Source organism: Clostridium uliginosum, from assembly GCF_900112485.1.
In the GTDB taxonomy this organism is placed as follows: domain Bacteria; phylum Bacillota; class Clostridia; order Clostridiales; family Clostridiaceae; genus Clostridium; species Clostridium uliginosum.
In genome coordinates this window covers 57672-115342 of sequence record NZ_FOMG01000006.1, presented here as the reverse complement: position 1 = coordinate 115342, position 57671 = coordinate 57672, and the positions used below count along the sequence as shown (strand labels likewise).

Sequence of the window (57671 nt, the reverse complement as noted above, 5' to 3'; positions counted from 1 at the left end):
TATACTATAGCCCTTGGATTATCCCATGATCTAAATACAGCTGTTATAGATTCAGTTAATTGAATTTTTGGATCTTGTGGAAAATCTTCACCTTTTTCCTTTTTATATATTTCTTTAAATTCAGATACTAAAACCTTTAAATCTTCTGCAGTTAAGTCTGTATCGAATTCTACACCTTTTTTTTCTTTAAGTGCTTCAAGTTTATTTTCAAACAATCTCTTTTCTATGTCCATAACAACATCTGAAAACATTTGGATAAATCTTCTATAAGAATCATATGCAAATCTAGGATTATTAGTTAAACTAGCAATAATTTCAACAACCTTATCATTTAATCCTAAATTTAAGATGGTATCCATCATTCCTGGCATTGAAGCTCTTGCACCAGATCGTACTGATACTAATAACGGATTTTCCTCACTTCCAAACTTTTTCCCACTAGCTTTTTCAAGCTTTGCTAAACTCTCATAAACTTGACTTATTACTTCATCTGAAATAACTTTTCCATCTTCATAATACTTATTACATGCTTCTGTTGTAACAGTAAATCCAGGTGGCACTGGAATTCCTAAATTAGTCATTTCAGCTAAATTAGCACCTTTACCACCTAGTAAATTCTTCATTGAAGCGTTTCCTTCACTAAAAAGATATACATACTTGTTTGTCATCTCAATATTCCCCCGTTCATTCTCAATTATATTTACTATCGAAACTAAAAGTCTCGTAGCTACCCATGTTAAGTAATTAACCCTCTTGACCACCTAGTTTAACAAATAATTTTGTTATGTTAGTTTTTGAAACTTTACCAATTATCTTAAATTGTTCTTTATCGTCTAATTTTTCTAACGATTCAACAATTGGAATGCTATCTATTTCATGTTCAATAATTTTTTTAGCTAAATTATATGCATTATCATTTTTATTTGCACAAATTATATTTGGCATACGAGTCATTATCACTCCTACTGGAACCTTATGAATATCAGTTCCCCCTATTGCAATTTTAAGAAAATCTTTTCTTGAAACCGCTCCAGTCAAAACTCCCTCATTTTCCACAAACAGTGTTCCTACATCATTAAGAAATAAGAAAATAATTGCATCATATACCATTGTTTCTTCTTTTACTGTAATAGGTTTAGACATTATTTCATATACTTTAATCTTGCTTATATACTCATAAACAAAGCTATTGGATGATTTCCCTGAATATATATATCCAACCTTAGGCCTAGCATCTAAAATTCCTATCATTGTAAGAATTGATAAATCTGCTCTAATCGCAGCCCTTGTAACTCCTAGCTTTTCAGCCAAAGCTTCACTTGTTATTGGTTGCTGCTCTTTAACTAACCTAATTATTTCTTCTTGTCTATCTGATAACTTCAAGATTATCCCTCTTTCTATGAAATACAAGAATTATCTAATCACAACTTAATTATATCATGTAATTCTTCGATAAGTATACTTAATTTTCTGAAAAATTAGGCAATTTCGAAAATATTCCTTGTTTTATTATTTTTCTTAAATATTTTGCTTCCTAGCTTATGCATCTTTATTTATCGTCATCATCAAATTTTACTGTATAACTATAAACAGTGTCATCTCCAGTATAAACTTTTTGTTTTTCTTCACCTTTATGTGATTTAGCCTTAGCCTTAACTTCATTTACTTTATTTTTCATTTTTTCAGCAATATCTGTTGCCTTATCCTTAACATCATTTGAAACTTTTGATACATATTTGTTTACCACTTCAACCGAACCATCTTTTTTAGTAATCTCTATTGTAATTTTAGTGGCTATCGCTGCAATAACAGCAGCTGCTAATACTGGTGGAATCATAACTGCAATAACACTAGCTGCAATGCCTGCATTTACTGGAATATCAATTAATTCTGTATCATCTTTTTTAATTTTTATTCTAGTTATATTTCCTTTTTGAATTAAATCTTTAATCCAATTCTTTAATTCCTCTATTGATAAAGATCTATTACAACTTTCTTCATCATCATAGATATTATAATTTATATCTTCATCTTCTATATTTAATTCTTCTATATATATTAAAGCTTCTAATACATCTCCATCACAAACTTCTAGTGCATGTTTTGCTTTTGCATAACTAACACCTGTTCTTTCTATTACCATATCAACTTTTTCTAATGTTACTTGTTCCATTTATAATCACTCCTTAATGAATTTTAACATTTCTAAACTCTTTGGTTTCTTAGAATAATTATTTGAAATTAAAATATTTGTTACCTTTTCTATTTCACTTTTTATTTGATTTGTTAAGTTTAATCGATATATTTTATCTACTTTCATATTTAATAGAAATCTTAGAGAATTATAAGCAGCCTTTGAAATATATAATCCATATTCCTTTGGACATTCCTCACATACTCCTCCATAATTAGATAAACTTATATAGTTTGATGATTCTATCTTTTTTTTACATATACTACAATTATTTAACTCTAAAGTATATCCTGTATTTTTTAAAACTTTTAATTCAAAAGCTCTTATTAATAATTCATAATCTAAAGCATTTGTATCTAAAAGATAAAGTGTCATAACTAATTCTATAAAAAGTTGTTTATTTTTTTCATCATCAGGTGAGCAAATATCTATTAGCTCACATAAATAAGATGAGTAAGTAAGTTTATCTAGATTATCCAATAATCCTTGAAAAGAATTTATAATTTTCCCTTCTTGAATCGTATACAAATTTCTTCCTTTATACAACATATACTCTCCATAGCATAAAGGCAAAGTTATTGATAGAAATTTACTTCTACTTTTCTTTGCCCCCTTAGCTATAGCAGTAATCTTACCTAACTCTTCTGTATAAAGCCAAACTAATTTATCATTTTCCTTGAAGTCTTGTGACTTTATAATCACAGCTTTACTTTCAAAAAGTGCCAGAAAGATCATCTCCTAAGACATATTTACTTTTAAATGCCTAAATTATTTTTTCTTATATCCTAATTCCTTTAGTAAGTTCTGATTATCTCTCCATTCTTTTCTAACCTTAACCCATATCTTTATATTAACTCTAGCTTTTAAAAATCTTTCTAGTTCATATCTTGAACTTTCTCCAATTCTTTTAAGTGTTTGACCATTCTTGCCTATTATTATTCCTTTATGAGAATCTTTTTCACAAATCAAATCTACTTCTATATGATAAGTTCCTATTTGATTTTGCTTCATTTGAATTATATCAACAGCTATTCCGTGTGGTACTTCATCACGTAAAGTTCTTAAAGCTTTTTCCCTAACTATTTCTGATACAACAAACTTTTCTGGAACATCTGTTATCATATCATCTGGATAATACTTAGGACCTTCTGGCATTGATTCTTTCATTAGGTCAATTAAAGCATCAACATTTTTACCCTTTATAGCTGATATAGGAATTATTTCTTTAAAATCATATTCCTTTGAATACATCTCTAAACTTTTTGCAACTCTATCTTGTGAGCTTTCATCAATCTTATTTAAAACAAGATATACTGGACATTTTTTATCTTTTAAAGACTCCAATATAAACTTATCTCCTTTTCCAATCTCTGTGTCTGGATTAGTTAAAAATAATACTAAATCAACATCTTTTGTAGAGTCCTTAGCAGCATTCACCATATATTCACCTAGTTTATGTTTAGGTTTGTGTATTCCTGGAGTATCTACAAATACTATTTGATAATTTTCTCCTGTTAATATTGTTTGAATATTATTTCTAGTTGTTTGGGGTTTGCTTGAAACTATTGATAATTTCTCTCCCATTATATAGTTTAATAAAGTCGACTTTCCTACATTTGGTCTACCAACAATTGTAACAAATCCTGATTTAAACATTTTGCCTCCTTCTGTAGTCTAAACTTTATTTATAAATAAGATTAGACTTCATTTTTTATTTATGAGTATTTATTAATAGCATATAGTTTATATAAAAAAGTATACTCTATTTATCCTGCTATGTATACTATTGGCAAGCATCATTAATTGTACATTTTAAATTATGGCTATGTTTTAAAACCGTGTTGATATTGTTACATATTGTTCAGTGGGCTAAAGAATTAAACTTAAGAACATCTAAATGAGTATAGTCCCATTCCAGCTTGCTCCAAAGACAAGCTTCGGACAAGCAACTAATGTGACAATACTCATTAAGAATTCTAAAAGTCCAATTCTAATGCCCACTGAACAAAAATGTAACAATATCAACACTATATTAAAACATAGCCTAAATTATAAATTAGGCATCTTAGAAAAAATAACAGTCCAATAGGCAACGTATATCTACTAATTATTTTTTGAATGTGCCTTATATCCTAAAAACCACAAATATAAACATAGTTAACAGAATCCCAAAAATTGCTCCAACTACAACTTCCATTATAGTATGTACTTCTGAGTCCACTCTACTTTGTGCTGTAATAAAAGCCATTAAATAACTTAACATTATACATGTAGGTTCTTCCGTAATTAAAGCTATTGCTGTTGCAATTGAAAATGCTAATGCACTATGCCCACTTGGCATTCCACCTTTTAATGGTGTTCCTTCTCCAAATATGGCCTTTACTATTATTGTTGCAATACACACTATTACTAACACAATAAAAATCGTATATGGCTGTGAATGTTTAACTTTATTAAGTAAACTATAAGAAAGGTACGATAATTTATCCCAAAATATTATGTATCCAACAACTACTGCATTTATAGCCATAACTAAAACAGCTCCCGCTGCTGCATTTTTAGCTACTTTAGCCAAAGGATGATAATAATTAGTAGTTAAATCTATAATAGCCTCTATTGCTGTATTAACTATTTCAGCTCCAATCACCATCGTAATCGTAATAGCTAAAATTAAAAATTCATACTTAGTTATATCAAAACAAAAGCAAGCAACTAATACAAATAGTGTAGCTATTAAATGTATCTTCATATTTCTTTCTGTTCTAACAGTCTCTATTATCCCATTTATAGCATTATTAAAGCTATCTAATACTTTCTTAAACTTCATCTTGCCTTCACCTGCTTTTTTATTCTCTCCTTATATCAAGTGCATTTAAAAGTTCCTCTTCTCTTCTTCTCATAATATTCTTTTCTTCTTCTTCCATATGATCATATCCTAAAAGGTGCAATACTGAATGCATCACTAAATATGCTGCTTCTCTTTCATAAGAATGATTAAATTCTTTGCTTTGTTCTAGTGCTTTTTCTAAAGATAATACTATATCCCCTATAACTAATTCATCCCCGTCAAAATCACTTGGAGAAAAGTCATTTTCCATGTAAATTTCCTTAAATATTTTTTTATTTGGATATTCTAACATAGGAAATGATAACACATCAGTTTCTCTATCTATATTTCTCGTTTCATTATTTATTTCTTTAATTTCATCATTATCAACAAATAGTAATGAAACCTCACATGGCACATTAACTCCTTCTTCTTTCAACGAAAAATTTATTACATTTTTTAAATATTCAACAAACTTATCGCTTAATTCTATTTTTTCTTGTCTATTGTCAACATAAATCATATATCCTACTCCTTTGTTTAACTTATCACCCATTTATTTTTATCTGAATATTATATTTTTTCTTTTGGATACTCAATTCTTTGATGATATATACCGTTAAGAGCATTTAGAAAACATACTCTTATCTTTTCAATATCCCTTAAAGTTAAATCACAATTATCTAATTGCTTAGAATACAACTTATCCTTTATTATGTTATTTACCATTTCCTCAATTTTCTCTCTACTAGGATCTTTGATAGATCTAACCGCAGCTTCAATACCATCTGCAAGCATTACTATTCCAGCTTCTTTAGTGCTTGGAATTGGACCTGGATACATATAATCATCCTCATTTATTTCATCTGGATTTTCCGAATTATTTTTCATAGTATAATAAAAGTACTTAACTAAAGTAGTTCCATGATGCTGTATTATAATATCTTGAATTACCTTAGGCAAATTATGTTTTTTAGCTAATTCTAATCCATCTTTCACATGAGAAATTATAACCATGGCGCTTAAATTTGCACTTATCTTGTCATGAGGATTTTCTCCTCCTATTTGATTTTCACCAAAGAAATATGGTCTTTCTGTTTTTCCTACATCATGATAATAAGCTCCAATTCTAGCTATTACTTGGTTTGCTCCGACTTCTTCCGCTGCCATCTCCGCAAGATTTGCAACTAACATACTATGATGATAAGTCCCTGGTGCTTCCATTAGTAACTTTTTTAACAATGGATTATTAGGATTAGATAATTCTAACAATTTTACAGTTGTAATTTCATCAAAAACGCCTTCTAAAAATGGTAGAATACCTAATGCAAAAATACCTGATAACAATCCACTAATTATAGAAAATGCACTTACTATAAATATTTCTCTTATATTACTTGATAATATTGTACCTGTAGCAAATGTAAGTATTGAACTAACTATTGCAATATATAATGTTGAATATATAAGATCATTTCTTTGTTGCATCTTTTTTAATATTATTGCTCCAAGCACTGCATTTACTAAAGCTAGAATCATAACTCGAGGATCAAATTCCACTAGTGCGCTTATAATAGCCACATTACAGACACTTATCACAAGAGATATCTTATAGTTTAAAAGTAAAGTCAAAAGCATAGGAGCACAAGCAAACGGAATTAGAAAAGGGGATATAGCTCCTATAGTTCTTGTCAAAACTAATGATACTAAGTTTATTAAACTAATAAGAATTAATTTTTTCTTATTTTTAAAAATATCATTATAATTTACGTATATATAGTTATATTGCAAAAATAAAATTACTGCTAAAAATAATGCAAGAGCTAAATATACATAGACATACTTCCCAGATACTCCATCATCTAACATACCTAAATCATTTAATATCAAAAGTTGAGATTCTGTAACAGGCTCTCCTTCTTTTACAATAATTTGATTCTTTTTAATTATTACTTTAGAAACATTCTTTTGAGCTTCCTTTATCATTTCTTCTGTCTTTTGTGTATCATAAAAAAAGTTGGGTTTTATCTGTGATTGAGAAACATACTTTAAAATATCTATTAATGCATTGTTTATATTTAAATCTTTAATTTCTTGAACAACAGTCTCTTTTGCAGCATTAATATTATCTTTATTGTTTTCTTCAATATTTTTGCTATACACTCTATCAATGATGTTAACAACCTGCCACTCTAACTCAATTAAATTTTCCTTTGGAGTATTTATCAATTCCTTATACTCAGTTTCTGTTAAGTTAAATTCAGATATTTTTCTTAATTCTGTTATCTTATCAATTTCTGACATAGTAGTTGCATTTAAGTTTAAAAGCTTATCAAAAAGTCCCTTAATATTTTCTTCAGCTTGTATTCTTACTTCATTTTTGGCAGTATATTGTTTATCTACCTTTTCTATAGCCTCATTTTCTTTTTCTTTAGTTGCTTTTTGATCTATTGTATCTCTTGGCGCTTTTATATCAACTCTAGCAATATCTCCTTCTGTTAAAGTAAATTGCTTTGGTGCTACAACTGTTATAAGTAAAAAATAAGCTATAAGAAAAACTATGGTAAAAAGTAATATATTTTGAACCTTATTGCTTTTGCTACTATCAATGTTTTTATTTTCATCTCTTTTCATTTTCATGTTAATCACCTTCTTATCGCTACACTAAAGTCTTAGACATATAAAAAAAGTATGCCTTAGGATATATTTTCTGCAATATCCTGTTCTACAGTAAATATAACTTTTATTCGTATTTTCGCTTCTGAAATATCTTCTACTGATATTTTCTTTTCTATTATTTTAGCATCATTAGTTAAAGTTTTTTGTAGTGATGCTTGTAATTTTTCTGAAGATTCTTTAATTGTATCATCTCTATTTAAGTTTATATTTTGTCCTGTTCTTTCAAAATATATTACTTCATTAAACAGACCTCCAGTTTCTTCTATTTTATCATAAGATTTAAAATCATTTATAGCTTTTTTTAAGTAAATTTTTCTATTCCAAAAGTTTAAGTAAATATCCATATCTTTTTTACCTGTTCTTTCAAGCTTTTCTCCACTTATTTGTATCTCCATTAACTTTTCATAAAAAGTGTTAGCTATAATAGTACCACTAGGGTTTACTTCCTTTTCAAAACCTTCTTTCCCTTGAATAGGTAGTATTAATACATCCCCCTTTTTTACTATGTCTCCTGGAACTACGGCTGGATTTCCAGAAAATGTGAATGCTCTTTTCACTTCTCCATCCATCTTAGCTACTACTTGATTGCATGATGTTTTATCTGTATTTGGCGGATTAACCTTTTCTGCAACAACTATACTTAAAGTTGATCCTTCTATCCTAGCCCTCACCCACATTACTTCAGAGTTTAAATCTTCCATCTTTTTTTCTATATCATATACATTTATATCTGATTTTTTAATTCCAGGTTTTATTCCTGCTAATGAAAGTTCTTGCCTAACTTCAAAAGGAGATAGATTATTCTTAGTTTCTATATTAATAGCCCATATATAATTCGATAATAAGTATAAAATTATTAAAAATACACCGCCACCAACACATAAAGATATCTTTCTCTTTATCGATAATAATAACACTATTATACCACTTTTACCTACTACTCTCATTTTCCCATTAGCTTTTTTAACCAATAGTTCAACATCTTTATATGATACAAAAGGAACTTCAAATCTTACCGTAGTTATATTTACTTTAACTATTTTTGAGGCACAAATTCCATTGTGCCAAAGTAAATTTAATATTTTTTCTGGTATTAAGCTACTCACTTCTATTGTTATTTTTCCACATTTTAATTTATTTAATATCATTATTTTTACCCCTCATAAGATATACCTTTAAATATTCCACTTATAGCAATAGTGTTGTCTCCAATAAAAAGTATTTCAAATCCTTCCCCTATTATTGTAATTGAACCAATTCTAGAATTTATTTTAATCATGCTATTTTCAAAAGCTATAATACCTCTGTGATTTTCAATTGTTATTTCTCTATTTCCAGTAACAATTATCTTTGGTAAATCTAAAACAACATCCGTTGGGAAATCTAATTTATCAAATATTTTTTCTCTTCCTCGTTGAAACTTATGCTCCATATCTTCCCCCTACATACAGTGATTCTTAGCTACATATGAATAACTTACTTATTAACATTAATTTTTCCACATGAAGATTATAGGACTTCATCTTTTATATATAAGCTTTTCTATCAACCTTAGGCACATTCAAAAAAGTACCAGTATGCTTGTATATTTCCCACCATACTGCGTCAGTAAGTTCTGCTAATAGTCTAATATTATCAAAACTTATCTCCTTCTCTGATGAAAAATATACGGCACATCTTTGGTCTATTATTTTCTTTCATGTGCCTTAATTACGATAGATGGTATATATTAGATAAATTCCTTCATTGTAATTTATGATTGAATATCTAAATTAATTCATGAATTTTTAGTATTAATATATTTTTAAATATAACAAAAACAACTTTATTTTCTAAAAAAGGCATCTTCAAAAAATAATTAGTCAATACGTCACATATTGGACTGTTATTTTTTTAGATACCTTATATTATTTTCCCATTAAATCATTATATTTTTATTTATTTAATTTTAGGCCATAAAAAAAATATCAAGTCAACGATGCGATATATATTGGTGCATCAGACAAAAAGGCATATTCACCTAATAGTGGACTATTAGGTGAATATGCCGACTTAGTATTATACAAAATAGACTAGCATACCAAATTGTTACTTTTTAAATGTGCCTTAAGCATAAAAAAATAATAAATAATAAAAGAACTCTAAAAAGAGTTCTTTTATTATTTATTATTTAAATATTCTTTAACGATTTGACTTACAAGTTTACTATCAGCTCTCCCTACAATCTTAGGTCTGATAGCTGACATCACTTTTCCCATATCCTTAATGCTATTTGCACCCATTTCTTGAGCTGATTCTTCTACTATTTGTTTTATTTCTTCTTCATTTAACTGCTGAGGAAGGTATTCTAGCAAAATTTCTAGTTCAACTTTACATTCATCTACTAAATCTTGTCTATTTCCCTTTTCGAATTCAAGCATAGATTCTCTTCTTTGCTTGACTTCCTTTGCTAAAATGTTAATAACTTCAGCATCTTCAAGCTTAACATTATCAGTTTTTTCAACTAATAATATTGCAGCTTTAGCTGTACTAATTACATTAGCTCTGAATTTATCTTTAGCTTTTAAAGCAGCTTTCCAATCGTCTTGAAGTCTATCCTTAATTGTTGGCATTACTGTACCTTCTTTCAAAAGAAATCATTATTATTTGAACTTTCTCTTTCTAGCAGCTTCTGATTTTTTCTTTTTCTTAACGCTTGGCTTTTCATAATGTTCTCTCTTCCTAACTTCAGAAAGAACCCCAGCTCTAGCACATTTCTTTTTAAATCTTCTTAACGCACTTTCAAGTGTTTCATTTTCTCCAACTTTAATTTCTGACATTTACTATCCCTCCCTCCGCTAGCTTAAATTAATTAACTCAGCTATGGGCTTATAACACACGTTATATTATACAATATTAAAACAAGTACTGTCAACATATTAGATTAAAATCTATTATAATTTTAACCCGGTGGCCATTGCAAATTTCTACTAGCTAATACATGGAAATGTAGATGATTAACTGTCTGTCCTCCATCTTCTCCACAATTGTTTACTATTCTGTATCCTTTTTGTGATACTCCTAGATCTACTACCAATTTATTAATAACCTTAAATATATGTGAAACAACATTAATATTATTTGGATTTAAATCATTTGTACTCTCTATATGTTCCTTAGGAATTACTAAAAAATGAATTGGTGCTTCTGGATTCACATCATAAAAAGCATAAACTAGTTCGTCTTCATATAACTTTTTACTTGGAATATCTCCATTTATAATTTTACAAAATATGCAATTCTCCATAAACTCACCTCCTCATTTCTCTCTTACTCATTATAAGGCATATCCAAATAAATAACTAGAAAAATTATAATCAAACATTCTTGTTTATTTACTTTTAAATACCTTAGAATATTATATCAAAAAACTAATTAACTCTGCCAATTATATATTCCTGTTTTTCCTCTTCTATATGGCAGTTAATGATTTTTCCTATCATTTCCTTATTAGCATTAAGTATTTCAGCTTTTACATAATTTCTTGTATATCCTTCAAACACGCCTGGTCTATTAGGACATTCTTGTTCCATTAAAACATCCATGTCTCTCTTAAGTAAATTTTTAATAAACTCAGCTTCATTTTTTTGATTTAGTTCTGCTAAAACCTTACTTCTGTTATCCTTAGTAGTTCCATCTATTTGATTTTTCATTTCTGCAGCTTTAGTTCCTTTTCTTGGACTATATTTAAAAAGATGAGTCTTTGTCAATTTGACTTTCTTTAGAAATTCATATGTTTCATTAAATTCCTCTTCAGTTTCACCTGGAAATCCAACTATGACATCAGTAGTTATTGATACATCTTTAATATTATTTCTTAATATCTCAACTGTTTCTGCATATTCTGAAGCGGTATATTTTCTATTCATTCTCTTTAAAGTTCCATCAGATCCACTTTGAAGAGATAAATGAAAGTGTGGACATAATTTTTTCATACTTTTTATCTTATTTACGACTTCAACTGTAAAAAACCCTGGTTCAATCGAGCCAATTCTAACTCTCTCTATACCATCTACCTTTTCAATTTTTTCCAACAAACTTACCAATGTTACCTCTGCACCTAAATCAACTCCATAAGATGCCGTATGTATACCTGATAATATTATTTCCTTAAATCCATGTTCTGATAACTTTGTTATTTCTTCAAGTACTTTTTCAGGCTTTTTAGAACAAGTAGCCCCTCTTGCATAAGGGATTAAACAATATGTACAAAATCTATTGCATCCATCTTGTATCTTTAAAAATGCTCTAGTTTTATCTTGATATTCCTCTATATTAAGTTCTTCAAACTCTTTATTCTTAAGCACTTCTTGAACATTTACTTGAATCACATTCTCATCTCTAGCTTTATTTACATAGTATACTATATCTCCTTTATTCCTTGTCCCTAAAACTACATCTACACCTTCTATTTTGGAAACTTCATCAGGTGATATTTGAGAATAGCATCCAACAACTGCGATTATTGCTTCTTCATTAGTTCTTCTTGCCCTACCTATTATTTGTCTTGATTTTTTATCTCCCATATTTGTTACTGTGCAAGTGTTTATAACATAAACATCTGCAAAATCATCAAATTCAGTAATACTGTATCCTTCTCTTATAAACTTTTCAGTCATTGCTTCAGTTTCATATTGATTAACTCTACATCCTAATGTCGCAAATGCAACTTTCATTAAATATTTCCTCCTAAATCTCCTAGTTCATATTGAATTAAAGAAGCAGCTACAAATCCTGCTGTTTCTGTACGTAATATTCTATTTCCCAAAGTTATTATATACGCTCCTTGTTCCTTAAGAATATTAATTTCTTCCTCTTCAAATCCACCTTCAGGCCCTATCAGAACGCCAATATTTTTTATAGCACTTAAATCCTTACCTTGTTCATTAAATTGTTTCATAAGACTTTTAATCCCAAAATTTTCTGCATTTTCATATGGAATTAATACTAAATCCATATTGCTTAATTCTTTTAAAGCATCATTAAAATCAATAGCTTCTCTAACATTTGGAATTATACTTCTTTTGGATTGCTTTGATGCTTCTAGTGCAATCCTATTTAATCTATCAATCTTTTTAAACTCGCCTTTAAGTTTTACATCTACCCTTAAAGTAATAGTTGGAACAAATTCAGATATTCCAAGTTCTGTTCCTTTTTGCACTATCAAATCCATCTTTTGTCCTTTTGGCAATCCTTGAAAAAGAGTAATCTTAACTCTACTTTCATTATTTATTTCTAAAGTACTAAGAATATTAATAATAACCTCTTGTTTTCCAACACAAGCTATTTCTCCTAAATATTCTTTTCCTTCACAATTGTTTAAAACTACTTTTTCCCCTTCATTCAAACGTAAAACCTTATAAATGTGTTTTACGTCATCTCCAATTATTTTCCCCTCAGTTTCTGTAATATTACAGGCAGGAGTAAAAAACTTATGCATTGAAAACCTCCTTTTTGAATGTGTCTTAGTATTTATTTTAATTTAGCAACTATACAGTTCCATTCTCCATCTTTATTTATCTCTACAACTTCAAATCCGCATTCTTTAAGTTTTGAAGTAACCATTTCAACTCTATCATGAATAATACCTGATGTAATAAATAGTCCACCTTGATTTAAAGCTTTTTTAACGTCCTCTGTTAATATGCAAATAATCTCAGCTATTATATTTGCAACCACTATATCAGCCTTGCCATCAATAACATCTAATAGGTTTCCTTCTAATATCTTAATATTATCTAAATTATTCAATCCTACGTTTTCCTTTGCTGATTCAACTGCAACTGGATCCAAATCAACTCCAAATGCCATATTAGCTCCGAGTTTTGCTGCAACTATAGCTAGTATACCTGAGCCACATCCAACATCAAAAACAGTTGTATTAGGCTTTACGTACTTTTCTAGAGATGCAACACACATTCTAGTAGTTTCATGAGTTCCTGTTCCAAAAGCCATTCCTGGATCTAATTCAACTACTAATTCTCCAGCTTTTGGTGTATATTCTTCCCACATAGGTTTTACAACTATCTTTTCAGTTATATTAGCTGGCTTATAATACTTCTTCCAATTATTCGCCCAATCTTCCTCTTTTATCTTTTCACACTGAACAATTCCTTTACCTATATCTATTCCCATGTCTTTAATTTCTTGAATTTTTTGTTCTGTATAAGAAACTATTTCTTCCACATTGTCTTCATCTGAAAAATAAGCTTTAATAACAGCAAATTCTCCTTTATGTTCTAATACATTTATATCCGCAAAATCCCAAGTCAATGGTCCCTGTTTTCTTGTTAATAAATCATTTGGATCTTCTATTGCTACACCCTTACAATCTAAGCCATAAAAAATTCCTGATATAGGTTCTAATGCCTCACTACTTGTTATAACTTTAACTTCAGTCCACATTCTGTTCACAAATTATCATCCTCTCTTTTTTCAATATGCCTTAGGTATCTTTAGATAAAATAACTATTGATTACTGTTCTTTAGGAAGCTTCAAAAAAATAATTAGTCAGTATGATGGTCTATTTTACATCATCTTGACTAGTTATTTATTTTCAGTTCCCTTAGTTGCTATTAAAAATTTTGTTTTTATTCCTTTTTTTGTAAACATCTTTTCATGTTCTGTTTGAACATTGCCTTCAAATTCACTTTCATGAAGATCATACGTTATATACTTAATTTTAAACTTACCTTCCTCAAAATATTCAAGTGATTCTTTAAATAATTCATCATCATCTGTTTTAAACCAAATCTCTCCTTCATCTTTCAAAAAAGTTCTATATTGATTTAATTGTCTTGTATGAGTTAATCTTCTTTTTTTATGCTTTTCTTTTGGCCACGGATTACAAAAATTTATATATATTCTACTTACTAAATCTTCTTCTCCTAATATTTCATTAATAAGTCCTATTTCTTGAGCCATTAACTTTACATTATCTAATTTTCTATTATTTATTTTATATGCCTCTTCTATGTTTCTTTTAGCTAATCCTAATACTTCATCCTTTATGTCAATTGCAATATAATTAATGTCTTTGTTTTCTGAACCATGTACTGCCATAAAAGTTCCTTTTCCACATCCCAATTCTAAATATATAGGTTTATCATTTTTAAACTCTTCTCTCCATCTTCCTTTATATTCTTTTGGATTTATAACAAAAAACTCACAACTTTCAAGTTCAGGTCTTGCCCATGGTTTTTTTCTCATTCTCATGTTCATTCACTCCATCTTCTATCATTCATAATAATTATACATATATAAAATTATATTGCAATTCTATGAAAACAAAAACGGAACAAGAAATTAATTTAAATACTAATTTTCAAGTAGACACATGAAAGGAAATAACAGCAAAAGGCTATTTATATCTTGTGTTTGATACAAGATATAAATAGCCAATATATATGATGACTCCTTTATTAGTAAGTCTCACTATTACTTTATGCTTATTTTTTATATTTATTCACTAAGTCTATAATATAATTTATTTTTTTTTACTAAAAAACGTTTTTTTAGTGTGATAACTATTTTCTTCTATTTCTTCACCACAGGCTTCCATGAAACCACATAATGCATCTTTTTGTTTTTGTGTTAATGACTTAGGTATATCAACAATAACTTTTACATATTGATCTCCCTTGCCACTTGAATTTACTCTCGCTACACCTTTACCTTTTAGTCTAAATAATGTACCTGATTGAGTTCCCTCTGGTATAGTATACTTCACATTACCTTCTACTGTATTAACAGTTATTTCGGTTCCAAGTGCAGCTTTAGCCATTGAAATATGTGTATCTATATAGATATCATTTCCTTTTCTTGTGAAAATCTTTGATGGAGCAACATTAATTCTTACATATAGATCTCCTGCGCTTCCACCTTTTAATCCATGTTCTCCTTGTCCTCTAAGAGGCATCACATTACCTGTGTCAACACCTGCTGGAACATTTACTTTTATCTTTCTGTTCTTTCTAACAGTTCCTTTTCCTCTACAATGTGTACATGGATGTTCTATAATACTACCTGTACCACCACACCTATCGCAAGTAGAAGTTGAAACAAAGCTTCCAAGAGGAGTTTGTCTTTGAACTCTTACTTGACCTGCTCCTTGACATGTTGGACAAGTTTTAGGATTACTACCCTCTTCTGCACCTGAACCATTACAATGTTCACAATTTTCACTTCTATTAAGAGAAATTTCTTTTTCAACACCAAAAACAGCTTCTTCAAAAGTTAATGTTAGTGTATATTCAAGATCATTTCCTCTAACTGGTCCATTTCTTCTTCTTGAACTTCCGCCACCAGTGAACATATCAAAAATATCACCAAAGCCACCCATATCAAAGCCACCGAAGCCACCAGATCCTCCAAATCCTCCTCCATTAAAATCAGCTGTTCCAAATTGATCATAATTAGATTTCTTCTCTGGATCTGAAAGCACTTGATATGCTTCATTTATTTCTTTAAATTTACTTTCAGCTTCTTCGTTTCCTTTATTCTTATCTGGATGATATTTTATAGCTAATTTTCTAAAAGCTTTTTTAATTTCATCCTCACTTGCACCTTTTTGAAGCCCCAAAAGTTCATAATAGTCTTTACTTGCCATTTGTTATCGTTCACCACCTAGTTTTATTTTACACTTTAGACATTCAGACATTAAAAGGGGAAGACGAGCAATGCCTTCCCCCCCCTTATATTATATTAGATAGCTAGATTTAGTACAACTATTTATCTTCATCTACCTTAAAATCTGCATCTACTACATTATCATCATGTGCTGCTCCTTGAGCTCCACCTGCTGCATTTGGATCAAATCCAGCTCCTTGAGCTGCATCTCCACCTTGATCTGCATAAAGTTTTGAAGATACTGCATAGAATTCTTGAGTTAATTCTTCTGTTGCCTTCTTAATAGCTTCTACATCTTCACTGTCTTTTATAGCCTTAAGAGCTTCAAGTTTTTCATTAACCTTAGCTTTATCTTCAGCTGAAACTTTATCTCCAAGTTCAGTTAATGTTTTTTCAGTTTGATATACTATTTGGTCAGCATTATTTGCAACTTCTACTTTTTCTTTTCTCTTCTTATCTTCTTCTGCAAATTTTTCCGCTTCTTGTACTGCCTTTTCTATTTCGTCATCATTTAAATTAGTTGAAGCTGTAATTGTAATATTTGCTTCTTTTCCTGTTCCCTTATCCATTGCTGATACCTTAACAATACCATTTGCATCTATATCAAATGTAACTTCAATTTGAGGAATTCCTCTTGGTGCTGCTGCTATTCCTGAAAGTGTAAATCTCCCTAATGTCTTATTATCTCCAGCCATTTGTCTTTCACCTTGAACTACATTGATTTCAACTGATGTTTGACCATCTGCTGCTGTTGAGAATACTTGACTCTTCTTTGTTGGAATAGTTGTATTTCTTTCAATTAATGCAGTAGCAATTCCTCCTGCAGTTTCAATTCCAAGTGTTAATGGAGTAACATCAAGTAATAATACATCCTTAACTTCTCCTGTTAATACTCCTGCTTGAACAGCTGCACCAACTGCAACACATTCATCTGGATTAACTCCTTTTGAAGGTTCTTTTCCTGTAAAGTTTTTAACTGCTTCTACAACAGCTGGGATTCTTGTTGATCCACCAACTAATATTATTTTTTCAATTTCATTTATAGAAAGTCCAGAATCACTTAATGCTTTTTTCATTGGTTCAATTGATCTTTGAACTAAATCATGAGTAATTTCATTAAATTTAGCTCTTGTTAAATTTAAATCTATATGCTTTGGACCTGTTGCATCAGCTGTAATAAATGGTAAATTAATATTTGTTTGTGTTGATGCTGATAATTCAATTTTTGCTTTTTCAGCAGCTTCTTTTAATCTTTGAAGTGCCATCTTATCAGTTCTTAAGTCAATACCATTTTCAGCTTTAAATGTATCAGCTATATAATTCATTATTTTTTCGTCAAAGTCATCTCCACCAAGTTTTGTATCACCATTAGTTGCTAATACTTCGAATACTCCATCTCCAAGTTCAAGGATAGATACATCAAAAGTACCGCCACCCAAGTCATAAACTAAGATTTTGTGATTTGAATCCATTTTATCTAAACCATAAGCTAAAGCTGCTGCTGTTGGTTCATTTATTATTCTTAATACTTCAAGTCCTGCAATCTTTCCTGCATCCTTTGTTGCTTGTCTTTGACCATCATTAAAGTAAGCTGGTACTGTGATAACTGCTTGAGTTACAGATTCCCCTAAATAACTTTCAGCATCAGTCTTTATTTTTTGAAGTACCATAGATGATATTTCTTGTGGTGAATAATTCTTATCATCTATAGCAACTTTATAACCTGTTCCCATATGTCTTTTTATTGATATAATTGTTTTATCTGGATTAGTAATTGATTGTCTCTTAGCAACTTGACCTACTAATCTTTCTCCATTTGCTTGAAAAGAAACTACTGATGGAGTAGTTCTTGCTCCTTCTGCATTTGTTATAACAACTGGTTCTCCAGCTTCCATAACTGCTACGCATGAATTAGTAGTACCTAAATCAATTCCTATAATTTTTCCCATAATATATTCCTCCTAAAATTTCGTTTAGTTTATTTCTAATTTTTTACTTTTATATTCTAAATAGCTATTTTAATAGACTATTTTAGTTAGCTACTTTAACCACTGTATATCTAATAATTTTATCTTCTTTTTTATATCCTTTTAAGAAAACTTCTACTATTTGATTGGTTCCTAAGTTTTCATCTTCTACATGCATTACTGCTTGATGAAAATTGGGATCAAACTCTGATGATGCATCTATTTCTTCAACGCCAAGTTTTTCAAAAGAATCCTTGCACGCTTTTATTGTCATTTCAACACCTTTTTTTAAGTCCTCAACACTTCCTTTAGCCTCAACAGCTCTTTCAAGATTATCAAGGATAGGCACTACTTCTTTTAATACATCTACACTTGCATCTCCATATATACCTTGTTTTTCTTTTGTTGTTCTTTTTCTATAATTGTCATATTCAGCAGTAAGTCTTAAAAGTCTGTCATTTAAAGCTTCTAATTCTTCTTTTAACTTTTTATTTTCTTCTTTATGTTTTTTTAGCACATCAAGTTCATCCCCTTCTTTATTTAAATCTTCTTTTGAAGTTTCTTGGGGTTCTTGATCTTTTAAAATTTCTTCTTTTGCTTCTTCAGCATTATCTTCAATTACTATATCATTTTCTAACTTTTCTTCATTATGTTCCATTATTTGAAACTACACCTCTTCTCTTTAATTTTATAACTATATATTTTGATTTGTTAAAATATTGTTTAATTCTTTTACAATTTGAGCCATTATTGCTATAACTCTTGAATAATCAATTCTCCTTGGACCAATCAAACCAATAGTACCAATTGGTCTATCTTTAAAAGAATACTCTGCTGATATTATGCTACATTCTTTGGCTTGTGGCCTATAATTCTCTTCTCCTATTCTAATTGTAATATCCTCACTTGTTTGGAATAAATCCATTATTGACTCTTTATCATTAAGAAGAGAAAGCATTTCTTTTGCTTTTTCAATATCATTGTATTCTGAATAATTAAAAATATTTGTTGTACCTTCCATAATTACTTCTGAAGAATTTGATACATTTAATGTCTGATATAAAGCTGGTAAAAGTGCATTAAATAATTCATCATATCCATGCAAATCTTCTTTCAATTGATTAATTACCTCAAGATTAATTTGTTCTATAGAAAGATTAACTAATCTTTTATTAATCATCGCATTTATTTTATTCAATTCTTCAATAGTTGGAGTTTGATTAATTCTAATCATGTGATTTTTTATAACTCCAGTATCTGCTAAAATTACGGATACTAAACTATGATTATCTACTTTTATTAATTGAATTGATTTAATAAAACTTTTTTTAACTGAAGGGGTTTGAACAACACATGTTAGATTAGTAAGATCAGATAATAAAGCACTTGTTTGTCTAACTATCTTATCAACTTCTAACATTGCGGAATCAACAATATACTGTTTTATTCGCATATCTTCTTCAGGTGTTAATAACTGATCTACCATTAATTTATCAACATATAATCTATATCCCTTACTAGAGGGTACTCTTCCTGCTGAAGCATGAGGTTGTTCTAAATATCCCATATCTTCAAGATCAGCCATCTCATTCCTTATTGTTGCAGAACCAACTCCTAATTCATATTTTTTTGCAATAGTTCTAGAACCTACAGGATCTCCAGTATGAATATAATCATTGATAATAGCTTGAAGTATTTTTATTTTTCTATCATCAATAGTCATAATCTCACCTCTTTTTGTTAGCACTCACTATGTTCGAGTGCTAATGACTATGTTTTAAATATATTATTTATCATGTTTTTTGTCAATTCTATTTATATTTGATATTCTTAAATTCAGTTGTTTTACTGCGAATTTCACTGATTTATCTCTTATTTTCTCAAATTATCTTTGATTTTCTTGATTTATGATATTATAAAATCACTCATTACCCAATTAGAAACTTCTACTCCGTGTGAAGTTAATCTTATTCTTCCCTCATTACGCCTTAATAATCCTTGTTTAATATTTTTATTAATAGCCTCTCCATAAATCTCATCTATATCCATATTAAATCGTTTCTTAAACTCATTTTCATTTATTCCACACATCATTCTAAGTCCCATAAACATAAATTCTTCCATATTGTCATTAATATTATTTAAATGTATTTCGTTCCCAACATCTTTTCTACTATTTATATTTAATATATACGCTTCAATGTCATCTAAATTTTTAGTTCTTTTTCCATCAACAAAAGAACTAGCTGAAGCCCCTAATCCTAAATATTCTTTGCAACGCCAATAAACTTTATTGTGATAACACTCTTTATCAATTTTAGCAAAGTTTGATATTTCATATTGGACATAATCATGCTTAGCTAAAATTTGTTTTGTGGTTAAATACATTGTTCTCTCATCATTTTCTGAAGGTAAATTTAACTTATCTTGTTCATATAAATTATAAAAGCCTGTTCCTTCTTCAACTATCAAACTATATGCTGAAATATGTTCTGGATTAAGCATCGCTACTTCCTCTAAAGAGGTATTCCAATCATCAATACTTTGGTTTGGAAGTCCAAACATTAAATCTATATTTATATTATTGAATCCTAATTTTCTAGCTAAAAAGTAATTATTTTTAAATTCTTCATAACTATGTATTCTTCCTATATTTTTCAAGATAGAATTTTTTATAGATTGAAGTCCTATACTTATTCTATTTACACCATATTCCTTCATAATTTTTAATTTACTTTCATCTAAAGTTCCTGGATTACACTCCATAGTAAATTCTAAATCTTTTTTTAAATCTAATTTATTTAACGTTTGCAAAAGACTTTTTAAATCCTCATTTTTTAAATAAGATGGTGTTCCTCCACCAATAAATATGCTTCTTATTAAATATGTTTTTGCCTTTTGCAAAATTTCTTTATTTAAGGCCACAACATATGAGCTCATTAATTTATCTTTTCCTGAATACGAAGGAAAATCACAATATAAACACTTCTGCTTACAAAATGGAACATGTATATATAAGGATATTTCTTTCATTTTTTTATCCTCCTAAAATAAGAAAAAGCCTAATTTTTAGTAAATTAGGCTCTACTTATGTCCTTGATTTAATTTTTTAATCTAATCTACCTTTAAAACAGCCATAAATGCTTCTTGTGGAACTTCAACTGAACCTACCTGTCTCATTCTCTTCTTACCTTCTTTTTGCTTTTCAAGTAGTTTCTTCTTTCTTGAAATATCTCCACCATAACATTTAGCTAAAACGTCTTTTCTCATAGCTTTTACAGTTTCTCTTGCTATTATCTTAGCTCCAACTGCAGCTTGTATTGGAATTTCAAATAATTGTCTTGGAATTATTTCTTTAAGCTTTTCAGCTATTCCTCTACCCTTATGGTATGCTCTTTCTTTTGGTACTATCATAGATAGTGCATCAACTACATCACCATTTAACATTATATCTAGCTTAACTAGTTCTGTTGTTATATATCCCTTAAATTCATAATCTAATGATGCATATCCCCTAGTCCTTGATTTTAAAGTATCAAAAAAATCATATACTATTTCATTTAACGGAATATCATAATTTATAACTGCTCTAGTTTCCTCTATGTATTGCATATCAATATATGTCCCTCTACGTTCTTGACATAGCTCCATAACGGCACCAACATAATCTGTAGGTGTAATAATAGCTGCCTTAACTACTGGCTCTTCCATATAATCTATTTCTGTCATAGATGGAAGGTTTGTAGGATTTGTAATTTCTAAAACTTCTCCATCTGTCTTAATTACCTTGTATATAACTGATGGTGCAGTTGTAATTATGTCTAAATTAAATTCTCTTTCTATTCTTTCTTGAATTATTTCCATATGTAATAATCCTAAAAATCCACATCTAAATCCAAACCCTAGCGCAATAGATGTTTCTGGCTCAAAGTTTAATGCTGCATCATTTATTTGTAATTTTTCTAATGCTTCTTTTAATTCATCATACTTTGCTCCATCTACTGGATAAATTCCTGAATACACCATAGGTATAGCAGGTTTATATCCAGGTAAAGCTTTTTCTGTTTGTCTATTTGCTTCCGTTATAGTATCTCCAACTCTAGCATCTCTAACATTTTTAATAGATGCTGTTATATATCCAACATCACCAGCACTTAATCCATCTGTTTGTAATACACTTGGAATAAATACCCCAACTTCAACCACATCATAAAATTTATTAGTGGCCATAAGTTTTATCTTATCACCAGGTTTTACTTTTCCATCAAGAATTCTTACTATGCACACAACTCCCTTATAGCTATCATAGTAAGAATCAAAGATTAATGCTTTTAGAGGTGCTTCTTCATCTCCATTTGGAGCTGGTAAGTTTTCAACTATTGATTCTAAAACTTGTTCTATATTAAGTCCTGTTTTAGCTGAAATCATAGGTGCTCTTTCTGCATCTATCCCTATTACATCTTCAATTTCTTGCTTTACTTCTTCAGGTCTTGCTGATGGTAAATCAATCTTGTTTATAACTGGTGCAATCTCTAGATTATTATCTAATGCTAAATAGCAATTAGCTAAAGTTTGAGCTTGAATTCCTTGAGTAGCATCAACAACTAATACGGCTCCTTCACAAGCTGCTAAACTTCTTGAAACTTCATAAGTAAAGTCTACATGTCCTGGAGTATCAATTAGATTTAATATATACTCCTCTCCATTTTCTCGTCTATATACAAGTCTCGCTGCTTGAGACTTTATTGTTATTCCTCTTTCTCTTTCAATTTCCATATTATCTAGAATTTGTTCGTCCATTTCCCTTTTAGTTAGGGTTCCAGTTGTCTCAAGCAATCTATCTGCAAGTGTTGACTTACCATGGTCAATATGTGCTACTATTGAAAAATTTCTGATATGTTCTTGTCTTTCACTTTTCATATATATAACTGTCCTGTCAAGACAGCCTATTCACCCCCATTGTAATTAAATAAACTAATACATTTAAGGCATCTCCAAATAAATAACTAGTCAGTATTCTTGTCTATTTGGCTCCTTATTTTTTCAAGTGCCTAAATTATAACATATATATATTTAGAATTGCTATTAAAATTTATCTAATGAATTAGTAAGGCACATGAAATAAAATAACTAATCTAACTTACTACCAAAATAAGTATTTAACTTAATCGCTTTTATACTGATTAGTTATTTTCTTGAATATGATAAACCTTATCCTTTAAATGATATAGTGTTTGTTTAGCGCCTACAAATCCATACTTTATTTTATTAAACAATTCTTCTATTCCTTTAGTAAAAATAGATTTATTAGTAATCCTAAAATCTTTATTTCCAAGTCTAACCAATGTATCTTCTCCCTTTTCTTTATAAATCTTAGCCCATGCATTATCTTTTATAAAATTAGAAAAATCTTCTCCAAATTCTCCACTAACTAGTTCATAATTTTGCTTTGTATTTCCTAAAGGAGATAAAGATTTAGTATTAATTATGTCTATTTTAATTAATCCTAAAAAAACAAAAATAAGCAATAAACATGCTGGTAAAATTTTTTTTATTATATAAGATTTACTTACTTTCTTCAATAAGACCACCCCTTAGATTTTTTTGAATATAACTTATCTAAAGGATTGTCAACTTTGGAAATAAATATTCAATTAGCCATGTAAAAAATGAACCTTAATTATCTATTTAAAATTTCAGCAATAACCCTAGCCATGCATCTTGATGTAACTTTTACTTCTTCAATAGAGTTTACATTTGAACCCATCTCAAAAAGAAGAGATCCATCACTTTTACTCTGATTAAATGCATTCATACCTCTATGGTATGTAAATATCTTTCTTGATAGACCTGGGAAAATCTCATTTGTTTTATTTAACACCTTTTCATTTAATTCCTTGTTTTTTGCATACCTAGTGCTGTTTTCTGCATCTACAAACATAACTTTCGCTGCATTTACTCCAGCTATTTGAGTTGTCATAGCTGCCTTATCATTAACTGAATCCCTATGAAAATCTAATATAATTTTAAAGTCTCCATATTTATTTAGGTATTTATCAACTGTTTCACTTGATCTTTTATAACTATCATTATAAGAAACACTGTGATTTGTTTTATCATGAATGACTGAAATACCATAATTTTCTTCAAGTTCTTTCGCAAGTTCATCTCCAGCGCCAACTACATTTGCATTTTCATCTGTTGTATCTGAAGAAGCTTCTGAATAATTTTCTGTTGTGTGAGTATGGTATATTAAAACTTCTGGCTTTGTTGCATTTAGCTCTTTCTTTAAAGTGGAATCATAAATTTTAGTACTTAAGGTTGCTTCATTTGGAGAAGTTTTAGAAATACTATCTTCATTTAAGTTAAATTGATTAAATGTTAATATAGCCCCTTTTTTTTCATTATTTGATTTATTAAATAATCCTATTTCACTTTCTATTATGCCTTTATAAGTTATATCATCTAATCCAACTGCTTTTAAGCAAATATTCTTTAAAGATAAATTATTTTCTGCATAACTTTCTTCTTTATAAATTTGAGATTGCACTATAGGCATACCTAAATTTAATAATTGAACATATGCAAATCCTCCTCTTTCGTTATTGCTTTTTAAAACTCCTACAACTCTAATAAAAAATATTAACACTAAAATAATTAAACTTAATAACCCTATATTAACTTCGGAGCTTAATTTATTACTTTTATTACTATTTTTAAATTTTTTTTCTCCTACTATAAGCCTATACAAGTTAATCCCCCCTTGCTTCTCTTATATTTATATTAAGGGATTTACATAATTATTATAATTTTTACTAAAATTATTTTTGAACATGCCTTAAATATCTCCAAATAAATAACTAGTCAGTCTTTTTTTCCTTTTTGTACTATACTGCATCAGTAAAGACAGCCAATAATAGTAGTATTAACTGCCTTTACTTCCTTGTCTAATTCAAAAATTTCTAAGAATCTTTGACTAGTTATTTATTTTACAATTCCTTAACCTATAAACTTATTAATGTCCTCCATATCCATATTAGGCTGCAATGACATATTTATTCCATTTGCTATTATCTTAGAAAGTGAGTCTATTATCATATCCACATCTTTAGGTGCAACTATTAGATCTCCTACATGAGCACATAATACTTCTTTTATAAGTGCCACCTTTTCATTTTTATCAATATCCTTTAACATATTATAAAATTCTTTTCCGGAAGAAACTTGACTTATTAATTCATCTATAACTAAATCTATTGAATCATTTGCAATAGTTGCAGCATCCACAACGGTTGGTACTCCTATCGCAATTACTTTTACCCCTAAAGATTTTTCACTTATTTCCTTTCTATTGTTACCAACGCCAGCTCCCGGTGATATTCCTGTATCTGAAATTTGGATTGTTCTATTTAATCTCTCAACCCTTCTTGAAGCTAATGCATCTATACATATTACTAAGTCTGGTTTAACTTTATCTACTAAAGACTTAATTACTTCTCCTGTTTCAATTCCTGTCACACCTAAAACTCCAGGTGCTATCGCACATACTGGTCTTACAGAATCATCTATTGCTTCTGGCATTACAACTTGCAAATGCCTAGTAACCATTATTTTTTCTGTTACCTTAGGTCCTAATGCATCAGGAGTTACCTGCCAATTCCCCAATCCAACAACCAATGCTGTTTTTTCTTCATTAACGTGAATTAATCTTTTAACCACCTTTGATAGTACTTTTGATACCTCATCCATTATCTCGCCATCATAAATAGTGAATTCAGGAATGTCTATAGTTATATAATTCCCTATAGATTTGCCTAACTTTTTAGCACCTTCTTCATTTTTTACTTTTACTGTGGTGAACTTAATATCTCCATCTTGTTCCTCTTCAATAACAACTCCATCAATATCTTTACTATGTTTTTTTATATACATTTCTCTTGCTTCAATCGCTAAATCAGTTCTAACATTTATCATAATTACACCTCACTATAAATTTAGTTATTTATTTTACAATGCCTTACTCCATATTATTTTTCCTATATGTTTGAATTTAATACTTGAATTACATAACTTTCAATGCTATAATAAGGTTTGTTGAAATTAAATACTACGCAGATATCCCCAGAAACTGCAGGGGGCCCTATAAAAATTTAAGGGGGTGAATCAAGAATGGCAAACATAAAATCAGCAAAAAAAAGAATTAAAGTAACTGAAACTAAGACTTTAAGAAATAGAATGATTAAATCAGCATTAAAAACTGTAATCAAGAAGTTTGAAACTGCAGTAAGCACTAACAGTGTTGAAGAAGCTAAAACTGCATTTACATCAGTTGTTAAGTCATTAGACAAGGCTGCTTCAAGTGGAGTTGTTCATAAGAACATGGCTGCTAGAAAGAAGTCAAGATTAGCTGCGAAGTTAAACGCTATGGCGTAATCTGATAAACCCACCAAATTGGTGGGTTATTTATTTGCCCTTTTTTATTTTTTTACTGTTAATGTATTAATAAGAAGCAACTCCATTTCCATTGTTTTATCTAATCCACTAGATTTTAAATTCTTTTCTGTATTAACACATAATTTAATGATGCCTGATAATTGCTTTTCTGTAAACCTATGACTTTGCATAACTAATTTTTCACACACAAACTGAGGTAATTTAAGTTGTGACATAAAATCGTGTATTTTCTTACCTTCATTTAATCCTATTTTTATTTCATAAAGTTTTTCAAATTGTCTTTCTAAATTACTTATTATTAACATATGTTGATCAGATTTATGTAAAATATCCTTCATTATATCCATAGCAAGTTCAATTTTCCTTTGTGCTATTAATTCAACTAGATCAAAAACATCTTCTTCTCCAGTATTTGAAATTAATAAATTAATATCTTCTTTTTTTATCTCTCGTCCTTCAGTATAAGATATAAGTTTATCAATTTCTCTTTTTATTATATCAAAATTATTTTGTACCCTCTCACTAAAGTACATAAGTTCAATTTTTCCAATTTCTTTGTTCTTATCTTTAAATATGTCACTTATCTTTTTTATATAAGCATCTCTTCTTAACTTATCACAATTCACTACTGTAATTAATTTATCTAAAGAATTTATTTTCTTATTTTTATTTGCTCTCTCTCTTTTATCATTAAATAAATAATACATTATTAAAATAGTATATGGTGGTAGATTAGATACATAATCATTAATATATTTATATATATTATTTGAAGCCTCATCACTCTTATCCCTTAAAAAATTAGCCCTATATACAAAGACAACTTTTTTTTCGCTCATAAGTGGAAATGTCTCACATGCATTCATTATTTCATCAAAATTTGTTTTCATCCCATCTATCTTTATTAAATTAAGATTATCCTTATCTTCTCCTATTGTTTTTTTTATAATTGAATTTATTCCATCTTTAATAAGTTCTTCATCCAATCCACAAAATATATAGGAGTCTTTTATATTACCTTTTTCAATTTCTCTTTCAAAGACCTCATAATTAATCAAAGAAATCCGCCTTTCATCATCTTTAATCGTCTATATAAGACGTACTAAGATATATAAGGCATCATTTTTTTGAATGTGCCTTAAATACTTAAAACAATTTTATCTCTTAGTATAATAATTTTATTTATCTTTCCATCTTTAAAATTTATTATATCACAATCCAAATAAGAAGTTTTATTACTTGTCATCCTTAACATATATTTCTTATTTCCAACATCTAAAATATAATCTTTTCCGCTTTCTTTAATACTTGCTGTATCTTGTATCTTAATTATTTTTTTATTTCTGTAGCTTATATTAGCCATCGTAGACTTCTTTAATCTATCTAAATCAATATTTGTTTTATTTGTAAGAAGTACCCTATCTCCCTTATAAGTAATTAAAAGTGCACCTTCATTATAATATGTAATCTTAGGTATCGGGCTATATATTTGTACGCTTATTATAAAGATACATATTGCTGGCAAATAAATAAATTTCTTATGACCTTTCTTTATGAAATAAAAACTTATAAGTAAAAACATATAAAAATTTGCTACATATTCATTTCCATAAAACATAGGTAATGAAAAATCATTTAACTTATATAAACTCCAATCAAATCCTTTTAAAATAATTAAATTAATATAACTGCAAAAATCAAATAATGTAGGACATAAATACATGATAGGTAATAAATTACCACATATAACTATGATGTCAACAAAAGGTACTAATAATAAATTTCCAATAATAAAATTAATTGAAAAATCTTTAAATATTAAAATTAGATAAGGAAAAGTAAAAACTTGAGCAGATAATGTAATGCTTAGCCCCTCTCTTAATTTTCTAGGCAACTTATATAATGATCTATTAAATTTCTTATTGAAAAGTATTATTCCTAAGGTTGCTAAATATGATAGGTGTAATGATATTTCAAAAATACTATATGGCTTCATTAATATTAACACCATAGCTGAAAGGCAAAGCGCTGTAAGTGAATTATTATTTCTTTTTAGAATATGACTCCCTTCTAATGACGCAAGCATTACAAAGGCTCTAATACTTGAGTAATTACATCCAGTAAATATAACATATATTATTGTAATTAATAATCCTACTTTATCGCCTGAAAATTTTTTTAAAAATCCGTAAACTATAGCAACATGTAGTCCTGAAACACTAATAGCATGAATTATTCCAAAGTTTTTCATATCTTCTTTGTCCTCGTTGTCTAAATAATCTGAATATCCAAAAGCAATTGAAGATATTAGCCCTGCTTTTCTTTGTCCTAAATTTTCCTTTAACATCTTATACACTTTATTTTTAATTCTATAAAGGTCAGTTATAAAGTCCCCTTCTAATTTAGTTATATTACTAGGCGAAATTTTTCCAACTATACCTTTACTTTTATCTTGAGTTTTATCAACTTTACCACTTATATTATACTTTTCTCCAACTATTAAGTTATTATCATTAGTTTCTAAAAACATTTTTTTGCCTTTGTAAGAAGCTGTAATTCCATAACTATCCCTTTTGACTATTCTAATAGAAGAATTTATATCTGAGTCGATGCTATAATAAGAAATATTAATAAACAATCCAATTGCAAAAAATAAACTCATTAAACAAGTAAAATTAATTCCGCAATAATAAATCAATGCTATAAAAAAGAAGCCTACAATAAAAGTTGTAAGCTTCTTAAAATCATAATATAATCCATAACAAATAGAACTTAATGCTAACGTTATAAACATATATACTATTGGATTATGAACTTCTTCAATTTTCTTTGAAACCAAAAAACTCACCTCATTAATGAGTTTTGCCATCTTTTAAATAAAATTTCAAATACAACTAAAGATATTATAGTAATACCTAAATTAATTAATACTACTTTTGTTAAAATAATTTCCTGAGTTAATAAAATAGCACTTATAGCTAGTCCAATTAAGAAAGATGAAATTATCACAAGCCTTCTTTCTATTGATACCCGTCTAAAAGAAATATTGCTATTTATTGTAATGAATAGCAGTGAACCTATTGATAAGACCATTAAAGCTATTAAATTTTTAGCACTTTCATTTGCAATATATGTTGAGAATATAGTTGATGAAAGTAAAATCACTGCTCTCCCTATCATCTCTTTATTTCTTATACTTCTGCCTTCTTTTAACACTAATATTAATGATAATGGTACAAATAAAATTACATTTATAAAAATGATATTAAAGACTCCTAACACATCTTCACATCCACCTATCATACTAACTAATAAAAGCATTAATTCTGCAAGAACTATAGTATAAATCCCTTGAAATGTTCTGTTAACATTATCAAAAAATTTCCTTGAAAAATCTTTTATTTTAAAGAAACCTTCTAAATAATTTTCTTTTATGTAAACATCTGAAACTTTTTTTACTATCAAAAGAGGATTTCCTTTTGCAATTCCTACATTTGATAAGTTTAACGATGGTAAATCTCCTAATGTCTCTCCTGCTGCTGCAACTTTATATCCATCTTTGTTGAAAAACGATATTATTTGGGATTTTATTTCAGGATTTATTCTAGAAAACACTCTAACCTTTCCTAATAAATCTTTTAATTCTTGTTCATTTAATGAATCTAATTCTATTCCAGACACAACCTGCTCATTTTTAAAAATAATCTTCGCTTTTTTAGCTGTAGTAATAGCACTAACCTTATTTTCTTCAGTAAATAAAATGGGTACTATTCCGTTATCTTTTATTTCTCTTATTTTTTCTTCTATACTATCTTGAAGAGGATTGTCTAATGCAATAATTCCAACAAACACCATGTTGCTTTCTATATTTTCTGATGTGGATGGTTCATAACTAAAATTTCTATATGCAAATGCTTGAGTTATTAAACCTTCTATAGAAAATTTTATATCAATATCTTTTATCTTTATTTTATCTTCTTCATTAAGCTCTTTCTCTAATCCATCTATCATAATATGAGTGCATCTCTCTAACACTGAATCCAAATTTCCACGTGCATTAGCCCTATACCCTTTTTTCATCTTATCTAAAATTGTTAACATTTTCTTATCTGAATCCATTGGTATTTCAGTTATTCTTTGATTTTTATTATCTAAAATAGATTTATATATCTGTTTTTTAGCTGCATACTGCAAATAAGCTATTTCTGTTAAATCACCTTTTGCATTCTTATCTTCTACATTGTAAATTGAATTATTACACAATAAAGAAATATCTATTATCCTTTGAATATTTATATTTTTTGTATATTCTACATTCTTTGAATAAATTATTTCATCATTTGTAAATATTTTATTTACTACCATTTGTTCTTTAGTAATTGCTCCTATTTTATCTAAAAATATTATATTAATATCATTTATCAAATCAATAATTGAAAAATTTATTATATGAATATCCTGATTTGAAAATTTTTTCAATATACATTTAAAGGCTAGTACAGAAGTCACAGAAATTGGAAAGCATCCAAGTACAAAAAGACCACTTGCTAATTGGTTTGGATATTTTCCTTTATTAATAAAGAATATTACACTTACAATAAGAATAGCAAAATAAATTAATAAGTATTTACCCCATTTTCGTTGAAGTTTATCTCCTAACGTATGTTTTCTATTGCTTGCATAAGTTAGCATAGCAAGTAATTTCCCAAGCTGAGTTGAGTTTCCTGTAGAAATTACTATTCCTTCACCTTCTCCAGCTTTTATTAAGGAGCCTTTAAAAAGAATATTATTCATTTCTCCAAGAGAATTTATTGATCCACTTATTTTACTTTCAAACTTTTCTTTATAAAAAGTCTCTCCTGTTATGTTTTTCTCATCAACCTTTATATCGATAGCTTTTATTATTCTTATATCCGCTGGAATTGCTGAATCTTTCTTAAATTTTACTATATCACCTATTAAAATTTCTTCAGACTTTATAACTTGTTCAATACCATCTCGTATTACAATTGAAGTTGCAAAATTTAATTTTTCTAAAATTCCTATTTCTTTGTCTCGCTTAATATTATAACCTATAATTCCTACTATATTTATTATTAAAAATGCTAATATAATATACTTATAATTATTAGCTTTTAACATAAATAATAAGATTGTAATTATTAAATAGATTATTATATGTACCTGTTTAATTATATTTATTATATTTCTAGATATCCTATTTCCACTTGGTAAATCAATTTTGTTTGTACCATATTTTTCTCTTCTTGCATCACACTCAATGCTATTAAGTCCTTTATCTTGATCACTATTTAGCATCTCTACAACTTCAATCCAAGCATTATTACAATACTTATTCAAAAAATCCCCCCATCTAAACTAATTAATTAGAAATTAAGAAAAACAATAAACTAAACATAAAAAATATTTGTTTATTACCCTTTAATAATATCTTAGGCATCTAAAAAAATAACAGTCCAATATGTAGCATATATTTTGTGAAGATGCCTTATTCTAAAAAATTGTATACTTCTCTTATTTATAGTATAAATGCTAATACACCAAAAATAAAGTTAATTCTATTCTTTTGTTTTTGGATTAAATATTATAGCCATTAAATACCCAAAGAAAATTGCTGCTGTAACCCCTCCAGCTGTTCCTTTGACTCCACCTGTAAAAGCTCCTAATATTCCAACCTCTTTTACTTCTTTTATTGCTGCCTTAGCTAATGAATTACCAAAGCCAGGAAGAGGTACTGTAGCACCTGCACCTCCTATATCAACTAATTTATCATATAATCCAAAAGCACCTAATATTGCTCCAATAGTAACAAATAAAACTAATATCCTACCTGGAGTTAATTTCGTTGTATCCATTAATATTTGTCCTATTATACAAATAACTCCACCAACTATAAAAGCACTTATATAATCCATATGTATTTCTCCTATCTAAATAATTATTATTTTTATATATTATTTATTAATTTGTAGTTAACTTACTTCATCTCTATAGCAACCGCATGAGCTATACCTGGAATAGTTTCTCCTTGTAGCGATGAAGTGGGACTCATTAGTGCACCTGTCGAAACTAATAAAACACTTTTTATCTCTTTACGCATTAATTTTTTATATAAATATCCAGTAAATACAACTGCAGAACATCCACATCCACTTCCCCCAGCATCAGTCTTTTGTAATTGTCCATTAAAAATTGCTTCTCCACAATCCATATGATTTGCTCTTATGTCATAACCATATTCTTGTATTAACTTGTCAGCAAGTTCTTTACCAACCTTACCTAAATCACCTGTTGCGATAATATCATAATCACTAGGTTTTCTTCCAGTATCTTTAAAATGACTTACTAAAGTATCAACTGCTGCTGGTACCATTGCTGCTCCCATATTATTAGGATCTTTTTGTCCATAATCCTTTACCTTGCCTGTTGTAATATAGGTTACTTCTGGGAAATTTCCTTCATGTCCTAACACCATGGCTCCAGATCCTGTTACAGTCCATTGACAAGTCCCACATCTTTGAGATCCATATTCAAGTGGAAACCTAAATTGCCTTTCAGCCGAGCTAAAATGTGATGATGTTGCAGCAACTACATACTTAGCACATCCAGCATCCATTATTATTGATGCTAAACTTAAAGATTCTGACATAGTTGAACAAGCACCATATAGCCCAAAAAATGGAATACTAAATTCTCTAGCTGCAAAGCTTGAAGAAATTATTTGATTTAATAAGTCACCTGCAAAAAGGTAGTCTATATCCGTCTCTTTTAGTTTGGCTCTAGATAAAGCTTCTGTTATAGCTGTAAACATCATTTCACTTTCAGCTTTTTCAAAACTATCTTTACCACAAGTATCATCATTTAATATTTGATCAAAGCATTCCCTTAAAGGACCATCCCCCTCTTTAGGTCCAACTATTGAATAAGCAGAGATTATTTTAGGAGGATTTTCTAACTTTACGGTTTGCTTCCCTAGTTTCTTGCCATCTGTTTTCATATCTACACCTACCTTAATATTTAAAATCAATTTATAATTTTCAGTGAAGGATATACTAATTGTTCCTTGCAAATTATTAAAGGTTCTCTCATATAAACAAAATTAGTATTTAAAATAATGAACTTATATAATAAACAATTCCTATAATTACTGAAGATCCTATTCCATATACAAGAACCGGCCCTGCAATTGTAAACATTTTCGATGCTACTCCAAAGATAAAACCTTCTTTTTTAAATTCTATAGCTGGAGAAACAATAGCATTAGAAAATCCTGTTATAGGTACTACAGTTCCAGCTCCACCAAATTGGGCTATCTTATCATATATTCCTATTCCGGTTAATAATGCTCCAAGAAAAATCATTATTATAGGTACCATTATTATAACTTGCTCTTCTGAAAATCCTAATTTCAAAGCATAGTTATTTATAAATTGTCCTACAGTACAGATTGCACCTCCAACAAAAAAAGCTTTAGCGCAATTTTGCGCTATCTTTGGCTTAGGCTCAACCTGCTTTGCCATATCCTCATATTTTTTCTTTATTAATTTTTCATTTTTAACCAAATTTATCGCTCTCCTTTTTAGGCATTACTTTATTTCAAATACATTCATGTATTTTTATTATTTGTTAATTTATAAAATTTAACTCCGTTAATTTATTCCATAAAAATAAAGTCACTATACTCAATAGTGACTTTATTTTTATGAACAATTAAACATGGAATTCCTATGCTTTATTATGCATTGATTAAATTTTTCTTTCATATGATTAAGTTTAATCTTCTAGTTTCTCTCTCATTTTTAAAAGTACCTTTTTTTCAATTCTAGATACTTGCACTTGACTTATACCAAGCATTTTAGCAACTTGTACCTGAGTCTTATCTTTAAAATATCTTAGTATAATTATTTGTCTTGCTTTCATATCTAAGCTTCTTAAAGCTTCTTTAAGTGCTATTTTGTTAATCATTCCAATATCTTCTTCACCTTTTTCACTAAGCTTATCTATTAATAAAACTGGTGCTCCATCATCTTGGTGGATTGTATCATAAAGATATTGTAGACTTGTTGCAGATTCTATTGCAAAAACAATTTCTTCCTTGTTTACGCCTGAAAACTCCGCAAGTTCATCTATTGTAGGTGTCCTGTTAAGTCTTTTTGTTAATTCTTCCTTCTCAAAATGTATTCTCTTCGCTAAACTTTTCACATTACGACTTACTTTTATCATTCCATCATCTCTTAAAAACCTTTTAATTTCTCCTATAATCATAGGTACTGCATAAGTTGAAAATTTAACATTATAAGTTAAATCGAAATTATTTATAGCTTTAACTAATCCAATAGATCCTATTTGAAATATATCCTCATACTCATATCCTCTATTTAAAAATTTTTTACTAATGCATGATACTAATGGTAAATTCATTTCAATTAATTTGTTCATAGCCTCAGAATCTCCAGCTTTAGCTAAAGGTAATAATTCCGAATTATCATTATAATTATATTCCTCTCTTCTAAAATTCCCTTTTTCCATATTATTTCACCTAACTCACTGTGTCAAATTTCTTCTTTATTATCACCCTTGTACCATTCCCACTTTCACTTTCCACAACTAAACTATCCATAAATGTTTCCATAACAGTAAAACCCATTCCTGATCTTTCTAAATCAGGACGTGATGTATATAATGGTTCCATGACCTTTGGTATATCATCAATACCCTTACCATTATCTATTATTGAAATAGTTATCTCTCTATCATAAATTTCAGCCTCAACTCTAATTAATCCATCAGTTCTATTTTCATAACCATGTATTATAGAGTTAGTTACTGCCTCTGATACTGCTGTCTTTACATCAGTTATTTCAGCAATTGTTGGATCAAGTTGAGAAACAAATGCTGCAACAGCAACTCTTGCAAAACCTTCATTCTGAGATTTGCTTACAAATTCCACACTCATTTTATTATCATACACGATAAACCCCTCCATCTAAATGCATCTTACTGCTTCATCTACAGTATTATAGTTTTTAATTACCTTATATAAACCTGTTAATTCAAATACTTTGTTGACATTTCCACTAACCTTGGCAATACAAAGAGATCCTCCTTTATTAGATATTTTCTTATGTCTTCCAACGACAACTCCTATACCAGAGCTGTCCATAAAGCTAACTCCTGAAAAATTTAAAATTACTTTTTCTATATTATCTCTATCAATTCTATCATCAATTTTAACTCTAACCTCTTCAGCACTATGATGATCCAACTCTCCAATAAAAGTAATAATTAAAATATCATCATGTTTTTCAAACTTTAAATTCATATCCTACTACTCTAAAACTTCCCTTAGAGTAATTCACCTCCTCCTTAATATTCCTCACTAGCCTTTACCATATTTTAACATACTATTTTATTCAACGTCAAATCAATTATTACATTTTTTTCTAAATATTCTAATTTACTGTAACAAATTTGAATATATAACTATTAATCTATAGCTATTTCCTTTCATATTCCTTATTCGTATTATACTTTTAGATACTAAAAATAGGGGTATTAAGCTACTTAATACCCCTAAAACATCTTACTTAAACTGATACAATTTTACTTTTTTCTTTTAGCACTTTTATATTTGAGCATTTCATCATCAATAGTTTTAAAAAATTCTTTAACAGGTTCACCTTGCTTTAAAATAAGAACCTCGATTGCATCTTCTAATGTATCCATTGTATAAATGTGAAATGCACCCCTTTTAATATACTCTTCTACTTCACTACTTAAAATCAATTCATCTTTATTCATGCTAGGAATTAATACTCCCTTATCATCCATGTCATTTAAGCCTTCACATACTTTAAAAAATCCTTCAATTTTTTCATTTACCATACCAATTGGTTGAACCTCTCCAAATTGGTTAATTGAACCAGTAACTGCAATATTTTGTCTTATAGGTCTTTTGCTAAGTGCAGAAAGAATACATATTACTTCTGCAACTGAAGCACTATCTCCTTCTATCATTGAATAAGTCTGTTCAAAGCTCAATTGAAAATCTACTGGCAATCCTTCATATGGACTTAACAAATTAGTTACCAATCCTCTTAATATAGCAATAGATTTTTCATGAATATTTCCACTTAATTTGCATTCCTTATGAACATCAATTATTCTACCTTCTCCCTTAAGTGCTAAGCAAGTTACTCTCATAGGCTTACCAAAGTTATAAAGGCTTGTACCAATTACAGCTAGAGCATTAATAGCACCAACCTTCGCACCATTAATTGATATTAATATCTTATTACTTTTATATTCATCTAATATTTCATCTTGAATTTTTTCTTTATCATTATGGCAAGTATAAATAATATCATCTCTACTTATTGTGAGTCTTCCCTCTGTACTTGCTTTATCATTAGATAAATATAATAAATTATTAATATAATAATCATCAACAGAAATTTTATTTCTATTACCTATAATTCTAGATAAAAATTTAAATATTTCTTCCATAGCTTCTTGATCTATATCTAACAAATTATCTTCTTTTACCTTCTTTTTAATAGCATATGCTATTGCTGTTCTTGATTTATCATTACATTTTAATTCTATATCAGCTTCAACTTTTAATGGAAATAATCGTTTAAAATCTTCATCTCTTTCATAAAGCAAACTAAAACTTTGATAATCTCCTATTAATATCACCTTTACATTAATAGGAATTTCCTCTGGTTTTAATCCTTCTATAGATAAAACATCTAAATAACTCTTAGTATAGTTATAATCTATTTTCCCCATCATTAATGCTTTCTTTAAATAATAATAACTATATCCACTATTTATTAAAGAGCTTAATCTTAATATTAAACACCCTTCATTAGCTTTTAATAAACTTCCTGCATTTATTAATGATATATCAGTTGTATATATTCCATTATTATTTTTATATTCAATGTTACCAATTAAATTATTTATAGTCGGATCTTCTTCAAAAATTACTTTTGGATGTGGATTGTTTTTATTATCAACAAGAACATTAACTTCATATTTTATAAATATTTCATCTATTTCCTTGTCATCTTCCTCTAAACTTATTGTATAGCATGAAACTATTTCATCTTCAAACCAATCAAACATCTGTGCAAGATACATGCATACTCCATCATCTGTTACAAATTCAAATAATAAATCATCCTTACTTTCTTTCATATCACGTTTTAGATATCTCGTATAAATTTTTTTTAGTTTTTCTATGGATTCCTTCTCAATATTTGTTAACTTTTCTAAAACCTCTTTTGCTTCTTTTTTAAGTTCTGATACTTGTTCTTGAATAGTAGTTTGATTTTCACTTTCTAGCTCATCATACTCCTCTTCTGTCATTTCCTTTCCTTTTTCCTTTAAAGGAATAAAAACAAATCCACCACTTGTCGCTTTAACATCAAAATTATGAGCTTTTGCTGTATCCATTAAATTAGATATATACTTATTTCTTTTTTCAGTTATTTCTTGAATTATATTCTCTTTTTCTACATCAGAAGAACCATTATAAAAATTCATTATACATTCAAAATACTCATCTTTTATTTCTTCAATTTTTTCTTTTAACAAGCTTCCTTTTCCGCTAGGCAAAAATAATACTTTAGGAGATAATGGCTTGTCTGTTGTTACATAACATATATCCTTTGGTGAATCCTCTTCCTCATATATATTAGAAACATATTTAATTAAATTATTTAACTTATCCTTTGAAAATGAATCAATATAGTATAGATTGTATCCATCTTTTTTAATTTTCAAAGCCCTCTTTATATCGTTTAATCTTGATATTACTTCTGGTATTTCAGCAAAATCATCATTATCTGATAATTCTTTAAAAGAACAATTAAAAATAACTTCACTTGGAATTAACTCTTTTTTCATAAATTATATCCACTTTGAAGTTTTTTATAAGGTTTAAACTTTATTGAAATCTTCAAAAGCAGTTTCCTCCTTAAATTAGTAATATATAATATTAATATTCTTCAACTCATAAAATAGATATACTTTTTTTTATTTATGGACATTTCAAAAAAATAACTAGCAATACGCTAGTTATTTAAGTTAAAAATTATATTACTAATCATTAAATTTTACTACTTTTTATTCTAATGAATGTTTTAAGTGAATGTTGATATTTTAAAACATAGCCAAAATAAAAAATCAGTTACATTTTGACTTGTTATTTTCTTTTATATGCCTAAGCTAATATTTCATTAAAAACTCCTTGATTTTTACTTACTAAAAATGAGTATGTGCTAAATGCCAATAACTCATCTATATACTTTGCATTTTTATCTCCTTTGTTCATGAAAACAATTACAAGTGCAATCATATCTCTGAATCCTTTATCTATATAGAATTCATACTCACTTTCTTCACTGCACAAATAATTTACAACTTCCCTCATATTATTCATACTTTCTCTTAAATCTTGATCTTTCACTAAAGCTCCTAATACACATACAAATTGATGACTTATCTTAAAATTATTTTTTTCTAAAGCAATTAAAAGTTCTTCTATCTTACATACTGCATTTTCATCACTGTTTAATAATATTGTATTAGTCAATCCTTGAACTCCATTATTTGAAAATAAATCTAAGTCAGCCATATATTCAAAAACCAATTCCATATATTCTGTCATTGAGTTAAATTCAGAACAGTTTATAGCTAACAAAGTACAGAATAAATAATCATCTTCTTTTGTTACATTTCCATACTTTGATTTTATAGTATTAAAAATACTCTTAGTTTTATATATAATATCACTTCTACTCTCCAAGTTTACATATCGTACTATTGAATATGCAGATAAAATTAAATACTCAGAAGCCTTAAAATTTTCCGCTACCAATAAATCAAATACATCTATTATATCAAGCACTAATTTATTTTTATTTGCATTTTTATCATTAGATAATATTAAAAAAGATAGTATATATAAAATATCTCCTCTAAATGGAGACATCCTCGATGTATTATCATTTATAAATTTTCTTATCTCCTTAATTTCATTAAATGAAATCTTTGTATTGTTATATCCATTAAGCAATGCTGAAAAATGGTTAATATAATCCCCATCATACCTCAATTTTTCTTTAGCATTTATATAATTATCTATAGTTGCATCACAAATTTGTCTTATATTAATATCTATTATAATCTCCCCCTAAACACCCAACATATAATGTCATTATACTATATATTAAAAAAATATTTTGCCCTAACTTATAAATTCAGTATAAAACATATTTATGTCATCTTTGTGTCTATAGAAAATTTTTCTTGTTTCTTTTATTTTCTATCAAACTAAAATATAGCTAATACTAAACTTTGAGTACTAGCCGCTAAAGGAATTCATATCTCTATTTTTTGTCTCCTCTTCCCTTATATTTCATCTATACTTAAAAATGTAGATATATTTGCAATGTTATACATCATGAATTTTACTTTAACGTTTTATTATTTCTGATTTAAAATTTGGCACTATTTTATTATATGCAAGTTTGCCAAAATTTTGCCTTAAAAATAATAAAACTCTTAAGTATACTTCACTAGTATCCATAGCAAATTATATCTACCATTTTTTGTGTGCTATCTTAGAAATATTGGACTATTATTTTTTTAGATGCCTTAAGGCACATTAAAATAAATAACAAGTCAGTATGCCTAATCTCTAATTATATTTAAATCTTCTCCATTTAATATCTTTTTCATTGTTCTCATTGAACACATTTTTCCACACATAGTGCATGTTTCTGCATCATGTGGCTTTGATTCTTCTCTATACCTTTTAGCTTTTTCAGGATCTATTGATAAGCCAATCATACCTTCCCAATCTAAATCTGCTCTAGCTGCACTCATTTCATTATCCCAATCAATTGCATTAGGAATACCTTTAGCTATATCTGCTGCATGAGCTGCTATTCTAGTTGCAACAATACCCTCTTTCATGTCTTCTAAATTAGGTAATCTTAAATGTTCTGCAGGTGTTACATAACATAAAAAGTCAGCACCATAAGTTGCTGCAATTGCTCCCCCTATTGCTGATGTAATGTGGTCATATCCTGGAGCTACATCTGTAACTAAAGGTCCTAATACATAAAAAGGTGCTCCATAACATAATTTTTTTTGAAGAAGCATATTTGCCTTAATTTCATTTAATGGCATATGTCCTGGTCCTTCAATTATAATTTGAACATTCTTCTCCCATGCTCTCTTTGTCAATTCACCTAAAGTTATTAATTCTTTAATTTGAGATGCATCTGTAGCATCATTAAGTGATCCTGGTCTACAAGCATCCCCTAATGAAATAGTCATATCGTATTTTGCACATATATCTAATAATCTGTCAAAGTATTCATAAAATGGATTTTCTTTTTTATTCAATTCCATCCATGCAAACAATAATGATCCACCTCTTGATACTATGTTTGTAAGTCTTTTATTTCTCTTAAGTGTTTCAATAGTTTCTTTATTGATTCCTGCATGAATTGTTATGAAGTCTACTCCATCTTTTCCATGTTTCTCTACTACATCAAAAAACTCATCTACAGTAATATCTTTTAATTCTTTATCATAAAAACCTAAAGCATCATATATTGGAACTGTTCCAATCATAGCTGGTGAAATATCTATAATTTTTTTTCTTAAACCTTCTGTTTTACCATAGTTTGAAAGATCCATAATTGCTTCAGCTTTCATCTCAATTGCAGTACGAACCTTTTCTAACTCTAAATCAAAATTTTGACAATCTTTAGAAATTCCCAAATTAACATTAATCTTTGTTCTCAAGCCTTGTCCAACGCCTTCTGCACTAATATTCTTATGATTTTTATTAGCTGGTATTACAATCTTGCCCTCTGCAATTAATCCTCTAATAATCTCTACATCGATATTTTCTTTTTCTGATACAACTTTCATCTCGTGAGTAATAATACCTTTTTTAGCTGCATCCATTTGAGTTGTGTAATTCATTTAAAATTCCTCCTTTTATATTATGTAAAATTCTTTATTGTTATTTGGTGTGAAAACTACCTTAGTTTAGCATTTGTATATAAAAAAAAAGCTTGCGTAAAGCAAGCTTAAAAATACAATTAAATATATAATTATTATGCTTCCCTACGATGGTACTAACCACATCAGGTTATTAGAGTTAGGATATTTTCCTTCTCAGCCAAAAAAATGGCACCCCTAGCAACGTTATTCTATTTTATTATATTGTAACTGAGTATATTATATATTTCAACTTTATTCTGTAAATTTTAATTTAATAATTTTTATAATTTAAAACTAAGGCATATTAAAAAAAATAACAAGTCAAAGATGCGACGTATATTGGGTGTCAAACAAGGAGATGAAATTAACTCATAGCAATCTATGGGCTGGTTTTATTGACGCAGTATGACTTAAAATAGACTAGCATACTGACTTGTTAAATATTTTAATATGCCTAATATAAAATACTTCCTAAATATAAAAAACATGTGCAGTAAAATTTTTAATAATATATAAGTTCCAATAAAGTTAATACATTTATAAATCTTAGAGTATTTATAAATGTATTAACTTAATTAGAACATATATATTTAATGAATTTATGTTTGTATTATAAATTCATTAAATATTATGATATAATAGGCTTGATATAATAGGATAATTTTTTAATAAATAAATCATTAACAAAAAGGAGAATTCATATGAGTTTAAAAGAAAAATTTAGCGGAAAATTTAGTAAATATTTTCAAGATGCTTATCTTGAAAAATATGGAGATAGAATTACAAGTACAGCTGGGACAATTTTATCTGTGAAAATCATTGAAAAGAGTTATTTAATATTTAATACAATGCTAGTAGAACTTATTGTTAAACCTGAAGTAGGTAAATCAGTAGTTAAATGTTTTTATAAAAAAAATAGATGGTTTAAGAAACCTGAATTTATTTCTATAGCTCAAGGTCATAAAGTTATGATTATGGGTATTAAGGGAGAAAAAATCAAGAAAAAAGATACTACTGAAGCAGTTCAAATAATGAATGTATTAAATCTTACTACAAAAAAAGATTTAGTACCTGTAGATCATAGTCAAATAAAAAGATCACGTCAACAAGCTACTAAAATGAGAAGATAGTTTTTATATATAAGTTTTACAAAAGATTGTTCATCTAAATTTTAAAAATATGTTATATCTTAGATAACACATAAAAATATGAACTAGATTAATTAGAACATATATATATTAAATCTTGTTTGAATAAATAGATGGCATGCAATTTTAACAATTGTATGCCATCTATTTAGCCTTAGGCATATTCAAAAAAATAACGAGTCAGTATGGCTAATCTATTTAGTTTTTATTAAGAGATATACACTATTTATTAGAGCTATTATTCCTGAGAAAAACATTACTATTAACCATTGGCTAATAGATAATGGTACTGTATGGAATATTCCTCTTAAAAATGGAACATATAAAACACTTGTAATCATTATTATTGATATTAATACAGCTCCGACTAAATATGGATTTGTGAATAGTTTAATTTCAAAAATAGAGTGTCTTTCTGATCTACATTCAAATACATGTATTAATTGTGACATTACTAATGTACATAATGCTAAAGTTCTACAAGTCTCTAAATTCATTCCATAATATCTACCTATCATAAATGATAATAATGTACATATTCCTATTAATGTTCCTCTAACTACTATTTTTTCTACTAATCCCCTAGCAAATATACTTTCATCCTTTTCTCTTGGAGTTTGTCTCATTATATCTTTATCCGCTGGATCAACTCCTAGTGCTATGGCTGGAAGGCCATCAGTAGCTAAATTTACAAGTAAAATTTGTATTGGACTTAATGGATTAGGAAGATAAAATAATGTTGCTAAAAACATTGTTAACACTTCTCCTAGGTTACAAGATAAAAGATACCTTATAAACTTTCTTATGTTATCATAAATTATTCTACCCTCTTCAACGGCTGCTACTATTGTTGAAAAATTATCATCCATAAGAATCATTGATGATGCCTCTTTAGTTACATCAGTCCCTGATATTCCCATTGCTATTCCAATATCTGATTCTTTTATTGCTGGTGCATCATTTACACCATCACCTGTCATAGCAACTATATTACCTTTTTTCTTAAATGCCCTAACTATTCTTAATTTATGATTTGGTGAAACTCTAGCAAATACTCTTATTTTATTTATCCTCTTACCTAGTTCATCATCATTTATTTTCTCAATTTCTTCTCCAGTTATTACTTGATCCTCACTATTACATATGTTTAAAGCTTTGGCAATTGCAAGTGCTGTGTTTTTATGATCTCCCGTTATCATAACAGGTTTTATTCCTGCAAGTTTACATTTAAGAACTGCATCTCTAGCTTCTTCTCTTGGTGGATCAATGCTTCCTACAACTCCTACAAATATAAGATTTTCTTCTAACCTATCATTTTTAATTAATCCCTCTTCCTTATAAGCACATGCTATACACCTTAAAGCTCTAGATGACATTGCTTCAATAAAAGACGAAACTTGTTTCTTCTTTTGATATGTTAATGGCTTTATTTTATTGTTTTCTAATATAAATGAACATTTATCTATAAGTCTCTCTGGTGCTCCCTTAACATAACAAGATTCTTTACCATCTTCCCTAACTATTACTGACATCATCTTTCTTGTTGAATCAAAAGGAATATCATATATTCTTTCAATATTTGATACAAAAGCCCTAAGAGGTGCTACATCCTTAAAAAACATATTTATTAACGCAGTTTCTGTGGGCTCCCCATGAAGCACTTCTTTCATATTTTTCTTAGAAAAATCATAATTACAATCATTACAATAAACAAGCGCTTTCATTAATTTAGTATAATCATTTAGTTTTTCTTTATCTAATTCATATATTTTGCCATTTAAATAAGCTTCTTTTACAGTCATCTTATTTTGAGTTAGAGTTCCTGTCTTATCAGAACATATTACTGAAGTACATCCAAGTGTTTCTACTGCTGGAAGCTTTCTTATTAAGGCATTTCTTTTTAGCATTCTCGATACTCCGAGTGCTAATGCCACTGTTACAATAGCTGCTAAACCTTCTGGAATAGCAGCTACTGCTAAACTTACTCCAAGTAAAAACATTTCAGTTATATCATTTCCACGAAGTATTCCCATTCCAGTAACAATGAAACATACTACTAAACAAATAATAACTAAAACCTTACCAAGTGAATCTAATCTTTTATTTAAAGGAGATTTTTCTTCCTCAATATTTTGAAGTAAATGTGCTATTTTCCCCATTTCAGTTTTCATTCCAATAGAATCAACCTTAAATAGACCTCTTCCTTTAACTATTGTTGTACCCATATACCCTTTACTATTCTTTCTATTTGAATCTTTATCAACGCCTACTGATTCTCCTGTTAATAATGATTCATCTACAACTATTCCTATTCCTTCAATAAACATACCATCCGCTGGTATTCTATCTCCAGCTTCTACAATAACTACATCACCAATTGTTAAATATATAGAATTAATGATTTTTATGCTTCCATCTCTTAGGACTTTACACGTTGGCGCTGCTAAATCTTTTAATGCTTCTAATGACTTCTCTGTTTTAAACTCTTGAGCAAACCCTAATATTGCATTAACAAAAACTATAATTAGTATAGTAATTGCATCTGCTTTATCTCCAATTATTCCTGAAATTATTGTTGCTGCAATTAACACCCAAACAATAAAGTCATTAAATTGTGAAAGAAATATTTTAAAGGCTGATGTCTTTTTTTTATGCTGAAGTTCATTGAGCCCAAAGTTTTTAATTCTTTTCTCTGCTTCCTTTGTACTAAGTCCCTTTATTAGTTCCTTTTCCTGTATCACAAATTACCCTCCCTCTTCTTAGCCATACTCACTTATTATTTTGAATATGCCTTATCCTCATATAACTATATATATTTTCCTTTATAAAAGTTATGATGATTTTTTTAAAGCATCTAAAAAAAATAGCGATTAAGTATGTGTTATATATTTTGTGCTAGATGAAAAGATGTAATTTTATGATAGTATATATCAATAAGGCACATTCAAAAAAATAATAGACCAGTATGCATGTATATTTTACGTCATACTACGTCGGCAAATTCAGCTAATAGCTCGCTATTAACAGAAATTGCCTCCTTGTCTGACACCAAATATACGATGCACCTTTGCTCTATTATATTCTTTCATCTGCCTAAAGTGTGGAGCAAAATATATGTTGCATCTTTGACTGGTTATTTTCTTTCATATGCCTAATTATTTTTTCGAGATACCTAAATCAGTTATAAACTTTACATTATTGAATTTTACAAGTAAAATATATACTATAATTTTATATAAGGCATTGTAAAATAAATAACTAGTCAAATATTCTTAGGATTTTTTGAACTAGACAAGAAAGTGACGGAAGTTAATACTACTGTTATTAGCTACCTTTACTGACACAGTATAATTCAAAAAAGATAAGAATACTGACTAGTTATTTATTGGGAGATGCCTAAATAAGGAGGACCTATTTTGAAAAATGTAGTTTATGTAACTGGACATAAAAATCCTGATTCAGATTCGATTTGTGCTGCATATGGATATGCAGAATTAAAAAATAAAACTAGTGACCTTCCAGCTGTACCTGTAAGACTAGGTAATGTAAGCCAAGAAACACAGTTTATTTTAGATTACTTTAATGTTGAAGCTCCCCAATATTTAGAAACTGTAAAACTTAAGGTAGAAGATTTAAAAATAGATAACCTTAATCCAATTGATCCAGATCTTTCTTTAAAAATGGCTTGGAATATAATGAGAGATAATCATCTTAAGTCATTACCTGTTGCTGATAGTAATGATAGGTTAGTTGGTGTACTTTCAATTTCAAACTTAACATCATCCTATATGGATATATGGGATAATAATATTTTAGCAAAAAGTAAAACTTCTATAAATAACATAATCGATACTCTTTGCGCTACACCAATATACATAAATGAAACTGTTAAAAAATTTCCAGGCAAAATTACTGTTACAGCAATGCAACCTGATAGTTTAAAAGAAATAATTGATGAAGGTGATATTGCTATTGTAGGTGATAGACATGATGTTCAAGAAGAATTAATTAATATAAAAACTTCATTAATTATAATCACTGGTTCTCATGCTTTAGCAGATGACTTACTTGCCAAAGCGAAAGAAAATGGAGTTACTGTAATAAGTACCCCTCATGATTCTTTTACTGCTTCAAGATTAATAATTCAAAGTATACCTGTAAATTATGTAATGGCAAAAAAAGATTTAATTTCTTTTTCAACTGATGATTTAGTTGAAGATATTAAAGATATTATGGTAAAAACCAGATATAATAGTTATCCTGTAACTGATGTAGAAGGTAGAGTTGTAGGCACTATTTCAAGATATCATCTTATATCCGATCATAAGAAAAGAGTCATCCAAGTAGATCATAATGAAAGAGGTCAATCTGTCGATGGATTAGAAGAGGCTGAAATTTTAGAAATTTTAGATCATCACAGAGTTGCTGATATTCAAACAAATAGTCCAATATATTTTAGAAATGAACCACTTGGTAGTACATCAACTATAGTTGCTAAGTGCTATTTTGAACATGGCATAAAACCATCTAAACAAGTTGCTGGACTTTTATGTGGTGCAATTATTTCTGATACTTTATTATTTAGAAGTCCTACTTCTACAGATCAAGATAAAAGAATCTGTGATAGATTAGCTGAAATAGCTGAAATAAATCTTGAAGATTTTGCAAAAGAAATGTTCAAAGCTGGTACTTCCTTAAAAGGAAAAACAGTATCTGAAATTTTTAATCAAGATTTCAAACCATTTAGCATATCAGACTGTAAAATAGGAGTGGCTCAAGTTAACACTATGGATATAGATGGATTTATGCCACTAAAAGATGAAATGTTAACTTACATGAAAAAACAATCTGAAGATAATAACTTTGATGTAGTAATGTTACTTCTAACTGATATACTAAACGAAGGATCACAAATCCTAGTTCAAGGTAAAAAGCCTCAATATGTAGAAAAAACATTCAACATTAAATTAGAAAATTCAATGGCATTCTTACCTGGAGTATTATCAAGAAAGAAACAAGTAATACCACCACTAACTACTGCAATATTATCTAAAGATAACTAAACAAAAGACTGTATAAATATAATTTTTATGCAGTCTTTTCTATATAATTTTATATTAATTGTAGAATTATAGGCATCTCTAAATAAATACTAGAGACACTGAATAAATTTAAATGAACAATTATTTTTAGAACATATATATTAAAAATACGTACAGTAGATAATTTTGTAATAGTATAGTATTACAAAATTATAATTCTTACTTTGCCATATTGTTAATCATTCCCCATATATCATCTGCCGTTGTTATTCCTTTTGAACTTAATTGAAATGCTCTTTGAGTACTTATAATATCTGTAAATACTTCTGATGTATCAACATTTGAACCTTCTAAAAAGCCTTGATGTATAGAATAACCAGTACTTTGTGTTATTTGTGCATCTGCAGTAGGTGTAAAATAGTTGTTACCTAAAGCTAAAAATGCTTTATCTCCAATAGCTGTAAATACAGGTATTTGTCCAACTTTAACATAATTTCCATCAACTTTTGTTGATATCCCACCATTTTCGTCTATAGATACATCTTCACTTGAAAGTCTTGGTGTTCCCTCTGCCATACCAGCTTCATATTGTATGTAGACTCTATTTCCCTTAGTATCAACTAATGCTCCATTAGAATCAATTTTAAGATTTCCATCCCTAGTATACGCAATAGATCCATCTCCTTGCACTGAAGCAAAATATCCTTTTCCCTCTATAGCTATATCAGTTTTACTACCTGTACTTAAAAGGTTCCCTTGAGTATCTTTTCTATAATCCATACCAAGCCTAACTCCAGTTCCATTTACAGCGCTTTTATTTACAATCGGAGTCCCTTTTCTATCTAATGATTCAGATAAAAGATTATTAAATTGAACGTCTGTAGCTTTATAACCTGTTGTTGAAGTATTAACTAAATCATTTGAAAGGTAATCAAGTTTTTCTTGATATGCACTCATACCACTTTTGGCAGTATTAAATATATTAAACATAATTTATTCTCCTTTATCTTACAGCACCTATTTCATTTGCAGCTTTTTGAATAGTCTCATCTTGCATACTAACAAATTTTTGATTAGTTTCAAATTGTCTTTTTATTTCTATAAGTTTTACCATTTCTTCAGTTGGATTTACATTTGATGTTTCAAGTACTGATTGACGTACATTAACTTTTGCATTATAAATAGGATTATTTGCTTTATAATAATAATTATCTCCAACTTGCTTTAACTCATTATAATCTTTAAAATCAGCAGTTAATAAAGTATAAGTTGAACCGCCTGTAGTACTTTGAAGGGTATTATTACTATCTAAAGAAAATTTATCAGAGCCTACATATATTGGTTCTTCAGCACCTGTTGTATTATTTTTTCCTAAAACTTTATCACCATTAGTTGTTATTAAATATCCTTGTTGATCAACCTTAAATTCACCACATCTTGTGAAAAGACGTTCATTACCTCTTTGAACTGTAAAGAATCCTCTTCCATCAATCCCAAAGTCAGTCGTGCTATCTGTAGTTTTAAAACTACCTTGTGTAAAAATAGCTTTTATGTCATTAACTTTTACACCTAAATTTAAATTTCCAAGTTTATTAGCAACATGTTTATTACCAGACATATTTTGTCTATTAGTTACCATAACATCTTCAAAACTTTGCTTTGTTAAAACATTCTTTTTATATCCATTATTATTAACATTAGCTATATTATTAGTAACCGTTTGTTCATCATTTTGTAATGTTATTAATCCCGATACAGAAGTATAAAGACCTCTTATCATTTACTCTCATCCTCTCTTAAAATAGCTTTGGGCACATAAAATAAAATAACAGACCAAAGATGCATCGTATATTTGGTGTCAAACAAGGAGATGAGTTTAGTTAATAGTTCGCTATTAACTAAACTTACCGACGCATTATGATGCAAAATAGACAAGCATATTGGTCTGTTATTTTATTGAATATGCCTTACATTCATTACTATAATGCATTCCAAGATTTCTAGCCTTTTCTTCTATTTGACTATCAGAAATACTTATGTTGTATTCATATACAAACATAAATGTAACTCCTAAAACAAGTCCTATTCCAATACCAAAGAGAATTTTTCTATCAGAAAAAAGAAATATTACTTTTTTCAAATTCTGAATAAATTTCTTACTAATAATATCTCCCCCTTACTAATAGATAATTGTTTGGATATTTCATCATCATTTAATCCTTGTTTTATTAAATCTTGTATACTATAAGTCTTACTTGATTTTTCCTTGACTTTTTCTTCAAAATTAATGTCTGAAATTACTCCTTCACTTTCCTCTTGTTTGAAATTATTATCAGCTTGCGTTGTTAATAAATTTTCATTATCTAGAGCAGTATCTCCAATTAAATCATCAACATGATTTAAGACATTATTTTTATTTTCGTATACTTCTTCAATATCATTAGTCATATTTAAGTTAATTTTTATATTTTTAATTTCCTCTTGAAGTTCTGTTAAACTTTCAGCTATATCTTTTCTTAAAAGTCCTATTTGCATCTTATAATCATTTAAATTTTCTTTTTCTTCATATAAGGTATTTTTAAAAGATGTATTATTTTTTTTAATGGCACTATAGTTATAAGTTATTAAAATAATGCCAATTATTATTAATATTAATGGCATCCTTATCCCGCCTCTTTAATCTATATAATGTAGTTTCTTCATACTTTCTCTTAAATTATTAATAGCTCTAGCATGCAATTGACAAACTCTAGATTCTGATACTGATAATACTGATCCTATTTCCTTTAAAGTCAATTTTTCATAATAATATAGATTCAAAACCATTCTATCCTTTTCTTTTAACAATTCTATTCCTTGTGCTAGAACTTCCAGTTGTTCCTTTTCTTGCAAACAGCTATCTGGACTAGGACTATTCTTATCTTCTATAATCCCCATAAGATTTATATCTTCATCATCAGAAAATATTACATTTTCTAAAGAAATCATTGATATGTGATTAATGTAATTTTCTATCTGCCCCACTTCATTCACTGACAACTCCAAATATTTTGCTATTTCTATTATTGTAGGTTCTCGCAGAAGTTCTTTTTGCAAAAAATCAATTGCATTGTTGTATTTACTAAGTTTATCCATGGCTCCTTTCGGAATAGGTCTACATTTTCTAATCTGATCTATAATAGCTCCTTTAATTCTAATAGAAGCATATGATGAAAATTTCATACCTTTGGTTGGATCATACTTACTTAACGCATCCATAAGCCCAATTATTCCATAGCTAACTAAATCTTCATATTCCATGTATTTATTCTTCCCAACCATAACCCTAGAAGCAATATATTTTACTAAAGGAATATATTCTCGTACTACTTTTTCTTTTACATCTGCATCTTGTAAGCTAGCCATATTATAATCTAACCCCTCTATGATTTATTTTCTTTCTCGTATTCCTCTTTATAAAGTTTCTCTTTGCCTTCTCATTATTCTAAAAATTTCTTTAATAATTTTCTCTCTTTTATTATCACTAATTTCTAAAAATTTTACTCCACAAATATATTCGTTATCAAGTGAATTTTCAGATCTTATAACTTGTGACTTTAAATAGTTTACTTGTTCATTTAATACTAACTCTATTAATATTAAATCATCATTTTTAAGCTTTTCTTTTGTTTTAAATCTTATTCCTCCACCACTTAAATCTACCATCAAAGCCTTGTTATATGGTATTAATTCTATTTTTTCTTTCGTAATTCCAGTAATATTTTTATATTTGATAGCACTTAACAAATCTACCCTAACAAAATCTCTTCTTTGTATCTCTGCTATACTATAAGGCTTACAGAGCTTATAATATATTATATTATTTTCCCTACCTCGCTCTATAACATTACAATAAAAATTAAAACAATTTCCACCTTTAATATAAGAATTAATTTCTATCTTATCATTTATCCTTAATGTTAAATATTCTCCATTATTAACTGGTAAATTTATATTTATAAAATCTTCTCCAATATCTTGAACTATACTTTTATATGCTTTTTCTTGTATTAAAACCTCTATTCTATCATTAACTTTTAATTCAAACTTCTGCATCTTTTTCCCCCTATGAAAATATATTAAATAATTTTTTAAATAGTTCTTTAGGTCCTACTGAAGTTTTCATATTTTGGCCTAAAATTCTCATTGCTATATTTTCTATTGATTTCGATGCATCACAATTAGGATACGCTATTACAAAAGGTTTTTGTTGTCTAACACTTTGCAATACCTTTCTATCATCTAGTATACACCCTAAGTATTCTAAGTTAAGCTTTAAAAACTTATTTACTGCTCTTTGAAGTTTATTATAAACGTCTAACCCTTCATTTAAAGTAAAAGCTTTATTAACAATAACCATTGCATGATTCTTTATCTTAAAATGATCAGCTGCTTTTATTAAGCTATATGCATCTGTAAGTGATGTGGGTTCTGGAGTTGTTATAATAATTAGCTCCTCTGAAGCTGCTATAAATGATAAAATACTTTTATTAACTCCAGCTCCTGTATCCATAAAAATATAGTCAAATCCATTTAATGAATCTAATTTTTCTAAAAACAAATTTCTTTCAGATTCCTGTAATTCATCCACCTTGTTTAAACCAGATCCTGCTGGTATTAAACTAACTCCATTAGGTCCTAATACAATTATATCCTCTATCCTTTTTTGAGTAAATACAATATCAAATATATTATACTTTGGATAAATTCCCATTAAAACATCATCATTTCCCATGCCTAAATCTGCATCAAAAATCAACACTTTTTTTCCTTTGCTTTGAAGTGTTATTGCTAAATTCACAACAAAATTACTTTTACCAACTCCACCTTTTCCCGAAGTAACAGTTATAATTTTAGTTTTTAATTGAGTATTTTGAACATCATTTTTGACTACCAATTCTCTTAAAGCTTCAGCTTGATCTAACATAAAGTTTCCTCCCCTAATATGAATCTAGCTATTTCTTCTTTATTTGGTACCCTTATGTCATTTGGAACATTTTGTCCTGTTGTTATAAACTTAATAGGTTTATTTGCTCGCTTTATTATATTGTATAAAGATCCATAAGCAGTAGTTTCATCTAATTTAGTAACTATAATATTATCATAATTTAGATCTACATAACCTTCTAATATGCTTGTTATATCCTTATTTTTTGTAGTTCCACTTATTACCATATTAACATGGTGTGGATTTGCTTTTTCTATAAAAGCTCTTAATGCTGAAATTTCCATTGCATTTTTACTACTTCTTCCTGTAGTATCAATAAGCACTACATCACAATTCTCCATATAATTTATAGCTTCTTGCATTTCTTTTATTGTAATAACTACTTTAAAAGGTATATTCATTATTTCAGCATAAGTCCTAAGTTGATCTATAGCACCTATTCTATATGTATCAACAGTTATCAAGCCTACCCTCTTTTTATCAACAAGAGCAAGTTTTCCTGCTAGCTTTGCTATAGTTGTAGTCTTTCCAACCCCTGTAGGTCCAACTAATACAACTCTTCCTTTGATTTCTTCTTCACATTCCAAAACTAAACTTTCAAAAATTTCTCTTAAAATCTCTTTTTCTTCTATTCCTTCATTTAAAGAAGCAGTTACTTTATCTATAAGCTCTGTTTGAAACTCTTTATCTATATCCATATCATTCAATTTTTCTTCTAAAGGGTTAATTTTCTTATCCTCATCTTTAGAAGTATTTTCTATAACCTTATTTAAAAGTTTTTTCATCTCACTTACTTCTTTATACATAGAATCTTGTTCTAAATCTCCTTGAGAGGTCTTATCATATGTTGTTTCTAATTTTTGATTTTTCACATTAAGTTTTGATGCAACTTTTTCATTTTCTTTTTCTAAAATAACTTCTTTTGTATCAACAGTTTTTACTCTATCTTCCATTATTCTTTTTATACTCGCTAATGAATCTTCAAAATTTTCTTCTTTTTTTACATTAGGTTTCTTTCCATCTGACGAATTTTCAACTGCTGCTGTTACTTCAATTAATTTCCCAGAAAATAATCCTTTGATACCTGGTTTCCTAACTTTTCTCTGACTTATTATAATTGCATCTTTACCTAATTCATATCTAATTCTTGTTAATGCTTCATTCATATTACTTACAAGATATCTTTTAATAATCATTAAATAGTTACAACTCCTCCACTATTTATTTCAACATCATTTGGTATCTCATTTAATGAAATTACCATAACATGTGGAAATACCATCTCAATTAACTTTTTAAACACAGCTCTTATGTTTGGTGATACCAAAATAACTGGTTGATTATTATTAAAATAAACTGTTTCAATAGTATTTTTTATACTTGAAAGTACATTTGTAGTTGTTTCCGGATCAACTGTTGGGAATGATCCTTGAATAGATTTTTGAATATTACTACCAATAATTTCTTCAATACTAGGATCTAATGTCACTACTGTAATAACATTATTTTCATCTATCATTTGATTACAAATAGTTCTTGCAAGTGCAAATCTAACATATTCAGTTAACACTTCTATATCTCTTGTATTTCTAGAATTATCAGCTAATGATTCCATTATAGTAACCATATCTTTTATTGGCACTTTTTCTCTTAAAAGATTTTGTAATATTTTTTGAATTTCTCCTATTGTCATCAAATCTGGAATAAGCTCTTCAATAACAGCACTGTATTTTTCCTTTAAGTTATCAACAATAAGCTTAACTTCTTGCCTTCCAAGCAACTCATAAGAATGAGCTTTAATTGTTTCAGTTAAATGAGTTACCATAACTGTTGTTGGGTCAACTATTGTAAAACCTTTAATTTCTGCTTCTTCTCTTTGATCCTTATTTATCCATACCGCTGGTAATTTAAAAGTTGGTTCAAAAGTCTTTATCCCAGGTATTTCCAATACTTCTCCGCTAGGATTCATACAAAGTAACATACTAGGCATTAATTCTGAAGACGCTACTGATGTACCCCTTATTTTTACTACATACTCGTTAGTTTTTAATTGAAGATTATCTCTAATTCTTATAGGTTGAACTACAATCCCCATCTCAATAGCACATTGCCTTCTAACAGAAGCAATTCTTTGTAATAAATCTCCACCAGAACTTTCATCTGCTAAAGGAATAAGTCCATAACCAATTTCAACCTCCATTGGTTCTACTGAAATTAAATTCATAACATTTTCTGGTTCCTTACGCTCTGATTCAATAATTTCTTCCTCTTCTGAAACAAATTCTTTTTCTTGTTGTTTGTTTTCTTCTTTATATAGCATATATGATAATACACCCATTGATATTGCCGCTGTTAAAAATGGAAACTTAGGCATACCAGGAACCAATGCTAAAAATAACATTACCGTACTAGCTATTGATGTTGCAATTGGAAATCCTGTTAATTGTTTTGATAATGACTTACCAAAATTTTCAGCACTTCCAGAACGTGTAACTAATATACCTGAAGCTGTTGATATTAACAATGCTGGAACTTGGCTTACAAGTCCATCACCAATTGTTAATTGTACATACTTTTGTGCTGCATCTGCTACGCTTAAATTCTTTTGCATAACACCAATGATAATACCAGCTATTATATTTATTGCTGTAATTATAAGTCCCGCTACTGCATCTCCTTTAACGAATTTAGATGCACCATCCATAGAACCATAAAAATCTGCTTCTGATTGTAGATCTTGCCTTCTTTTTTTTGCCATAATTTCATCTATTAATCCAGAATTCAAATCAGCATCAATACTCATTTGCTTACCTGGCATAGCATCAAGTGTAAATCTAGCGGATACTTCTGAAACTCTTCCTGCTCCTGCTGTAATAACTATAAATTGAATTATTACTATAATTAAGAATATAATAATACCAACTACATAATTACCACCTATAACAAATTCACCAAAAGCTTGAATGATTTTTCCTGCATCACCTTCACTTAATACAAGCCTTGTTGAGGATATATTAAGTCCTAATCTAAACAATGTTGTAACTAGTAATAATGTTGGAAATACAGAAAGCTGCAAAACATCGGTTGTAAACATAGTTATCATAATAATAACTACTGATAATGTTATATTAAATGCTAAAAGTACATCCAGTACTGCCTTTGGTAGAGGTACTATCATCATAAGTACTATACATATAACAGCTCCTGCTACTACTACATCTAAATTATTCTTTATATCGAGCTTTTTGTTGCCTAATCCCAATCCTATCCCATCCTTTATTTAAAGTAAGCACATTCAAAAGAATAATACACCAAAGATGCATCGTATATTTCGTGTCAAACAAAGAGGTAAGTTATGCTCATAGCTTATCTATTAGGATAACTTACCGACGCAGTATGACGCAAAATAGACAAGCATACTGGTCTATTATTTTTTGGAATGTGCCTAAAACTAGTTTTTGTTTTTAAGTTTCAATACTATTGCTAAAATCTCTGCAACTCCTTGATATAAATCTTGTGGTATATCTTTATCTATCTCCACTCTTTCATACATCATTCTTGCTAACGTTTTATTTTCAATAACAGGAACATTATTTTCTTGCGCTACTTTTTTAAGTTTAAGAGCAATATAATCTGCTCCTTTTGCAACAACCTTGGGAGCTTCCATATCTCCACCTTCTTCATACTTTAAAGCAATAGCTAAATGAGTAGGATTTGTAATTACAACTGTAGCATCTGCAACAGAATGCATCATTCTTCTCATTCCCATTTCTCTTTGCTTTTGTTTAATCTTAGATTTTAATTGAGGGTCTCCTTCAGATTGCTTGTATTCATCTTTAATTTCCTGTTTAGTCATTCTTAATTCTTTATTGTGCATTCTAAATTGCATAAAATAATCTATGGCTGCTATAATAATTAATACAAACGTTATTTGCATAAAAATTCCAACCACTAAATCTTTTACTTCATTTCCTAACGAAGGCAAATAAAGATTAGAAATGTTCATTATATTAGGATAATTTTTTTCAACATATCTATAAGCAAAAATTGATATAAGTGTTACAACTGCTAAGTTCTTCATTAACCCAACCAAAGTTCTTTTAGAAAACATATTTTTAAATCCTTTAATTGGATTTAATTTTCCAAGTGAAGGCTTTAATGGCTCTTTTGTCAACATAAAACCAGTCTGTAGAAAACTTGCAACTATGCCTCCTATCATTATAGAAATTGCAAATGGTAATGCTACTGTTGCTATTTTAATAATAGCTGTTATCATAAAATTTTTAGAAGTTAATTGACTAAAATTATCTAATCCAGGAAATCCCAAAAAATAAATTATTGTTTCTTTAAATGTGTTAACTGAAGTATTCCACAAGCCAGAAATTGTAAATGTGCATATCGCCATTGTAAGTGCAACTGAAACATCCTTACTTCTCGCTACCTGTCCCTTTTTCCTAGAATCTGATTTTTTCTTAGGTGTTGCTTCTTCTGTCTTATCATCTGCAAATATTAAAACTAAAGGTACTGCTGGTACTGCTTTAGATATATATTCAAAAACACTTGGTAAATTATATATAGCTGTAGTAATTACTTTAAACATCATAGGTAATAAAATTATATATGTAATAAATCCCAACATGTTTTTAATTGGTAA

The 57671-nt window shown here is 28.5% G+C and carries 51 protein-coding genes and 1 riboswitch (2 of these 52 cut by a window edge); of the genes, 3 read left to right on the top strand and 48 right to left on the bottom strand.

The features are described 5' to 3' along the window. From ppdK to gpr, 26 genes are all read right to left on the bottom strand, one after another. Nucleotides 1-668, bottom strand: partial view of a pyruvate, phosphate dikinase gene (ppdK, locus tag BM027_RS06040; protein WP_090089660.1) — the 5' end (the start) only. Its footprint begins 1960 nt before the window's first position; only the first 668 of its 2628 coding nucleotides appear in the window; the start codon lies at nucleotides 666-668; the stop codon falls past the left edge of the window. Nucleotides 669-744: 76 nt separating this feature from the next. Further along, nucleotides 745-1383, bottom strand: coding sequence for a transcriptional regulator CcpN (gene ccpN / locus BM027_RS06035; RefSeq protein WP_090089657.1), 639 nt, complete (start codon nucleotides 1381-1383; stop codon nucleotides 745-747). Nucleotides 1384-1549: 166 nt separating this feature from the next. Continuing rightward, nucleotides 1550-2173, bottom strand: coding sequence for a DUF4342 domain-containing protein (locus BM027_RS06030; RefSeq protein WP_090089654.1), 624 nt, complete (start codon nucleotides 2171-2173; stop codon nucleotides 1550-1552). A gap of 6 nt (nucleotides 2174-2179) precedes the next feature. Continuing rightward, nucleotides 2180-2929, bottom strand: coding sequence for a DNA repair protein RecO (recO, locus tag BM027_RS06025; protein ID WP_090089652.1), 750 nt, complete (start codon nucleotides 2927-2929; stop codon nucleotides 2180-2182). A 33-nt stretch (nucleotides 2930-2962) separates the two neighbouring features. Then, the gene (era, locus tag BM027_RS06020) at nucleotides 2963-3850 is read right to left on the bottom strand and encodes a GTPase Era (RefSeq protein WP_090089649.1); all 888 of its coding nucleotides are present in this window, start codon (nucleotides 3848-3850) and stop codon (nucleotides 2963-2965) included. A gap of 469 nt (nucleotides 3851-4319) precedes the next feature. Continuing rightward, complete coding sequence (locus BM027_RS06015; protein WP_090089646.1) at nucleotides 4320-5021, bottom strand: diacylglycerol kinase; 702 nt, start codon at nucleotides 5019-5021, stop codon at nucleotides 4320-4322. Between the two features lie 19 nt (nucleotides 5022-5040). Then, nucleotides 5041-5544 carry an rRNA maturation RNase YbeY gene (gene ybeY, locus BM027_RS06010; protein ID WP_090089644.1) on the bottom strand — a complete coding sequence of 168 codons (504 nt, stop codon included), beginning with the start codon at nucleotides 5542-5544 and terminating at the stop codon, nucleotides 5041-5043. A 50-nt stretch (nucleotides 5545-5594) separates the two neighbouring features. Then, nucleotides 5595-7655 carry an HD family phosphohydrolase gene (locus BM027_RS06005; protein WP_423230322.1) on the bottom strand — a complete coding sequence of 687 codons (2061 nt, stop codon included), beginning with the start codon at nucleotides 7653-7655 and terminating at the stop codon, nucleotides 5595-5597. Between the two features lie 62 nt (nucleotides 7656-7717). Beyond that, the gene (gene yqfD / locus BM027_RS06000) at nucleotides 7718-8848 is read right to left on the bottom strand and encodes a sporulation protein YqfD (RefSeq protein ID WP_090089639.1); all 1131 of its coding nucleotides are present in this window, start codon (nucleotides 8846-8848) and stop codon (nucleotides 7718-7720) included. 5 nt (nucleotides 8849-8853) lie between these two features. Continuing rightward, complete coding sequence (gene yqfC, locus BM027_RS05995; RefSeq protein WP_090089636.1) at nucleotides 8854-9132, bottom strand: sporulation protein YqfC; 279 nt, start codon at nucleotides 9130-9132, stop codon at nucleotides 8854-8856. A 727-nt stretch (nucleotides 9133-9859) separates the two neighbouring features. After that, nucleotides 9860-10312 carry a GatB/YqeY domain-containing protein gene (locus BM027_RS05990; protein ID WP_090089634.1) on the bottom strand — a complete coding sequence of 151 codons (453 nt, stop codon included), beginning with the start codon at nucleotides 10310-10312 and terminating at the stop codon, nucleotides 9860-9862. 30 nt (nucleotides 10313-10342) lie between these two features. Further along, on the bottom strand, nucleotides 10343-10519 hold the full coding sequence (gene rpsU, locus BM027_RS05985) for a 30S ribosomal protein S21 (RefSeq protein ID WP_003371500.1): 177 nt from the start codon (nucleotides 10517-10519) through the stop codon (nucleotides 10343-10345). 122 nt (nucleotides 10520-10641) lie between these two features. Continuing rightward, nucleotides 10642-10986, bottom strand: coding sequence for a histidine triad nucleotide-binding protein (locus BM027_RS05980; RefSeq protein WP_090089631.1), 345 nt, complete (start codon nucleotides 10984-10986; stop codon nucleotides 10642-10644). A 124-nt stretch (nucleotides 10987-11110) separates the two neighbouring features. Further along, nucleotides 11111-12415 carry a tRNA (N(6)-L-threonylcarbamoyladenosine(37)-C(2))-methylthiotransferase MtaB gene (gene mtaB / locus BM027_RS05975; protein ID WP_090089628.1) on the bottom strand — a complete coding sequence of 435 codons (1305 nt, stop codon included), beginning with the start codon at nucleotides 12413-12415 and terminating at the stop codon, nucleotides 11111-11113. Continuing rightward, on the bottom strand, nucleotides 12415-13179 hold the full coding sequence (locus BM027_RS05970; protein ID WP_090089626.1) for an RsmE family RNA methyltransferase: 765 nt from the start codon (nucleotides 13177-13179) through the stop codon (nucleotides 12415-12417). The genes mtaB and BM027_RS05970 overlap by 1 nt, the downstream gene beginning before the upstream one ends. A 32-nt stretch (nucleotides 13180-13211) precedes the next feature. Beyond that, nucleotides 13212-14144, bottom strand: coding sequence for a 50S ribosomal protein L11 methyltransferase (prmA, locus tag BM027_RS05965; protein WP_423230321.1), 933 nt, complete (start codon nucleotides 14142-14144; stop codon nucleotides 13212-13214). Between the two features lie 142 nt (nucleotides 14145-14286). Further along, nucleotides 14287-14955: a tRNA (guanosine(46)-N7)-methyltransferase TrmB gene (trmB, locus tag BM027_RS05960; protein ID WP_090089621.1), complete on the bottom strand. Its 669-nt coding sequence runs from the start codon at nucleotides 14953-14955 to the stop codon at nucleotides 14287-14289. 271 nt (nucleotides 14956-15226) lie between these two features. Further along, a complete protein-coding gene (dnaJ, locus tag BM027_RS05955) occupies nucleotides 15227-16348 on the bottom strand; it encodes a molecular chaperone DnaJ (RefSeq protein WP_090089619.1) in 1122 nt (373 codons plus the stop codon). Between the two features lie 118 nt (nucleotides 16349-16466). Further along, on the bottom strand, nucleotides 16467-18317 hold the full coding sequence (gene dnaK, locus BM027_RS05950) for a molecular chaperone DnaK (RefSeq protein WP_090089616.1): 1851 nt from the start codon (nucleotides 18315-18317) through the stop codon (nucleotides 16467-16469). Between the two features lie 82 nt (nucleotides 18318-18399). Continuing rightward, a complete protein-coding gene (gene grpE, locus BM027_RS05945; protein ID WP_090089613.1) occupies nucleotides 18400-18993 on the bottom strand; it encodes a nucleotide exchange factor GrpE in 594 nt (197 codons plus the stop codon). A gap of 36 nt (nucleotides 18994-19029) precedes the next feature. Continuing rightward, entirely contained in the window at nucleotides 19030-20058 is a 1029-nt protein-coding gene (hrcA, locus tag BM027_RS05940; RefSeq protein WP_090089610.1) for a heat-inducible transcriptional repressor HrcA, read from the bottom strand. A gap of 182 nt (nucleotides 20059-20240) precedes the next feature. Next, nucleotides 20241-21368, bottom strand: a complete 1128-nt coding sequence (gene hemW / locus BM027_RS05935; protein ID WP_090089608.1) for a radical SAM family heme chaperone HemW — start codon at nucleotides 21366-21368, stop codon at nucleotides 20241-20243. A gap of 81 nt (nucleotides 21369-21449) precedes the next feature. After that, nucleotides 21450-23255 (bottom strand): translation elongation factor 4, encoded by a 1806-nt coding sequence (gene lepA / locus BM027_RS05930; protein WP_090089606.1) that lies wholly within the window; start codon nucleotides 23253-23255, stop codon nucleotides 21450-21452. A 263-nt stretch (nucleotides 23256-23518) separates the two neighbouring features. Then, entirely contained in the window at nucleotides 23519-23917 is a 399-nt protein-coding gene (locus BM027_RS05925) for a hypothetical protein (RefSeq protein ID WP_242943293.1), read from the bottom strand. Between the two features lie 98 nt (nucleotides 23918-24015). Continuing rightward, on the bottom strand, nucleotides 24016-25086 hold the full coding sequence (locus BM027_RS05920) for a stage II sporulation protein P (protein WP_090089603.1): 1071 nt from the start codon (nucleotides 25084-25086) through the stop codon (nucleotides 24016-24018). 248 nt (nucleotides 25087-25334) lie between these two features. Next, the gene (gpr, locus tag BM027_RS05915) at nucleotides 25335-26309 is read right to left on the bottom strand and encodes a GPR endopeptidase (protein WP_090089601.1); all 975 of its coding nucleotides are present in this window, start codon (nucleotides 26307-26309) and stop codon (nucleotides 25335-25337) included. 195 nt (nucleotides 26310-26504) lie between these two features. On the opposite strand from gpr, the gene rpsT reads away from it, so the two are divergent. Further along, nucleotides 26505-26768, top strand: coding sequence for a 30S ribosomal protein S20 (rpsT, locus tag BM027_RS05910; RefSeq protein ID WP_090089598.1), 264 nt, complete (start codon nucleotides 26505-26507; stop codon nucleotides 26766-26768). A gap of 44 nt (nucleotides 26769-26812) precedes the next feature. Here rpsT and holA read toward each other — a convergent pair whose 3' ends face one another. From holA to thiC, 12 genes are all read right to left on the bottom strand, one after another. After that, entirely contained in the window at nucleotides 26813-27847 is a 1035-nt protein-coding gene (gene holA / locus BM027_RS05905) for a DNA polymerase III subunit delta (protein ID WP_090089596.1), read from the bottom strand. 80 nt (nucleotides 27848-27927) lie between these two features. Next, the gene (locus BM027_RS05900; RefSeq protein ID WP_090089593.1) at nucleotides 27928-29628 is read right to left on the bottom strand and encodes a ComEC/Rec2 family competence protein; all 1701 of its coding nucleotides are present in this window, start codon (nucleotides 29626-29628) and stop codon (nucleotides 27928-27930) included. Between the two features lie 5 nt (nucleotides 29629-29633). Beyond that, nucleotides 29634-32150: a P-type ATPase actuator domain-containing protein gene (locus BM027_RS05895; protein WP_090089590.1), complete on the bottom strand. Its 2517-nt coding sequence runs from the start codon at nucleotides 32148-32150 to the stop codon at nucleotides 29634-29636. Between the two features lie 218 nt (nucleotides 32151-32368). After that, nucleotides 32369-32725, bottom strand: coding sequence for a stage V sporulation protein AE (gene spoVAE, locus BM027_RS05890; RefSeq protein WP_090089588.1), 357 nt, complete (start codon nucleotides 32723-32725; stop codon nucleotides 32369-32371). A 62-nt stretch (nucleotides 32726-32787) separates the two neighbouring features. Continuing rightward, nucleotides 32788-33807, bottom strand: coding sequence for a stage V sporulation protein AD (gene spoVAD / locus BM027_RS05885; protein WP_090089761.1), 1020 nt, complete (start codon nucleotides 33805-33807; stop codon nucleotides 32788-32790). Between the two features lie 109 nt (nucleotides 33808-33916). Beyond that, nucleotides 33917-34372, bottom strand: a complete 456-nt coding sequence (gene spoVAC / locus BM027_RS05880) for a stage V sporulation protein AC (RefSeq protein WP_423230319.1) — start codon at nucleotides 34370-34372, stop codon at nucleotides 33917-33919. A 211-nt stretch (nucleotides 34373-34583) separates the two neighbouring features. Further along, nucleotides 34584-35339 (bottom strand): RNA polymerase sporulation sigma factor SigF, encoded by a 756-nt coding sequence (gene sigF / locus BM027_RS05875; protein WP_090089585.1) that lies wholly within the window; start codon nucleotides 35337-35339, stop codon nucleotides 34584-34586. 10 nt (nucleotides 35340-35349) lie between these two features. Next, complete coding sequence (spoIIAB, locus tag BM027_RS05870; protein ID WP_090089582.1) at nucleotides 35350-35781, bottom strand: anti-sigma F factor; 432 nt, start codon at nucleotides 35779-35781, stop codon at nucleotides 35350-35352. A gap of 15 nt (nucleotides 35782-35796) precedes the next feature. Next, nucleotides 35797-36132 carry an anti-sigma F factor antagonist gene (gene spoIIAA, locus BM027_RS05865; RefSeq protein WP_090089579.1) on the bottom strand — a complete coding sequence of 112 codons (336 nt, stop codon included), beginning with the start codon at nucleotides 36130-36132 and terminating at the stop codon, nucleotides 35797-35799. A gap of 281 nt (nucleotides 36133-36413) precedes the next feature. Then, the gene (locus BM027_RS05860) at nucleotides 36414-38723 is read right to left on the bottom strand and encodes an AAA family ATPase (RefSeq protein ID WP_090089576.1); all 2310 of its coding nucleotides are present in this window, start codon (nucleotides 38721-38723) and stop codon (nucleotides 36414-36416) included. Between the two features lie 316 nt (nucleotides 38724-39039). Next, a complete protein-coding gene (locus tag BM027_RS05855; RefSeq protein ID WP_278320218.1) occupies nucleotides 39040-39951 on the bottom strand; it encodes a DUF4003 family protein in 912 nt (303 codons plus the stop codon). Between the two features lie 560 nt (nucleotides 39952-40511). Next, nucleotides 40512-41819, bottom strand: a complete 1308-nt coding sequence (gene thiC / locus BM027_RS05850; protein ID WP_090089572.1) for a phosphomethylpyrimidine synthase ThiC — start codon at nucleotides 41817-41819, stop codon at nucleotides 40512-40514. A gap of 124 nt (nucleotides 41820-41943) precedes the next feature. Then, nucleotides 41944-42047, bottom strand: a riboswitch (TPP riboswitch). A gap of 494 nt (nucleotides 42048-42541) precedes the next feature. On the opposite strand from thiC, the gene BM027_RS05845 reads away from it, so the two are divergent. Next, nucleotides 42542-42970 (top strand): hypothetical protein, encoded by a 429-nt coding sequence (locus tag BM027_RS05845; RefSeq protein ID WP_090089569.1) that lies wholly within the window; start codon nucleotides 42542-42544, stop codon nucleotides 42968-42970. 212 nt (nucleotides 42971-43182) lie between these two features. Here BM027_RS05845 and BM027_RS05840 read toward each other — a convergent pair whose 3' ends face one another. Next, nucleotides 43183-45729: a calcium-translocating P-type ATPase, PMCA-type gene (locus tag BM027_RS05840; RefSeq protein ID WP_090089566.1), complete on the bottom strand. Its 2547-nt coding sequence runs from the start codon at nucleotides 45727-45729 to the stop codon at nucleotides 43183-43185. Nucleotides 45730-46404: 675 nt separating this feature from the next. Here BM027_RS05840 and BM027_RS05835 point away from each other — a divergent pair. Next, nucleotides 46405-48051 carry a putative manganese-dependent inorganic diphosphatase gene (locus tag BM027_RS05835; RefSeq protein ID WP_090089563.1) on the top strand — a complete coding sequence of 549 codons (1647 nt, stop codon included), beginning with the start codon at nucleotides 46405-46407 and terminating at the stop codon, nucleotides 48049-48051. Nucleotides 48052-48249: 198 nt separating this feature from the next. On the opposite strand, the gene BM027_RS05830 is transcribed toward BM027_RS05835, so the two are convergent. The 9 genes from BM027_RS05830 to BM027_RS05785 all read right to left on the bottom strand — a co-directional run. Next, entirely contained in the window at nucleotides 48250-49020 is a 771-nt protein-coding gene (locus BM027_RS05830) for a flagellar hook-basal body complex protein (protein WP_090089561.1), read from the bottom strand. Nucleotides 49021-49033: 13 nt separating this feature from the next. After that, the gene (locus BM027_RS05825; RefSeq protein ID WP_090089559.1) at nucleotides 49034-49810 is read right to left on the bottom strand and encodes a flagellar hook-basal body complex protein; all 777 of its coding nucleotides are present in this window, start codon (nucleotides 49808-49810) and stop codon (nucleotides 49034-49036) included. Between the two features lie 356 nt (nucleotides 49811-50166). Further along, on the bottom strand, nucleotides 50167-50691 hold the full coding sequence (locus BM027_RS05815) for a hypothetical protein (protein WP_090089556.1): 525 nt from the start codon (nucleotides 50689-50691) through the stop codon (nucleotides 50167-50169). 15 nt (nucleotides 50692-50706) lie between these two features. After that, a complete protein-coding gene (locus tag BM027_RS05810) occupies nucleotides 50707-51435 on the bottom strand; it encodes a sigma-70 family RNA polymerase sigma factor (RefSeq protein ID WP_090089554.1) in 729 nt (242 codons plus the stop codon). Nucleotides 51436-51483: 48 nt separating this feature from the next. Then, on the bottom strand, nucleotides 51484-52125 hold the full coding sequence (locus tag BM027_RS05805; protein ID WP_090089552.1) for a flagellar brake protein: 642 nt from the start codon (nucleotides 52123-52125) through the stop codon (nucleotides 51484-51486). A gap of 10 nt (nucleotides 52126-52135) precedes the next feature. Further along, nucleotides 52136-52996 carry a MinD/ParA family protein gene (locus BM027_RS05800; protein ID WP_090089549.1) on the bottom strand — a complete coding sequence of 287 codons (861 nt, stop codon included), beginning with the start codon at nucleotides 52994-52996 and terminating at the stop codon, nucleotides 52136-52138. Further along, the gene (flhF, locus tag BM027_RS05795; RefSeq protein ID WP_090089548.1) at nucleotides 52990-54213 is read right to left on the bottom strand and encodes a flagellar biosynthesis GTPase FlhF; all 1224 of its coding nucleotides are present in this window, start codon (nucleotides 54211-54213) and stop codon (nucleotides 52990-52992) included. The genes BM027_RS05800 and flhF overlap by 7 nt, the downstream gene beginning before the upstream one ends. Continuing rightward, complete coding sequence (flhA, locus tag BM027_RS05790) at nucleotides 54213-56279, bottom strand: flagellar biosynthesis protein FlhA (protein WP_090089546.1); 2067 nt, start codon at nucleotides 56277-56279, stop codon at nucleotides 54213-54215. The genes flhF and flhA overlap by 1 nt, the downstream gene beginning before the upstream one ends. Before the next feature lie 189 nt (nucleotides 56280-56468). Next, on the bottom strand, nucleotides 56469-57671 hold the 3' portion of the coding sequence (locus tag BM027_RS05785) for a fused FliR family export protein/FlhB family type III secretion system protein (RefSeq protein ID WP_090089543.1). It continues 639 nt past the right edge of the window; 1203 of the gene's 1842 nt are visible here — the last part of the coding sequence; its start codon lies beyond the right edge, outside the window; its stop codon occupies nucleotides 56469-56471.

Excerpts from the sequence above, each read along its gene's own strand:
- BM027_RS06030 (WP_090089654.1), bottom strand. The coding sequence starts at position 2,173 with ATGGAACAAGTAACATTAGAAAAAGTTGATATGGTAATAGAAAGAACA.
- recO (WP_090089652.1), bottom strand. The coding sequence starts at position 2,929 with ATGATCTTTCTGGCACTTTTTGAAAGTAAAGCTGTGATTATAAAGTCA.
- era (WP_090089649.1), bottom strand. The coding sequence starts at position 3,850 with ATGTTTAAATCAGGATTTGTTACAATTGTTGGTAGACCAAATGTAGGA.
- BM027_RS06015 (WP_090089646.1), bottom strand. The coding sequence starts at position 5,021 with ATGAAGTTTAAGAAAGTATTAGATAGCTTTAATAATGCTATAAATGGG.
- ybeY (WP_090089644.1), bottom strand. The coding sequence starts at position 5,544 with ATGATTTATGTTGACAATAGACAAGAAAAAATAGAATTAAGCGATAAG.
- BM027_RS06005 (WP_423230322.1), bottom strand. The coding sequence starts at position 7,655 with ATGAAAAGAGATGAAAATAAAAACATTGATAGTAGCAAAAGCAATAAG.
- yqfD (WP_090089639.1), bottom strand. The coding sequence starts at position 8,848 with ATGATATTAAATAAATTAAAATGTGGAAAAATAACAATAGAAGTGAGT.
- yqfC (WP_090089636.1), bottom strand. The coding sequence starts at position 9,132 with ATGGAGCATAAGTTTCAACGAGGAAGAGAAAAAATATTTGATAAATTA.
- BM027_RS05990 (WP_090089634.1), bottom strand. The coding sequence starts at position 10,312 with ATGCCAACAATTAAGGATAGACTTCAAGACGATTGGAAAGCTGCTTTA.
- rpsU (WP_003371500.1), bottom strand. The coding sequence starts at position 10,519 with ATGTCAGAAATTAAAGTTGGAGAAAATGAAACACTTGAAAGTGCGTTA.
- BM027_RS05980 (WP_090089631.1), bottom strand. The coding sequence starts at position 10,986 with ATGGAGAATTGCATATTTTGTAAAATTATAAATGGAGATATTCCAAGT.
- mtaB (WP_090089628.1), bottom strand. The coding sequence starts at position 12,415 with ATGAAAGTTGCATTTGCGACATTAGGATGTAGAGTTAATCAATATGAA.
- BM027_RS05970 (WP_090089626.1), bottom strand. The coding sequence starts at position 13,179 with ATGCATAAGTTTTTTACTCCTGCCTGTAATATTACAGAAACTGAGGGG.
- prmA (WP_423230321.1), bottom strand. The coding sequence starts at position 14,144 with ATGTGGACTGAAGTTAAAGTTATAACAAGTAGTGAGGCATTAGAACCT.
- trmB (WP_090089621.1), bottom strand. The coding sequence starts at position 14,955 with ATGAGAATGAGAAAAAAACCATGGGCAAGACCTGAACTTGAAAGTTGT.
- dnaJ (WP_090089619.1), bottom strand. The coding sequence starts at position 16,348 with ATGGCAAGTAAAGACTATTATGAACTTTTGGGGCTTCAAAAAGGTGCA.
- dnaK (WP_090089616.1), bottom strand. The coding sequence starts at position 18,317 with ATGGGAAAAATTATAGGAATTGATTTAGGTACTACTAATTCATGCGTA.
- grpE (WP_090089613.1), bottom strand. The coding sequence starts at position 18,993 with ATGGAACATAATGAAGAAAAGTTAGAAAATGATATAGTAATTGAAGAT.
- hrcA (WP_090089610.1), bottom strand. The coding sequence starts at position 20,058 with ATGACTATTGATGATAGAAAAATAAAAATACTTCAAGCTATTATCAAT.
- hemW (WP_090089608.1), bottom strand. The coding sequence starts at position 21,368 with ATGAAAGAAATATCCTTATATATACATGTTCCATTTTGTAAGCAGAAG.
- lepA (WP_090089606.1), bottom strand. The coding sequence starts at position 23,255 with ATGAAAAGTGAAAGACAAGAACATATCAGAAATTTTTCAATAGTAGCA.
- gpr (WP_090089601.1), bottom strand. The coding sequence starts at position 26,309 with ATGATAAATGTTAGAACTGATTTAGCGATTGAAGCAAGAGAAATGTAT.
- rpsT (WP_090089598.1), top strand. The coding sequence starts at position 26,505 with ATGGCAAACATAAAATCAGCAAAAAAAAGAATTAAAGTAACTGAAACT.
- spoVAE (WP_090089588.1), bottom strand. The coding sequence starts at position 32,725 with ATGGATTATATAAGTGCTTTTATAGTTGGTGGAGTTATTTGTATAATA.
- spoVAD (WP_090089761.1), bottom strand. The coding sequence starts at position 33,807 with ATGAAAACAGATGGCAAGAAACTAGGGAAGCAAACCGTAAAGTTAGAA.
- sigF (WP_090089585.1), bottom strand. The coding sequence starts at position 35,339 with ATGGAAAAAGGGAATTTTAGAAGAGAGGAATATAATTATAATGATAAT.
- spoIIAA (WP_090089579.1), bottom strand. The coding sequence starts at position 36,132 with ATGAATTTAAAGTTTGAAAAACATGATGATATTTTAATTATTACTTTT.
- BM027_RS05860 (WP_090089576.1), bottom strand. The coding sequence starts at position 38,723 with ATGAAAAAAGAGTTAATTCCAAGTGAAGTTATTTTTAATTGTTCTTTT.
- thiC (WP_090089572.1), bottom strand. The coding sequence starts at position 41,819 with ATGAATTACACAACTCAAATGGATGCAGCTAAAAAAGGTATTATTACT.
- BM027_RS05845 (WP_090089569.1), top strand. The coding sequence starts at position 42,542 with ATGAGTTTAAAAGAAAAATTTAGCGGAAAATTTAGTAAATATTTTCAA.
- BM027_RS05830 (WP_090089561.1), bottom strand. The coding sequence starts at position 49,020 with ATGTTTAATATATTTAATACTGCCAAAAGTGGTATGAGTGCATATCAA.
- BM027_RS05825 (WP_090089559.1), bottom strand. The coding sequence starts at position 49,810 with ATGATAAGAGGTCTTTATACTTCTGTATCGGGATTAATAACATTACAA.
- BM027_RS05815 (WP_090089556.1), bottom strand. The coding sequence starts at position 50,691 with ATGCCATTAATATTAATAATAATTGGCATTATTTTAATAACTTATAAC.
- BM027_RS05810 (WP_090089554.1), bottom strand. The coding sequence starts at position 51,435 with ATGGCTAGCTTACAAGATGCAGATGTAAAAGAAAAAGTAGTACGAGAA.
- BM027_RS05805 (WP_090089552.1), bottom strand. The coding sequence starts at position 52,125 with ATGCAGAAGTTTGAATTAAAAGTTAATGATAGAATAGAGGTTTTAATA.
- BM027_RS05800 (WP_090089549.1), bottom strand. The coding sequence starts at position 52,996 with ATGTTAGATCAAGCTGAAGCTTTAAGAGAATTGGTAGTCAAAAATGAT.
- flhF (WP_090089548.1), bottom strand. The coding sequence starts at position 54,213 with ATGATTATTAAAAGATATCTTGTAAGTAATATGAATGAAGCATTAACA.